Genomic DNA, 55521 nt, shown 5'->3' on the forward strand with positions numbered 1-55521 from the left:
ATGCAGACATTGATGCCGAACTCGGCAAAGCAGGCACCAGACACCAGCCCAACATAGCCAGCCCCGAGAACTGCAATCCTCATCGCGCATACTCCGTTCGAAAGGGGTGCCGTCTGTCGCGCTGCCTAGACTGCCGCCACCTATCCTACAAGGAAACGAGACGGAGAGCGGCCCGGAGGGGGGCCTTCGCTGCCGCCCGAACCGCGCTACAACCTATCCGAGACCGCGAGCAGGAGAGGCCGATGCGCGCCATTTTCGTACAGATCAAATGCGAGATGGGCCATGCTTATCGCGTTGCCCGGACCATGGCCGACACCATCCCCGAATTGTCGGAGATGCATTCGATCTCCGGGCAATATGACCTGATGGGGAAATTCTACCTGGAACCCGAGCAGGATATCGGCCTCTTCGTGGTCGAGACCTTGCAGACCGTCCCGGGGGTGAAGGACACCTACACCCTCCAGACCTTCAATGCCTTCTCGGCCACGCGGGCGTGAAACCTTGCCACGGAAGGGCCGCGCCCTTGCCGAAAGCTTGCCTTAACCCGGCACCAATATCCTGAGCCGGAGGAGAATACTCGCCATGCACCGCCTCGCTGCCGTCACCCTGCTGTCTGCCAGCCTGGCGCTGGCCGGGTGCCAAAATCCCGATGGTTCGACGAATTGGGGCAATACGGCGCTGGTCGGCGCCGGGGTCGGGGTCGCGGCCGCGCTGGTCGCCGGTGCAGCGACCGATAATCCGCGCCCCTATTACGGCAATCGTGGCTATCGGCCGTCGCCGCGCTATGGCTATGGCGGCGGCCATGGCTACGGGCGCCCCTATCGGGGTTGGTAAGCCTCAACCGAAGCTGCGGAATTCCGGCATCCCGCTGATCGGCGGGGCCTTCCGCAGCGCTGCCAGGTCGGGCAGCGGGCGGCCGAAGCTGGCGTCGCCCCGGAACGCCGCCTCGATCGCCGCGGCGACGCCGAGCACGAAGGCATCCCCGCCCCGCGGCCCGACGATCTGCAGCCCGAAGGGCATGCCCTTGGCGTCGGTGCCCATGGGCAGGCTGATCGCCGGGTGGCCCGTCAGCGTCACGTAATAGGCCATGGCCAGCCAGTGGAAATAGGTCCGGGTCGGCTGACCATCGATCTCCTTCGGGTAGAGCTCTCGCCAGTTGCGCGGGCTGATGGTGATCGCGGGCGTGATCAGCACGTCATGCTCGGCGAAGAAGCGCTGGAAATCGCGGTAGATGCGCGTCTGCAGCTCGGCGGCGCGGGCAGAGTCGGCGAGGCTGTAGCGCATCCCCTCCTCCACATTGGCGATCAGGTTCGGGCCGCAATCCTGCGGTCGGGTGCGGGCCTTCTCGGCATGGGCGGTCAGCACGCCCTGGGCGCGCAGCACCTCGAAGGCCTCGTCGCCACCGCGGCAATCGGGATGCGTGGCCTCGGCGCGAGAAAAGAACGGAGCGATGGCGGCAACCCGTGCCCGGAAGGCCTCGCGCACCACATGCTCGGTCGGCGCCTGGCCGAAATCCTCGGAGAAGGCGAGCTTCAGCGTCGAGAGGTCGAGGCTGCGCGGCGGGCTGAACAGGGCCGGCTCGCCCCGGACAGGGCGGGCGTGAAGCGTATAGGCCAGCGGGTCCCGCGCATCGTCGGAGGCCATGACCGACAGGAACAGGCAGGTATCGCCGACATCGCGCGCCATCGGCCCGAGCACCGGGAGCGGCGACCAGCCATGCGGGCGCCGCTCATTGGTGACGAGGCCGGGGCTCGGCCGGTAGCCGACGATGCCGTTGAAGGCGGCCGGGTTGCGCAGCGAGCCGCCGGTGTCCGACCCGGAACAGAGCGGCGCCATGCCGGTCGCCAGCGCCACCGCCGAGCCGCCGGAGGAGCCGGCCGCCGAGCGGGTATTGTCGAAGGCATTGCCCGTCGCGCCGCAGACCCGGTTGCGCGTATTGGCGCCGAGGCCGAATTCCGGTGTGTTGGTCTTGCCGATGATGACGCCGCCGGCGGCGCGGATGCGGGCAACCATGCCGCAATCCTCGGGCGCGACGTAGTCGGCGAAGATCGGGCTGCCATGCGTCGTCTTCAGGCCGCGGGCATCGTAGAGATCCTTGATGCCGACCGGCAGGCCGTGCAGCGCACCGAGCGCCTCGCCGCGCATCACCGCCGCCTCGGCCGCGCGGGCCGCGCTGCGGGCGGCCTCGTCATCCTGCGCGACCATCGCATTCACCGCCGGGTTCACCGCATCGATCCGCTGCAGGCAGCTCTCCAGCAACTCGACCGGGGACAGCGCCTTGCGGCCGATCAGCCGGCGTGCCTCGAGGGCGCTGAGGTCGCAGGGTTCGGTCATCCGGCGAGTTCCTTCTCGTAGAGGGCAAGGGTGTGACCGTCGAAGCAGGCGAAGACCACGTCGAGCGGTCCTTGGGCGATCAGGTTCTCCCGCACCGTGACGACGGCGATGCGGACGGCCTGCTGCGGCGGATAGCCGTAGATGCCCGTGGATATGGCGGGGAAGGCGATGGAGCGCCCGCCCGCTTCCCGTAACAGAACGAGGCTGGAGCGATAGGCGGAGGCGAGCAGCCCCGGCTCCCCCATCGTCCCGCCGCGCCAGACCGGCCCTACGGCATGGATCACATGTCGTGCCGGCAGGCGGAAACCGGGGGTGATCCGCGCCTCCCCGGTGGGGCAGCCGCCGATGCGGCGGCAGGCAGCCAGCAATTCCGGCCCGGCCGCCCGGTGGACGGCGCCATCGACGCCCCCTCCCCCGTGCAGCCCCTCATTCGCCGCCGTCACCACCGCATCGACGTCGAGGGTCGTGATATCGGCCTGCAGCGCCCGCATGGCGCTAGAAGCCCAGCGCGCAGCCATCCTTCCGCGGGTCGCTGCCACCGACCAGCAGCCCCGCCTTGCGGTCGATGAAGATCGCCTGCCCGCCGCCATGCGGCTTGTCGATCAGCGCCACCTCATGGCCGAGCCGGCTCAGCCGATCGAGCACGCTGGAGGGAATGGTCCGCTCCACCTCGACCACGCCCTTGGCCGGCGAGGGGAAGAGGCGCGGGCAATCGATCGCCTCCTGCACGTCGAGGCCGAATTCGAAATGGTTGGCCAGGAACAGCGTCTGGCCCATCGGCTGGAAATGCCCGCCCATCACGCCGTAGGGCATGATGGCCTCCCCATCCTTCATGACCATGCCGGGGATGATGGTGTGCATCGGCCGCTTGTCGGGGGCGATGCAATTCGGGTGGCCCTCCTGCAGGCGGAAGCCGTAGCCGCGATTATGCAGCATCACGCCCGAATTCTCGGCCAGGATGCCGCTGCCGAAGCTCTCGAAGAGGCTGTTGATGAAGGAGCAGGCATTGCCCTCCTCATCGACGACGCAGAGATAAACCGTGTCCTTATGCTTCGCGAGGTCGCTGGTGCCGGCGGGCGGCAGCATCCGCATCGCCTGCTCGTCGCTGATGAGGCCGCGGAGCCGCGCGAGATAGGCCGGGTTGGTCAGCGCCTCGACAGGTACATCCACCTGCGCCGGGTCGGCGAGGAAAGCATCGCGGTCACGATAGACCAGCCGCGCCGCCTCGATATGGCGATGGTAGCGCTCGGCGCTGATCGGTCCCGCCTCCGGCGTGTCGAACCCTTCCAGGATGCCGAGCATCTGGAGGACATGCAGGCCCGAGCCGTTGGGCGGGCATTGATAGACCTCCATCCCACGCCAGGCCGTCTTGATCGGCTCGACGAATTCGGCCCCGCGCAGGCTGCGGGCGAAATCCTCCTCGGTATGGAGGCCGCCGAGCGCGCGTAGCGTCGCCACCATATCGGCCGCGACCTCGCCTTCGTAGAAGCCGCGCGCACCCTTGGCGCCGATGGTCCGCAGCGTCCGGCCGAGCTCCGGCTGGACGAAGCGGTGGCCGATGCGCGGTGCCTCGCCATCGACCAGGAAGCGCCGCGCCGAGGCCGCGTTGCCCCGCAGCTTGCCGGCGGCGGTGGCCCAATCGGCGGCGACACGGGCATGGACCGGCCAGCCCTCCTCGGCGCAACGGATGGCCGGGCGCAGCAGCTCGTCCAGCTCCTTCCGGCCATAGGTCTTGTTCAGCAGCTCCCAGCCCGAGACGGCGGTCGGGATGGTGACGACATGCGGCGAGGTCGGCTCGAGCGCACTCACCTGGCGGGAGCGCAGAGCCTCCGGCGTCGAGGCCGCCGGCGCCCGGCCGGAGCCGTTCATGGCAACGACCTTGCCGGTGCCGGCCGGGGCGTAGAGGCAGAAGCAGTCGCCGCCGATGCCGGTGCTCTGCGGCTCCACCACGCCGAGCACGGCGACGGCGGCGATGGCCGCATCGAGCGCATTGCCGCCGCGCTGGAGCACTTCGAGGGCGGTGAGGGTGGCGATCGGCATGGAGGTCGCGGCCATGCCGCGGGTGCCATAGACGGCGCTGCGGCCGGGGGCGTGGAAATCGCGCTTCATGGGTCCTGTCCGTCCTCTGGCCCTGGGGTCATGCCCGGCTCTGGGCCGTTTCTGGATGCAGCCGCGGGTTTCGGCAAGTCGCCTTGCCCCGCCTCCGCTCGGCGGGCTATTCCAAACGCATGACGGACCCCATCAGCTATGCGGATTTCGAGAAGGTCGATATTCGCGTCGGCACCATCATCGATGCCCAGCCCTTCCCCGAGGCTCGCAAGCCGGCGATCAAGCTCTGGGTCGATTTCGGCGGCGCGATCGGGGTGAAGCGCTCCTCCGCGCAGCTCACCGTGCATTACACGCCGGACCGGCTGATCGGCCGGCAGGTGGTGGCGGTGGTGAACTTTCCACCCCGCCAGATCGGCCCCTTCATGAGCGAGGTGCTGGTGCTCGGCGTGCCGGACGAGAACGGCGCCGTCGTCCTGCTGAAGCCCGATCTCGCTGTCCCCAAGGGCGGGCGGATGTTCTGAGATGGCCGAGAAATACTACACCGTTGGCTGGGAGCAGCTGCACCGCGACAGCAAGGCACTGGCCTGGCGCCTGATGGAGCACGGACCTTTCAGGGGAGTCGTCGCCATCACCCGCGGCGGCATGATCCCCGCCGCCATCGTGGCGCGGGAGCTGGAATGCCGCCTGCTGGAGACAGTCTCCGTCGTCACCTATGACGAGGAGTCCATGGGCCAGCCCCAGGTGGTGAAGCCACCGCTCGCCGCCGGCGACGGCACGGGCTGGCTGGTGGTGGACGACCTCGTCGATACCGGCACCACCGCGAAGGTGGTTCGCGCCTTGCTGCCGCAGGCGCATCTCGCCACGGTCTATGCCAAGCCCGCCGGCAAGCCCCTGGTCGATACCTTCATCACCGAGGTCAGCCAGGATACCTGGATCCTCTTCCCCTGGGATACCGAGGCGCAATTCGTCGCCCCGATCGCCCGCAAGGCGGGGAAGTAGCCGCCGGCTTGCCCTAGTTGGCGGCGCCCGGCCCCTCGTCCCGGCTGGCCAGCACCTTGTCCACCCGGCGCCCATCCATGTCGACGATCTCGAAGCGCCAGCCGGCCCAGACGATGCGGTCGCCCTCGCGCGGCACGCGGCGCAGCAGGGCCAGCATCAGGCCGGCAACGGTGTGGTAGCTGCCCTGATAGGGCAGCGGCGGCAGGTCGAGCCGGGCACGCAGCTCGTCGCTCGGCATCATGCCCTCGAGCAGCAGGCTTCCATCGCTCCGGGTCACCAATTCGCCTGACTCCTGGGGTGTTTCGGCCGGGCCAAGCTCGCCGATGATCGCCTCCAGCAGATCGAAGGCGGTCACCACCCCCTCGAAGCTGCCATATTCATCGAGCACCACGGCGATGCCGATGGTGTCATGCCGCATGCGGTCGAGCGCATCGAGGGCGTTGAGGTTGTCCGGCAGCACCAGCGGCTGGCGCAGCACCTTGGCGAGCGAGAGCGGCGTTCCCTCCAGCGACTGGTCCAGCAGGTCCTTCGCCACCACCACGCCGACCACATTGTCGATCCGTCGGTCGGCCACGATGAAACGCGTCACATCCTGCGCCCTGAGGGCCGCCGCGATGTCCTGCGGCGCGGCGTTGCGGTCGATCCAGGCGACGTCGTTGCGGGGCGTCATCAGGGCGCGGACCGGCTTGTCGGCGAGGCGCAGCACCCGCTCGATCATGTGCCGCTCCTCATGCTCCAGCGCGCCCGCCTCCGCGCCCTCGGCGACCACTGCCTTCACCTCCTCCTCCGTGACCGCCTGCTCGACCGCCGGGGCCGGCCCGAAGAGCCGCAGGACCAGGCTGGAGGAGAGGCTCAGCACCCAGACGATGGGTCCGGTGACCCGGGCGAGGATCGTCATCGGCCGGGCGACGGCGACGGCGACCCGCTCCGGGTCCCGCAGGGCGAGTTGCTTCGGAACCAGCTCGCCGAGGATGAGGTTGGTATAGGCGATCAGCAGGACGACGAGGGCGAAGGCAGCCTCGGTGGCGAATGGCGCAAGCCCGGGAATGGCCGAGAGTGCCTCGCCGAGGGGACCTGCCAGCCGCGCGCCGCCGAAGACGCCGGCCAGGATGCCGACCAGGCTGATGCCGATCTGCACCGTGGGCAGGAAGCGCTGCGGGTCCTCCGCCAGGGCGAGCGCCGCCTCGGCGCCGATGCTGCCCCGGCGCTGCATGGCCATCAGGCGGCCGCGCCGCGCCGAGACGATGGCCAGCTCGCTCATCGCGAAGATACCGTTCAGCACCACCAGCAGCAGCAGGATCGCCAGCTCGATCAGGGTCGCCATGACTGTTCCTTCATACCGCCGCCCCTTCTAGGTCGGCACGACCGGTGACGGTAGGGCCAGGGGCAGGCGATCCGGCCTTGCCCTCCCGCCGGCGGTCCCGATCTGGGCAGGATGAATTCCATGCCTCCCTCCGCCCGATGGCTCGGCGCCGCCGGCCTGCTGCCCTTCATCGCCACCGCCCTGCTGTCCTGGATGCTCCCGCCGGAGTTGCGAGGCTTCGCCCTCTTCGCGCTCGCCGCCTACGGCATGGTGATCCTGAGCTTCCTCGGCGCGGTCCATTGGGGCCTGGCGCTGCGCGCGCCGCCGGAGGAAGCCCGCTATGCCGCGCCGAGGCTCGGCCTTGGGGTGGTGCCGGCGCTGGTCGCCTGGGCGGCGCTGCTGCTGCCACCGGTGCCGGGGCTTGCCCTGCTGGCCGGTGGGATCCTGGCCACGGCCTCCGTCGAAAGCCTCGCCGCGCGCCACGGCCTCGTGCCCACCGACTACATGCGGCTGCGTTGGGCGCTCAGCCTCGGCGCGGCGCTCTGCCTGCTGGCGGGCGCAGCGGCGGCACTGAACGGTTAATAAAGATGTTTACCTTTTCAATGAGACAATTTACATTTTATTAGACATTGCGAAGGCGCCTGCCATGACCCCGACTGCCGAGATCCTCCCCTTCCCCGAAAAGCCGGAGGACCGGCTGCGCCGGGCGCTGCGTGCGCTGGACGCAGCCCTCGCGGAGCAGGGCGTTGCGATGGCCGGGCTGCGGCGCGAGCTCGGCACCCTGTCAGGCGCGGTGCAGGGCCTCGACCGGTCGATGCAGGCCTACGCCCATACCCTCGCTGAAACACAGGAGGCAGCACTCTCCGCCCATGCCGAGGCGCGGCGCCTCGAAGCGACGGCGGATGCCATGCTGATCGTCGCCCGTGGCTGACCCCTTGCGGCAGGCGCCGAAACGCGCTCCCGATAGGCAGCGGCGCCGGGCCTCACCGCGTCGCGGGAGCGGAGCGCGATATCCATGAGCCATCCCCTGCTGCCGGTGCTGCGCCGGGCCCGCGTGGTGCCCGTGATCCGCACCTCGACCGCCGCGCATGCCATCACCGCCTGTGCCTGGCTCCGCGAGGCCGGGCTCTCGGTGCTGGAGATCACCCTCACCACGCCGGATGCGGTGCCGCTGATCAAGGAGCTGGCCGGCGAGCCCGGCCTGCTGGTCGGCGCCGGCACCGTGCCGGATGAGCGGGCGGCCGAGGCATGCCTCGCTGCCGGGGCAAAATTCCTGGTGACGCCTTGGGTCGACCCTGCGGTGATCGCCCTTGCCCGTGCCGCCGGTGCCGCCGCCCTGCCCGGCGCCATGACCCCGACCGAGATCCGCGCCGCGCTGGCCGCCGGCGCCGATGTGGTGAAGCTCTTCCCCGCAAGCTCCGCCGGCGGGCCGGCGCATCTCCGGGCCGTCCGCGCCGTCTTCCCTGATGTCGCCTTCTGCCCGACCGGCGGCGTCGATGCCTCCAACGCCCCGGCCTATCTGGCGGCCGGCGCCGCCTTTGTCGGCATCGGCGGCAAGCTGGTCGACGAGTCCCGCATCGCGGCCGGCGACAAATCCGCCATCCTTCGCGCCGCGCGTGAGGTCATGGGCATCGAGCAGGCCTGAGGGACAGACGTCATGCCCGACATCCTCTGCATGGGCGAGCCGATGCTGGAGCTGAACCAGCAGCCGCCGAGCGCCGATGGGCGCGTGCTCTATCTGGAAGGCCAGGGCGGCGACACCAGCAATGCCGCCATCGCCGCCGCCCGCAACGGTGCCAGCGTCGGCTACGTCACCGCCATCGGTGAGGACCGGCCGGGCGACGGCTTCATGGCCCTCTGGCAACGCGAAGGCGTCTCGACCGATACGGTACTCCGCCGGCCCGACGCGCCGACGGGGATGTACATCGTCACCCATGACGAGCGCGGCCATGATTTCACCTTCTACCGCACCGGAAGCGCCGCCAGCCGCTACCGGCCGGAGGATGTGCCGGAGGCGGCCATCCGCGCGGCGCGGCTGCTGCATGTCTCCGGCATTAGCCAGGCGATCTCGACCAGCGCCTGCGACGCGGTCTTCCACGCCATCGCCGTCGCCAGGGCGGCGGGGGTGCGGGTCTCCTACGACACCAACCTCCGGCTTCGCCTGTGGCCCGCGGCGCGGGCGGCAGCGGTGATCCATGCGGCCATCGCCCAGGCCGACATCGCCCTGCCCTCGCTTGAGGATGCCCGGGCGCTGACCGGGCTGGAGGCGCCGGATGCCATCGCCGATGCCTATCTCGGCATGGGCTGCCCCCTGGTGCTGCTGAAGCTGGGGGCCGAGGGCGTGCTCGTGGCCCGGCCGGAGGGCCGGGTGCTGGTCGGCGGCCGGAAGGTCGCCGCGGTGGACGCGACCGGCGCCGGGGATACCTTCGCCGGCGCCTTCCTCGCCCGCTTCGTCGAGGGAGCCGACCCGGTGGCCGCGGCGCGCTACGCCAATGCCGCGGCTGCCCTGTCGACCACTGGCTATGGCGCTGTGGCGCCGATCCCCCGCCGCGCCGCGGTGGAGGCCCTGCTGGCGGAACCCGGCTGACGCTGGCGATTGCCGCTTACCTACGCGCAACAACCGGGCTATCGCTGGCCATGCGCCGTGCCCTTCTTCCTCTCCTGCTGCTGCTCGGTTGCGCTCCGGAGCGGCAGGTGGCGCCAATCCCCTTCGATTCGCCGGCTGCGGAGGTCAGCGTTCCGGCCCTCGGCGGGCTGGTGCGGGCCGGTCAGGCCTGCGGTGTGCCGCTCTCCGCCACCACCCTCGACCGGGCGGCGCGGATCGAGACGGCGGCGATCGAACAGAAGGAACGCATCGGCGGCACCGCGGCGCGCGACGCCTTCCTCCACAGCATGGCGGCACCCGATTTCGGCCGCGGCGGCGAGGAGCGCGACCGCTGGTGCGCGGCACGGCGGCCCGAGGTCGAGCGGATGAATGCCATCCTCAGCGGCCCGGCCGGCGCCGCCATGCTGCAGCGGGCGGAGATCGCACGCGCCCTTCGCCGCTGAGGCCTCAGCGCCCCGACCATCCGAGTGCAGCGCCGCCGCTGATGGTCACCGGCCGGGCATCAGCGATTGGCGCCCGGCCTCAGCCGCAGGCTGGGGCGGAGATTGGTGAAGGGCAGCGTCGCCGGGTCAGCCACCACGGGGCCGGGGGCCGCGACCACCAGCACCTGCTCGGCGATCGGCTGGAAGTCGGCGCGGAAATGCACGCTCGACTTCAGCGCCAGGATCTTCTGCTCCCGTGGCTCGATGCCGATATGGGTGAACAGCGCCTGATCCAGCGCCTGCATCTTCCGGGTGACGACGATCACGCGGATGCCGGGTGCGACGCGGATCAGCGCGGTCGGCCCCAGATCGGCCGGGTTGCCGCGCCCCATGGGCCCCGTGCAGGTGAACCGCCCATCCGTCAGCGCCTCCACCGTCGCGGTGACGGCGAGCGGCGCCCCATCGCTCTTGCCGCCAAGCGAGAGCGCCAGGGTCGCCCCGACACCCGCCTCCTGGCAGGCGGCCGCGCTCTCCGCATCGTTGATGAGGCCGAGCACGGCACCCTGCGCATCCTGCCGGATGAGCTCGGCGAGCAGGCCGGTGGTGTCTCCATGGCCGCCGCCGCCGGGATTGTCCTGGGTATCGGCCATGACGACGGGCTTCGTGGCATCACGCGCGATGGCAATGGCCTGGGCGACACCCTCCGCCGCCGGGGCGACGCCGCCGGCGAAGTCCGGCTCATGCGCATCCATATAGGCCTTCAGCGCGGCGACGGCGGCATCGGCCTGGCCCTGCGTCTCGGCATAGGCCGCGATGGCGACGCCGCAGCCCGGGAAGTCCGCATAGGGAAAGCCGAAGCAGAAGGCGAGCTCCGCCGCGCCATGCTCGGCGGCCAGGCGCTCCCGCTCCTCCAGCACGCCGGACATGGGCGGCACCATGGTGCATTGCATGGTCAGCGGGATGAGGAAATCGACTTCGGCAAAGGCCTTCGCCCAGGGGCGGCCGCGGCGGATGCGCTCCAGCAGCAGCCGCATCGCCTGGGCACCGGCCGGCTTCATGTCCACATGCGGGTAGGTGCGATAGGGCACCAGCGCATCGGCGCAACCGGTCATCGCCCGCGTCATGTTGGCATGCGGGTCGAGGCTGACGGTGATCGGCAGCTCCGGGCCGACGACGGCGCGGATGCGCCGCAGCAGCTCACCCTCGGCATCGTCGAAGCCCGCCGCGACCATGGCACCGTGCAGCTCGAGATAGATGCCGTCGAGCGGGCCCTCCTCCAGCGCGTCCGACAGGGCGGCCACCATCAGCGCCGCGATGCGCTCGAATGCCTCGGCCGTCACCGGGCCGGCCGGATTGGCGAAGCACCAGGTGAGCGGCGCGAGCACGACACCCGCCGCCTCCGCCACCTCGATGGCGCCGGCGCAGGGTACGGAGGTCGGTCGCAACGTCTCGATCAGCGTCGCCGGGCGTTGCAGGCCGGGGAAGCCGCCCGGGCGGACGAATTCCTGCCAGCCGGTTGGCAGCGGGGCGAAGGAATGGCTCTCGTGCTGGAAGCCACCGATGGCGATGCGCATGCGTCTATCCTGGGGCGTTCGCGGTTTCGATCACGGCATCGGCCAGTACCCGCAGCCCGATCTCGGCCCATTCGCGGGAGATCGATTCCGTCGGGTGGTGGCTGATGCCGCCATGGCAGGGAATGAAGAGCATCACCGCCGGCATGCGGGATGCGGCATGATAGGCATCATGCCCGGCGCCGCTCAGCATGTCGCGGTGGCGCGCCCCGTGCCGCGCGGCGGCGGCGCGCAGCCGCCCGGCAAGGTCCGCATCGAATTCGACACGCGGGAAGGCCCAGTAGGTTTCGCGCGAGACCGCCACCTTGCGGCGGGCGGCGATGGCGCCGAAGGCGTCATCGGCCTCGGCCCAAAGCGCCTGCAGCGTCCCAGTCGAGGGGTGGCGGTAATCCATGGCGAAGCGAGCGCCGCCAGGCACCACGCCATCGGCCCCGGGCTCGACGATGACGCGGTTGACCGTGCATCGGCCCTCCGGTGCGCGGGAGAGCAGGATGCGCTCGGCCGCCCCCATCATCTCGGCCGCGGCGAGCAACGCATCCTGGCGCATCTCCATCGGCGTGGTACCGGCATGGCTGTCCTTGCCCAGCACGCGGACCATGGCGCGCTCGGTGGCGAAGCCGGCGGTGACGATGCCGAGGTCGTAACCCTCCGCCTCCAGCACCGGGCCCTGCTCGATATGCGCCTCGAAATAGGCGGCGGCATCCTGCAAGGCGGCCGGGTCGGCGGGGCCGCCCCAGCCGGTGCGCACCAGGGCATCGCCATAGCGCTCGCCATCATCGATGGCGCGGCGGTCGAGCACCTCCGCCTCGGGCAGCACGCCCATGGCACCGGCGGCGCCGATCATCGAGGGACTGAAGCGGCAGCCTTCCTCACTGGTCCAGTTCACCAGGATGATGGGCGCCTCGGTCTCGGCGCCGGAGTCCTGCAGGGCGCGCAGGATCTCGAGCCCGGCCAGCACGCCATAGGGCCCGTCGAATTTCCCGCCCGTTGGCTGGGTGTCGAGATGGCTGCCGACCAGCACCGGCCGCCGCGAGGGGTCCCGCCCCTCCCGCCGCAGCATCATGTTGCCGAGCCGGTCCACCGTGACGGCAAGGCTCGCCGCCCGGCCCCATTCGGCCAGCAGCGCCCGCGCCTCCCCATCGAGGGCGGACAGCGCCGGGCGGTTGCAGCCGCCCTCCGGCGTCGCGCCGATGGCCGCCATCGCCATCAGGCTGCTCCAGAGCCGGTCGGGCGACAGCGGCAGGTTCATGGCCGGACCAACCCTGCCGTCGCCAGCGCCGCATCGGCCAGCACCTGCATCCCGGCCGTCGCCCATTCGGGCGTGATGCTTTCCGCCTCGTTGTGCGAGAGGCCGCCATGGCAGGGGGTGAAGACCATCACCGTCGGCACCTTGCGCGCCATGTAGACGGCATCGTGGCCGATGGCGGTTGGCAATTCCCCGTAGCGAAGGCCTCGGGCCTGGGCGCCGTCGCGGGCGCGGCCCACCAGCGCGTCGTCGAAGGGCGTCAGCGGCGAGTGCCAGAAGGGCGCGACCGTCACGGTCACCTTGCGGGCGGCAGCAATCTCCGCCCCGCGCGCCGCCAGCGCCTCGCCCATGCGGCCGAGCGCATCCGGGTCGCTGTGGCGGAAATCGACGCTGAAGAAGACGCGGCTCGGCGCCACGTTGCGCGAGGCGGGATAGACCTCGACCACGCCGACCGTGCCGCGGCCGGGCTCGCCATTCGGGGCGAGCGTCCCGAGCGCAATCTCCTCGACGGCGGCGATGAGGGGCGCCGCAGCCATCATCGCGTCCCGCCGCCCGGCCATGGGCGAGCCGCCATGCGCGTCCTCGCCCTCGACCGTGACCTCGAACCAGCTCTGCGCCAGGGCATGGGTGACGATGCCGACATCGAGCCCGGCATCCTCCAGCAGCTTGCCCTGCTCGATATGCAGCTCGAGATAGGCGCCGACCTTCTGCAGCTCGGCCGGGTCCGCCTCGCCCTGCCAGCCGATGCGCCGCAGCTCCTCGCCGAAGACGGCGCCGTCGGCGGCGCGCTTGGCCAGGATCTCAGCCTCGGTGAAGAGGCCCATGGCCGCGCCGCTGCCCATCATGGGCGGGGAGAAGCGCGCGCCCTCCTCATTGGTCCAATTGATCAGCAGCAGCGGCGCCTCGGTCTCCGCCCCCGCCTCGTGCAGGGCGCGCATGATCTCGAGCCCCGCCAGCACGCCGAGCACGCCGTCGAATTTCCCGCCCGTCGGCTGGGTGTCGAGATGGCTGCCGATGGCGACGGGGGCACGGCTCGGGTCCCTGCCCTCGCGGCGGAAGACCATGTTGCCGAGGCGGTCGACGGTGAGGGTCAGCCCGCAGGCCTCGCCCCAGCGCTGGAACAGCGCGCGCCCTTCGGCATCGAGATCCGTCAGGGTCTGCCGGTTGCAGCCGCCCTTCGGCGTGCCGCCGATCTTCGCCATCTCCATCAGGCTCTCCCAGAGCCGCGTGCCGGAGAGCGGGAGGTTGGATGCGGACATGGGCTCAGGCCTTCTCAAGGCCGCACCACTCGGCCATGGCGAGGGCAATGGTGCGGGTGATGCCGTGCATGCTCTCGAGCCCGACATTCTCGTCGATGCCGTGGATATCCACCGCATCCGGGCCGAAACAGGCAACCGGCGTATCCTGGTACAGCGTGAAGAAGCGCCCATCCGTCAACCCCGTCGCCGGATAGTCCCGCAGGCTGCCGCCCGTGGCTTCGGCATAGGAGCGACGCGCGAGCTGGACGATGGCCGCATCGGTATCGAAAACACAGGGGTCGGCCATGAAGCCCTTGAATTCCAGGCGCACCTGCGCGCCGCGCAGCCGCTCATGCCCCCTCGCCTGCTCGACCAGCCGCTCGATATCCGCCCGCGTCTGCGCCGCCGTATAGCCCATCATCACCCCGACGCGCAGGCCGATGCGGCAGCGCGTGGCGACCGAGGAGTTCCACTCGCCGCCCTCAATGGTGCCGAGATTGACGTTGACCGGATGGTTCACGCCGCGGAAGGCGGGGTGGATGCGGGAGCCGTCATTCATCTCCCGCTCATAGTCCTTGAAGGCGCCGGCGATGATGGTCGCCGCCTCGATCGCATTCACCCCCGCCTGCATGTCCCGCACATGCGCGGGGCGGCCGGAGACCGTCACCCAGGCCCAGACCACGCCGACCTCGGCGGTGTAGAGCGCGTCGAGCCCCGGCCCCGGTTCGGGGATGATGACCGCATCGGTCTTCGGCATCGCCAGCATGGCGGCGAGCGCGCCGTTGCCGCTGCACTCCTCCTCGATCACCGACTGCATCTGCACCTCGGCGGCCGGCTGCAGCCCGGCCAGGCGCAGCGCCTTGAAGGCGGTGACGTAGCTGACGATGCCGGCCTTCATGTCGCCGGCGCCGCGGCCATACATGCGGCCGTCCCGGATATCCGGCTCATAGGGCGGGGTCGCCCACATATCCGCCGCCCCTTCGGGCACCACATCGACATGGCCCTGCAGGGTAAGGCTGCGGCCGCGCCTCTCCCTCGGCTGATGGAGGGCGACGACATTGTCGCGCCCCTCATAGGAGATCAGCGGCGGCGAGAAGCCGGGATGGCCGGCAAGCTCCGCCGGCACCGTCGGCACCCGGCGCGCGGCAAGGCCGAGCCCCTCATAGATCCGCGCCATCTCGTTCAGCGCCGATTGCTCGTTGCCGAGCGTCGAGGGGCAGCGGACCAGGCGCTTCAGCGTCTCGACGCTGTCCTCGCGCAGCGCATCCACGGCATCGAGGATGGCGCGGCGCGCGCCGGGATCGAGGCTCTGGCTCATGGCATTTCCCTACAAGGCCGGCGGAGTCCAGCCTCTTCCCGGGATGCTGTCCAGTAGCTGCCGCGTATAGGGGTGCTGCGGCGCGGCGAAGACCTCGGCCGTCCTGCCCTGCTCGACGATGGCGCCCCGCTGCATCACCGCCACCCGGTCGCAGATCTGCGCCGCCACCCGCAGGTCATGGGTGATGAAGAGCATGGTCAGCCCCAGCCGCGCCCGGATATCCGCCAGCAAGTCCAGCACCTGGGCCTGGACCGAGACATCGAGGGCCGAGACCGGCTCGTCGGCGATCAGCAGCTCCGGCTCCATCGCCAGGGCCCGGGCGATGCCGATGCGCTGGCGCTGGCCGCCGCTGAACTCATGCGGGTAGCGGTCCATCGCACCCGGGTCCAGCTGCACCAGGCGCAGCAGGTCCCTCGCCCGGTCCAGCGCCTTGGCCCGCGGCACGCCATGAGTGACCGGCCCCTCCGCGATGGTCTCGCCCACGGTTCGCCTCGGGTTGAGCGAGGCATAAGGGTCTTGGAACACCATCTGGATGCGCCGGCGATAGGGCTTCCACGCCGCGCGCGAGAGCGGCCGGAGGTCGGTGCCGTGATAGGCAATGGTGCCGCGCTCCGGCTCCACCAGCTTCACCACGCAGCGGGCGAGCGTCGACTTGCCGCTGCCGCTCTCGCCCACCAGGCCGAGCGTCTCGCCACGGCGGAGGCTGAAATCGGCATCGTGCACCGCCCGCACCACGGCGCGGGCGCCGAAGAGCCCACCGCGCCGATAGGTCTTCTCGACCTGCCTGAGCTCCAGCACCGGCGCGGCGGTGATGTCCGCCCGGTCCGGCGCGGCGCCATGCGGCACGGCAGCGATGAGCGCGCGGGTATAGGGGTGCTGCGGCCGGTTCAGCACCTCGGCCGCCAAGCCCTGCTCGACGATCCGGCCGTGCTGCATCACCGCGACGCGGTCGGCGATCTCCGCCACCACGCCGAAATCATGCGTGATGAACAGCACGCCCATGCCGCGGCGGGACTGGATCTCGCGGATCAGCCGCAGGATCTGCATCTGCGTCGTGACGTCGAGCGCCGTGGTCGGCTCGTCGGCGATCAGCAGCGCCGGCTCCAGCGCCAGCGCCATGGCGATCATTACCCGCTGCCGTTGCCCGCCCGAGAGGCGGAAAGGGTGGCTGCGGGCGATGGCGGCCGGGTCCGGCAGGTTGACGGCGGCCAGCAGCTCCGGCACCCGCCGCGCCGCATCGGCGCCGCTGCCATGCACGCGCAGCACCTCCGCGATCTGGTCGCCGACGCGCATCAAGGGGTTGAGCGCCGTCATCGGCTCCTGGAAGATCATCGCCATTCGCTGGCCGCGCAGCCGCCGCATCGCCTCCGGCGCCAGCGCCAGCAGGTCGGTACCCTCGAAGCTGATGGCGCCGGCGCGCACCGGCAGCCCCTTCGGCAACAGCCTCATCACCGCATTGGCGGTGATCGACTTGCCGGAGCCACTCTCGCCGACGACGCAGAGGATCTCCCCCGCCTCGACGCTGAAGGAGATATCCTCGACCGCATGCGGCCGGTCGCCGCCGGACGGCAGGGCGACGGTCAGCCCCTCGACGCGAAGCAGGCTCATGCGCCTGCCCCCCGCTGGCGGGCGAGCCGCGGATTCAAGGCATCCGACAGCCCCTCCCCCACCAGGTTCAGCGCCAGCACGGTGAGGAAGATGGCGACGCCCGGGAAGACGCTCATCCACCAGGCGAGGCGGATGACGCTGCGGCCGGAGCCGATGAGAAAGCCCCAGGTCATCAGGTTCGGGTCCCCGAGGCCAAGGAAGCTCAGCGCGCTTTCCAGCAGGATGGCCGATGCGACCATCAGCGAGGAGAGCACGACGATCGGCGAGAGCGCATTGGGCAGGATATCCGTCACCACGATCGCAAGCCGGGACTTGCCGAGCACCTCCGCCGCCTGCACGAACTCCCGCCCCCGCAGCGAGAGGAATTCCGCCCGCACCACCCGCGCCACCGGCGGCCAGGAGACGACGGCGATGGCGAAGACCACCGAGCCGATCGAGGGGGTGAAGATCGCCACCAGCAGGATGGCCAGGACGAAGCTCGGAATGGTCTGAAAGAATTCGGTGAAGCGCATCACCACATCATCGGCTATGCCGCCGAGATAGCCGGCAATGGCGCCCAGCGTGACGCCGACGAGCAGCGCCGCCAGGGTCGAGACCGCACCCACCAGTAGCGAGATGCGCGCCCCATGGGCGATGCCTGCCGCGACATCGCGCCCGAGGCTGTCGGTGCCGAGCAGCATCCCCATCTCGCCCGGCGGGGAGAAGGGTGCGCCCGCCATGTCCCAGGGGCTGCCGGGGAAGAGCAGCGGCGCCGTCGCCGCCATCAGCATCACGAGCAGCAGGATGACGAGGCCAAGGACCGCGCCCTTGTTGCGCCGGTAGCGGCGCCAGAAATCCTTCAACCCGCAACCTCCACACGAGGATCGATGATGGCGTAGAGCAGGTCGGTCAGCAGGTTGAACAGCACGACCATGACGCTGGTGCAGAAGAAGACGCCGAGCAGCACCGGGTAGTCCCGCGCCAGCAGCGCCTCGAAGGCCAGCCGCCCGATGCCCGGCCAGGCGAAGACCGTCTCCACCAGGATCGAGCCGCCAAGCAGCTGCCCCGCCTGGATGCCGGCGAAGGTGATGACCGGCAACAGCGCGTTGCGCAGCACATGCGCCCGCAGGATGCGCCCCTCCGGCACACCCTTGGCCCGGGCCGTCTTGACGAAATCCTGGTCGGCGACCTCCAGCATCGTCGCCCGCGTCAGCCGGGCATAGACGGCAAGGTAGAACAACCCCAGCGTCAGTGCCGGCAGCAGCAGATGCTGCGCCACATCCCAGACCACCTCCAGCCCATGCATCTCGACGCCGACGCTGCTCATGCCGAAGCTCGGCAGCCATTCCAGCCAGACCGAGAAGACCAGCACCAGCATCAACCCCACCCAGAACAGAGGCGTCGCATAGAAGGTGAGCGCGATGACGGTGATGACGCTGTCGGCCCAGCGCCCGACCCGCTGCGCCGCCAGCGCGCCCAGGGTGACGCCGGCCGCCAGGGCAAACGCAAAGGCGGCGCCCGTCAGCAGCAGCGTTGCCGGCAACCGCTCCAGCACCAGCGCCGCCACCGGCTGCTGCTGCCGGTGGGAAAAGCCGAGATCGAGCGAGAGCACGCTCTTCAGATAGATCCAGAGCTGCACATGGAGCGGCTGGTCCAGCCCGAACTGCCGCCGCAACTGCTCGAGGAAGACCGCATCCGCCGCGCCCGATTGCCCGGCGATGACGCTGGCCGGGTCGCCCGGCGCCGCATGCACCAGCAGGAAGTTGCAGACGACGATCGCCAGCACGACGATCGCCGCCTTCACCCCCCGCCGCAGCAGGAAGCCGGGCAGCTTCGAGGCTTCCATCAGGCGGTCAGGAAGACGTCGTCGAAGCTGGCATGCACGCCGAGGCCGTTGGTGATGGCGTTGCGCACCTTTTTGTCATGGATGGTCGGGAAGGCCATCTCCATCAGCCAGATCTGCGGCACCTCCTCGCAGAGGATCTTCTGCACCGCGCTGAACGCCGCCTGCCGGTCCTTTGGATCGGCCGAGTTCCGCGCCGTGGCGAAAAGCTCATCCACCTTCGGGTTCGCGTAGCCACCCGTATTGGTGAAGGTCACTTTCTGGATGTTGGTGGAAACATAGGTCCGCTCCACGCCAAGCGTCGGGTCGCCGAACTGGTAGACGAAGTTGATGGTCGTATCGTATTCCCAGGCGCCGACGCGCCGGGCCCAGCTGCCCGCATCGGTGCTCTCCAGCTCCACCGCAATGCCGACTTGGCGCAGTGACTGCCGCAGATACTCGGCGAGGCGCGTCCAGACCTCCCCGTAAGGCAGCGTCAGGTGCTTCAGGGTGAAGCGCACGCCCTGCGCATTGGGCTTGAGCCCGGCGGCATCCAGCAGCGCCGCCGCCGCCTTCACGTCATAGCCGGCGATCTTGGCGCTCGCATCATGGAACCGCGTGGTGGAGGCCACCGGGTTGGTGGCCGGCCTGCCGACACCGAACCACAGGCGCTGGGTGATGAAGTTCCGGTCGATCGCCATGCTGATCGCCTGCCGGACGCGCACATCGTCGAGCGGCTTCACCCGGTGGTTCAACTCGATCCAGGACAGCGGCGAGAAATACTCCCAGCCCTTGATCGAGACCTCGAGATTCGGTCGTGACCGCATGGCCGGCACGTCGAAGGGCTCGATGTCGCTCGCCTGGGTGAGTTGCACCTGCCCGGTCTCCAGCGCCAGGCGCCGGCTCTGGCTGTCGGGGACGATGCGGTAGATGATGGCGTCGAGATAGGGCTGGCCCGGCTTCCAGTAATCGGCAAAGCGCTCGAGGCGGATGAAATTGCCGCGCTGCCACTCGGCGAAGCGGAAGGGGCCGGTGCCGACGGGCCGCTGCACCGCGGGCGCCGTGCGGTAGTCCTGCCCGTCGAACAGGTGCTTCGGCACGATGGCGCAGGCGCTGGTGTCGAACATCAGCAGGAATGGCTGGAAGGGCTGCTTGAGGGTAAGCCGCACCGTCAGCGGATCCGGCGCCTCGGCCTTGTCGATCAGCGCGAAGATGGCCCGGGCACGCGGCGCCAGCTCGAAATGGAATTTCGTGATGGAGAAGATGACGTCATCCGCCGTCATCGGCGTGCCGTCGTGAAACTTCACCCCTTCCTGCAACCTGAAGACGTATTCGCGGCCGTCCGGGCTGATGGTCCAGCTCTTGGCGAGGACCGGGATGGGCTCCAGCGTCGGGCTGAAGGTCAGCAGGCCCTGGAAGATCTTGCCGGCGGCGACCAGGGTCGGCCCCTGGTTGTTCACGCCGATCTGCAGCACCGGCGGCTCCGGCGTCAGGATCGAGGTGAGCGTGCCACCGCGCCGCGGCGCGATGCCTTGGGCCAGAGCGTCCTGCACCCGCATGAGCACGGGCGCAGCGGCGGTCGCGGCCAGCAGGCCACGGCGCGATACGGTCATTATGATCCCCCAGGTGAATTGTGCACATGCTAACGGCCCGTTCGGCGCATGGACAAGGGCGCATCCGCTGCTAGCCTCCCCGGCATGCGCGCTTTTTCCCACCCCGACCAGATGCGGCACACGCCGCGCTTCTTCCTCCAGCGCGGCCAGCTACGGCCGAACTTTGAAATCCCGGCCCGGGCCGAGGCCCTGCTCGCGGGGCTCGCCCGCCTCGGCATCACGCCGGAGACGGCGGCCGCTCCGGACCGCGCGGCGATCGAGGCGGTGCATGCGCCGGACTATGTCAGCTTCCTCGAAACCGCCCATGCAACCTGGCAGACGCTGCCCAATCCGGGCGACGAGGTGGTCGGCAATACCCATGCGACGGGCGATGCGCTCGCCAATGGCGGCCGCCGGCCCACCGGCATCATCGGCCAGGCCGGGTGGTACACGGCCGACACCTCCTGCCCGATCGGCGCCGGCACCTGGGAGGCGAGCTTCGCCGCCGCCGGTGTCGCCCTCGCCGCCGCGGCGGAAGCGGCCTCCGGGCGCCAGGCCTATGGCCTCTGCCGTCCGCCGGGGCACCATGCCTACCGCGCCCGGGCCGGCGGCCACTGCTACTTCAACAACGCCGCCATCGCCGTCGCCGCCCTGCGCCGAGCCGGCGCGGCCCGGGTCGCCGTGCTCGACATCGACAGCCACCACGGCAACGGCACCCAGGGCCTCTTCTGGGAGGACGGTACGGTGCTGACCGTCTCCGTCCATGGCGACCCATCGAACTACTACCCCTTCTTCACCGGCTATGCGGAGGAGACGGGTGCCGGCGCGGGCGCCGGGGCCAACCGCAACCTGCCGATGCCGGCCGGCACCGGCGATGCCGACTGGCTCGGCGCCGTCGCCAACGGCATCGCCGCCGCGCGGGAATTCGGCGCCGAGGCGCTGGTCGTCTCCCTCGGCTTCGATGCCAGCGAGCACGAGCCGCTTGGCTTGCTCAAGGTCACGGCGGATGGCTTCGCCCGCGCCGGCGCCGACATCGCCGCCCTCCGCCTGCCGACCGCCATCATCCAGGAAGGCGGCTACAATGTGGAGGTCATGGGCAGCCTGCTGGAACGCTTCCTGACCGGCTGGGGCGAAGGCTGATGCTCACCCTCGACACCCATGTCGACATCCGCTGGCCCGACCCGCCGGACCCGCTGGCGGAAGGGCCGATGCGCGTCGACTTCCCGAAGATGCAGCGCGGCGGGCTGAACGCCGTGATCTTCATCGCCTATGTCGGCCAGGGGCGCCGCGATGCGGCGGGCCATGCCGCCGCCGCCGAGCGGGCCGAGGCCATGCTGCGCCACATCCGCGGCCGCGCCGATGGCGAGTCGCACCGCTTCTGCACCACGCCGGACGAGCTTGAGGCCTGCCATGCCGCCGGCGCGCTGGCCGTGCTCTCGGCGGTCGAGAATGGCTACGCCATGGGCCACGACCTCTCCGCCCCGGCACGGTGGCGGGCGCTCGGTGCCTGCTACCTCACCCTGACGCATGACGGGCATAACGACCTCTCCGACAGCGCCCGGCCCCAGGCCCGGCTCGGCGATCGGGCGGCAGAGCATGGCGGCCTCTCCCCGCTCGGGCGCCAGGCCATCGCCGCGCTGAACGCGGCCGGGATGCTGGTCGATGTCTCGCATGTGGCAAAGAGCGCGATGCTGCAGGCGGCCGAGCTCTCCCGCTCGCCGATCGTCGCCACGCACACCGCCTGCCGCGCGCTGCACGACCACCCGCGCGGCATCGATGACGAGCAGCTCGATGCGCTGAAGGCGGTCGGCGGCCTCACCCAGATCACCGCCGTGCCGGCCTTCCTGCGGCCGACGCCGGAGGGCCAGCGCAACCCGGCAAGCGTCGAGGACATGGCCGACCATGTGGACCATGCCGTGCGCCGCATCGGCGTCGAGCATGTCGGCGTCTCCTCCGATTTCGACGGCGGCGGCGCGGTGGAGGGCTGGCAGAACGCGGCCGAGACCCCGAACCTCACCGCGGCGCTGGCCCGGCGCGGCTACGGCCCGCGGGAGCTTGGCCTGCTCTGGTCAGGCAACTTCCTCCGTGTCTGGCGCCAGGCCCTCACCATCGATGGTTGATTTGTAACCGAAACAATATAGTGTCGCGGGCGCATGAACATCGCCCGCATCGCCACCTTCGCCTTCTCCGGCATCGAGGCCGTCCCGGTCGAGGTCGAGGTGCAGCTCGCCCCCGGCATTCCCGCCTTCCTCATCGTCGGCCTGCCGGACAAGGCGGTGGGCGAGAGCCGGGAGCGGGTGCGGGCGGCGCTGATCGGCCTCGGCCTTTCCCTGCCGCCCAAGCGGGTGCTGGTGAACCTGGCGCCGGCCGATATCGTCAAGGAAGGCTCGCATTTCGACCTGCCCATCGCGCTCGGCGTGCTGGCCGCGATGGGCGTGGTGCCGCGCGAGGTGGTGGCCGGCCATGCCGCGCTCGGCGAGTTGTCGCTCGATGGCGCCATCCGCCCCGTCGCCGGCGTGCTGCCGGCGGCGCTCGGCGCCTCGGCGCGGGACCTTGGCCTGATCTGCCCGGCCAGCCAGGGTGGCGAGGCGGCCTGGGCCGGCCGGATCGAGGTGCTGGCGGCGCCCGACCTGCTGGCGCTGATGAACCATTTCCGCGGGACCCAGCTGCTCACCCCGCCGCAGCCGCCCCCACTCGAGTCCATCCCGACGCGCGGCCCCTGCCTGTCCGAGGTGAAAGGCCAGGAGAGCGCCAAGCGGGCGCTCGAGATCGCGGCCGCCGGTGGCCACAACCTCTTGATGGTCGGCCCGCCCGGCGCCGGCAAGTCCATGCTGGCGGCCCGTCTGCCGGCGCTGCTGCCCGACCTCTCCCCGGCCGAAGCCCTCGAGGTCAGCCTGGTGCATTCCATCGCCGGGCTGCTGCGCGATGGCCGGCTGGTCGTCCGTCCGCCCTTCCGCGAGCCGCACCACTCGGCCAGCCCGGCCGCGCTGATCGGTGGTGGTGGCCGGGCGCGCCCGGGCGAGATCAGCCTCGCCCATCACGGCGTGCTCTTCCTCGACGAATGGCCCGAATTTCCCCGCGCCGCGCTGGAGGCGCTGCGCCAACCGATGGAGACGGGCCGGACCACCATCAGCCGGGCCAATGCGCATGTGACCTATCCGGCGCGCTTCCAGTGCATCGCCGCGATGAACCCGTGCCGCTGCGGCTATCTCGGCGATGCGCCCCGGGAGTGCGGACGGGCGCCGCGCTGCGGCGACGACTACCGGATGCGCCTCTCCGGCCCCCTGCTCGACCGGATGGACCTTGCCATCGAGGTCCTGCCGGTGCCGGCCAGCGAGCTGGCCCACGCCCCCTCCGGCGAGACCAGCGCCGCGGTCGCCGCCCGCATCGCCGCCGCCAGGGAGCGGCAGCGCGAGCGCTATGGGCCTGAGGGACCGCGCTGCAACGCCGTGGCCGAGGGCGCGGTGCTGGAACGCAGCCTCGGCGCGGACCAGCCGGCCCGGCAATTGGCGGAGCAGGCGGCCGACCGGCTTCGGCTTTCCGCCCGGGGCTATACCCGCATGCTGCGGGTGGCCCGCACCGTCGCCGATCTCGCGGGCAGCACCCCCGTGCAGCGCGGGCATGTCGCCGAGGCGCTGGCCTTCCGGCACCGCAGCACAGCCCCGGTGGCCAGCCCGGGGTGATTCCACGCCCGCGGGCTTTGCTCTAGAAAGCGGGGCCCACGCCCGCAGGAGCATCATGGCCCGCCTCATTCTCCTGCTGATTTGCCTTGCCCTCCCCGCCCATGCGCAGCGCCAGATGGTCGTCGCGGCCCATCCCATGGCGGCGGAGGCCGGCCTCGCCATGCTGCGGGCCGGCGGCACCGCCATCGACGCCGCCATCGCCGCCCAGGCCATGCTGGCCCTGGTGGAGCCTCACGCCTCCGGCCTCGGCGGCGGCGCGCTGATGCTGCATTGGGATGGGGCACGCCGGCGCCTCTCCGCCTGGGACGGGCGCGAGACGGCGCCAGCCGCCGCCCCGCCCACGCTGTTCCTTCGCGACGGCCAGCCCATGGGCTTCCATGAGGCGGCGGTCGGTGGCCGCGCCGTCGGCGTGCCGGGCGCCATGCGCATGCTGGAGGCGGCGCATCGGCGACAAGGCACGCTGCCCTGGCCGCAACTCTTCGCCCCCGCCATCGCCGCCGCCGAGGCGGGCTTCACCGTGACCGCCCGCCTCGCCGCCCAGGTGGCCGCGGATGCCGAGCGGCTGCGGCGGGACCCGCAGGCCCGCGCCTATTTCCTGCCCGAGGGCAAGCCTGCTGCCGAGGGCGCCCGGCTCCGCAACCCGGCCCTCGCCGCCACGCTGCGCGCCATTGCCGAGCAGGGCGCCGATGCCCTGCATCGCGGCCCGATCGCCGCCGAGATCGCCGGCGCGGTGCGCGGCCATGCCAATCCCGGCCTGCTCACCACGGATGACCTGGCCGGCTACGCTCCGACGGAGCGGGAGGCGGTCTGCGGCCCCTATCGCGGCTTCACCATCTGCTCCATGCCGCCGCCGAGTTCGGGCGGGGTCGCCGTGCTGCAGATCCTCGCCATCCTCGGTCATCAGGAGATGTCGGTCGATCCGCGCGGCATCGAGGCGGCGCATCTGCTCGGCGAGGCCGGCCGCATCGCCTTCGCCGACCGCAACCGCTACCTCGCCGATGCCGACCACGTGCCCGTGCCGGTACGCGGGCTGCTCGACCCGAACTACCTCCTGATCCGCGCCCAGCTCCTCGATCGGGACCGCGCGCTGGCGGCACTCCGCCCGGGTAACCCGCCCTGGCAGGGCGGAGCCCCGCTCGCCTCGCAGCCGCCGCAGCCGGAACATGGGACGAGCCATCTCTCGATCGTCGATGCGGCCGGCAACGCCGTCGCCCTGACCACCACCATCGAGGATGCCTTCGGCGCCCGGGTGATGGTGCGCGGCTTCCTGCTGAACAACGAGCTGACCGACTTCTCCTTCCTGCCCGAGATCGACGGCCGCCCGGTGGCGAACCGGGTCGGCCCGGCCAAGCGCCCCCGCTCCTCCATGTCGCCGACCATCGTCTTCGGGCCGGAGGGCCTGCCGGTGGCGGTTCTCGGCTCGGCCGGCGGCTCGCGCATCATCGGCCATGTGGCGCAGACGTTGGTGGCGATGCTGGATTGGGGGATGGAGCCGCAGGCCGCCGTCTCCCTCCCGCGGATCGGCGCGCTGAACACCACGCTGGAGCTCGAGGCCGGCACCAGCGCCGCCGCCCTGGCTCCGGCACTCGAGGCACGCGGTTTCCCGGTCGAGGTGCGGGTGATGAATTCCGGCCTCACCGCCATCCGCATCCTGCGCGAACCGGGTGGGGTGAGGCTGCTCGGCGGCGCCGACCCAAGGCGGGACGGCACCGCCATGAGCGACTGACTATTTCTGCCGCTCGATCCAGTCGTTCACATGCTTCAGCGACTGATTGATGACCTGATGCATGTCGAGATACTGGTAGGTTCCGCAGCGACCAATGAAGCCGCACTCATTGGTCTTCTCGGCCAGCGCCTTGTACTTTTCATAGACCGCCTGGTACCGACCGTCGCTGGTCTTCACCGGATAGTACCGCTCCATGTTGTTGTCGACATAGTCGCAGGGTTCCTCCTGCGTCAGCGTCTTGCGGCCGGTCCGGTGAACCAGGTGATCCGGGATGCGGGACCAGTCGGTCTCGCGCGTACGCGGCCCGGCATCGGTGAAATTGATCGTCGTCGCCGTGCCGGCACCCTCCTCCGCCGGCACGTCCCGGTGATGGAAGCGGATGGAGCGATAGGGCAAGGGGCCGAAGGTGAAGTCGAAATACTCGTCGATCGGCATGCTGTTGAAGCAGTAGTGGTAGTCCTTCAGCATGGACTTCGAGAATTCCCGCCCGATATCGACCGAGATCAGCGGATGGTCGAGGATGCGCTCGAAGGCGGCCGTGTAGCCGCCCTTGAACATGAATTGGTACTGATCATTCGGGAAATACCGGTCCTCGTCATCGAACCGGATCGGTATGCGCTTCACCACCGATGTATCCAGCTCCTCGAGGTCGAGCTCCCACATCTTCTTGGTGTAAGGCCGGAAAAAGAGATCCGTCAGGTCGGGCCCGATCTGCGACAGCAGGTACTCCGCCGCGTTGGACGGCGCCTCCATCGGCACGGCAAGGCTGTGCAGGAACTGCTCGGCCTCCGCCGCCGTCGGCAGGTCCACCTTGAACAGGCCCTCCAGCGTCCGCCGGTTGATCGGCATGGGCAGGGTGCGGCCATCGGCCAGCAACGCCTCCACCCGGTGCTCATAGGGCACGAATTCCGTGAAGCGCTGCAGCCAGTCCACCACCCCCTTGTTGTTGGTGTGGAACAGATGCGGCCCGTAGCGGTGAACGCGGATGCCGTTCGGCAGAACCTCATCGAAGGCATTGCCGGCAATATGCGACCGCCGGTCAATGACTTGGCAGCGATACCCGGCCTCGGCGAGCTGGCGTGCATGGACCGCGCCGGCAAATCCGGCGCCGACGATGAGGATGGATTGCAAAACTGGGCTCCTTCCGCAAGCTCCCGTCCCGGCCTCTCTGAACCAGGGCGACGCTGGCGGAAACAATCCGGGACCACGGATGTTGCAGGCGCTCACGGCACATTTGCTTGGCCTGCGAAGTCGGGGCCGGCGCGCAACCCTCCCGCACCGTTTTCGTTCACCGGCTGACATGAACCCCGAAAGGCCTCCGATGCGCGCCCCTGCCCTCCTCCTGGCCCTGCTCGCCGCCCCACTCGTCACCCCGGCTGCCCAGGCGCAGGAGACGAAGGAGATCGGCCATGTGAACACGGCCATCACCAATCTCGGCCTGACCCGCAGCCACCGCGTCGTGGTGGAACGCTTCGATGACCCGGAGGTCGCCGGCATCTCCTGCTACATCAGCCAGGCCCGCACCGGCGGCGTCTCCGGCATGGTGGGGCTGGCCGAGGATCCGGCGCGCTTCGCCCTGTCCTGCGTGACGACCGGGGCGGTGCGCGTCGCGGAGGGCGCCCGCCGCGGCGAGCGCGGCGAGAATGTCTACGAGAGCAACACCAGCCTCTTCTTCAAGGAGACGCGCGTCCACCGCTTCCTCGACGAGGAGCGCGGCGTCGTCGTCTACATGGCCTGGTCCACCAAGCTGGTGGACGGCTCGCCCTACAATGCCGTGGCGGTCGTGCCGATCCGCTGAGCCGCCGGGACGCCGCCATCCCGCCCCTCCTCCACCGCATGGCAGGCGGTGAGGCTCTGCTCCGTGCCGCGGGCCGGGATCAGCCCCGGCCGCTCCGCCTTGCAGCGGTCATTGGCGAGCGGGCAGCGCGGGTGGAAGGGGCAGCCCGAGGGCGGGCTGATCGGGCTCGGCACCTCGCCCCCGACCGGGATGCGCTGCCGGCCGGTCATCTCGAGGTCGGGGATCGCCTCCATCAGCGCCCGCGTATAGGGGTGGCGCGGCGCGGTGAAGAGCGTCTCCGCCGGCGCCAGCTCCACCAGCCGGCCGAGATACATCACCCCGATCCGGTCGCTCACCTGCCGCACGACAGCCAGGTTGTGGCTGATGAAGAGATAGGTGAGGCCAAGCCGCACCTGCAGATCCTTCATCAGGTTGAGTATCTGCGCCTGCACCGAGACGTCAAGCGCGCTGGTCGGCTCGTCGCAGACGAGGAAATCCGGGTTGGAGGAGAGAGCGCGGGCGATCGAGATGCGCTGGCGCTGGCCGCCCGAGAATTCATGCGGGAATTTCTCCCCGTCCAGCGGCGAGAGCCCGACCTGGGTGAGCAGCTGCGCCACCCGATCCTGCTGCTGGGCGCCCGTTGTCAGGCCGAAGGCGCGGATCGGCTCGGCGACGATGTCCTTCACCCGCCAACGAGGATTGAGCGAGGCGTAGGGGTCCTGGAAGATCATCTGCATGCGCCGCCGCTGCTCGGCGACGGCACGTGCCCGTTCCAACTCCACCCCCTCGAACATCACCCGGCCACGGGTCGGCCGGTAGAGGCCGACCACCAGCCGCGCCACCGTCGACTTGCCGCAACCGCTCTCGCCGACCAGGGAGAGGGTGGTGCCCTTCGGGATCGAGAAGGAGATGCCATCGACGGCCTTCAGCGTCCGCCGGCCCTCGCCGGCCAGCACGCGCTGCAGCCATGGCCGGGACACATCGAAGTACCGGACGAGGTCCTCGACCTCGAGAACAGGGGACTCAGCCATGGCGCATCGCCTCCGGCGCCCGCTTCTCGGACGCCTCGTCATAAAGCCAGCAGGCGGCCCGGGTCGCGCCGGTCTCCAGCAGCACCGGCCGCTCCACGAGGCAGCGGGCGAAAACCTCCGGGCAACGTGGGTTGAAGGCGCAGCCACGGGGGATGGCCGAGAGCCGCGGCATGGAGCCGTCGATCTGCGCCAGATGGTCCACCTTGCGGTCGAGCGGCGGGATGGAGGCCATCAGCCCGACCGAATAGGGATGCTTCGGGTGCTTCACCACCTCCCGCACCGGGCCGATCTCGGCGATGCGGCCGGCATACATCACCGCCACCCGGTCGGCCGTCTCGGCGATCACGCCCATGTCGTGGGTGACCAGCATCATCGAGGTGCCCTTGTCGCGCGCCAGCCCCTTCAGCAGGGCGATGACCTGGGCCTGGATCGAGACATCGAGGGCTGTCGTCGGCTCATCCGCAACGATGAGCTTCGGCTCGGCGCAGAGCGCGAGCGCGATCACCACGCGCTGGCGCATGCCGCCCGAGAATTCATGCGGGTAGCTGTCGACGCGCTGCGCCGCGGCCGGGATGCCGACCATCTCCAGCCAGCCGATCGCCCGCCGCCGTGCCTCCGCCCCATCGAGGCCGAGATGCGTCTGGATCGTCTCCATGAGCTGATGCCCGACGGTGTAGAGCGGGTTCAGCGTGGTCAGCGGGTCCTGGAAGATGGCGCCGATCTCACGGCCGCGGATGCGGCGCATCTGGTCGTAGCGCAGGTTGTCGATCCGCTTGCCGTTCAGCAGGATCTGCCCGCCCGCGATGCGCCCCGGCGGCTCCAGCAGGCCGATGATGGCCGCGCCGGTCATCGACTTGCCGGCGCCGGACTCGCCGACGACGCCCAGCACCTCGCCTGGCGCGATGCTGAAGGAGACGCCGTCGAGGGCGGTGAGGATGCCGCGGCGCGTCGGGAATTCGACGCGCAGGTCGCGGACTTCGAGCAGCGGTTCCATCAGCGGAGCCTCGGGTTCAGCGCATCGCGCAGCCAGTCGCCGAGCAGGTTGACCGAGAGGACCATGACGATCAGCGCGATGCCGGGAAAGATCGCGATCCACCATTCGCCGGAGAAGAGGAAGTCGTTGCCGATCCGGATAAGGGTGCCGAGCGAGGGCTGGGTCTGCGGCACGCCGACGCCGAGATAGGACAGCGTCGCCTCGGAGATGATGGCGTTGGACAGGCCGAGCGTCGCGATCACCAGCACCGGCCCGAGGACGTTCGGCAGCACATGGGTCAGCATGATGCGGAGCTGCGAGATGCCGATGACCCGCGCTGCCAGCACATACTCCTTGTTGCGCTCCACCAGGGTCGAGCCGCGCACGGTGCGGGCGAATTGCGGCCAGGCGCTGATGCCGATGGCGAAGATCACGACGAAGAGCGCGATCCGGTCATGCACGGCCGGCGGCAGCGCGGCGCGGGCCACGCCATCCACCAGCAGCGCGATCAGGATGCTGGGGAAGGTCAGCTGGATGTCGGCGATCCGCATCAGCAGGCCATCCACCGCACCGCCGGCATAGCCGGCCAGCAGCCCGACCGCGACGCCCACCACCAGCGAGAAGGCCACCGCGCAGACGCCGACCAGCAGCGAGACCCGCGCGCCATACATGATGGCCGAAAGCACGTCCCGCCCCTGGTCATCCGAGCCGAGCGGATAGGTGGCGTCGCCCTCCGCCGCCCAGGCCGGCGGCTTGAAGGCGTCGATCAGGTTCAGCGTCGCCACATCGAAAGGGTCATGCGGTGCCAGCAGCGGCGCCAGCACGGCACCCAGCACGCAGATCAGCGCGACCACAGCCGAGGCGACGGTGATCGGCGAGCGCTTGAAGGACCACCAGAGGTCGCTGTCGAGCATGCGGCCGAGGGCCGAGGAGGTCGCGGCCATGGCTCAGCCCCCCCGCGCGACGCTGCGCCCGGCCCGAAGCCTCGGATCCACGGCGTAATAGAGCAGGTCCACCACCAGGTTGATGGTGACGAAGACAAGGGCGATGAGCATCAGATAGGCCGCCATGACCGGGATATCCGCCGAGCTGACCGACTGGATGAACAGCAGGCCCATCCCCGGCCATTGGAATACCGTCTCGGTGACGATGGCGAATGCGATGATGCCGCCAAGCTGCAGGCCCGCCACCGTGATCACCGGCACCAGCGTGTTCTTCAGCGCATGACCGAAATTGATGGCCCGGTTCCGCAATCCACGGGCCCGGGCGAATTTGATGTAGTCGGTCCGCAGCACTTCCAGCATCTCCGCCCGCACCAGCCGCATGATGAGGGTCAGCTGGAACAGGCCGAGGGTGATGGAGGGCAGCACCAGCGCCTTCAGCCCGGAGGTGGTGAGCAGGCCGGTGCTCCACCAGCCGATCTGCACCGTGTCGCCACGGCCGAAGCTGGGCAGCCAGCCGAGCCAGACCGAAAAGACGAGGATCAGCAGGATGCCGATCAGGAAGGTCGGCAGCGAGACGCCGATCAGGCTGAAGGTCAGCAGGAAGCGGCTGAGCCAGGAATTGCGGTAGAGCCCGGTATAGACCCCCATCGGCACGCCGATGCAGAGGGCGACCAGCGCCGCGCAGAAGGCCAATTCCAGCGTTGCCGGCGCCCGCTCAGCGATCAGCTCGGCCACCGGGCGGGACAGGCGGTAGGAGAGGCCGAACTCGCCTTGCAGGGCATTCCCGAGAAATCTGGCGAATTGCACGAAGAAGGGCTGGTCGAGCCCGAGGCTCGCGACCAGCGCCTGGCGCTGCGCCTCGGTGAAGTCCTGGCCGAGCATGATCGAGATCGGGTCGCCGACATAGGCGAACATGGCGAAGCTGATCAGCGCCACGACCGCCATGACCGGCAAGGCCTGCAGAATTCGGGATATGACAAAGGCGAGCATGGGGGGACCGTCTCTTGGCGGATGGCGCCCCTATAGGCGTCGCCCCGGCATGACGGAAGAGTGTCAGCCGGATGTTCCGGCTGTTTCAGGCCCCTCGGTCGCCCAGTCCCTCAGCAGGGTGAACCCCACGGCGAGCAGGACCGGCCCGAGGAACAAGCCAAGGAAGCCGAAGGCGAAGACCCCCCCGAGCGCGCCCAGCAGCGTCAGCAGCAGCGGCAGGTCGGCGCCGCGGGAAATCAGCCAGGGGCGGATCACGTTATCCGCGCTGCTGATGCCGAAGGCGCCGTAGAGGCCGAGGAAGATCGCCCAGCCGGTCGCCCCCTGGCTGAACAGCCAGAGCGTCGCCGGGATCCAGACGACCGGTGCCCCGACCGGCAGGATGGAGATGCATCCGGCCACGACGCCGAGCAGCACCGGGCGAGGCACCCCGGCGATCCAGAGGCCGAAGGCCGTCATCAGCCCCTGCACCAGGGCCGTGCCGAGCAGCCCGTAGACCACGCCACGGGTCACGTCCCCGGTCAGCGCCACCAGGTGCCGCGTCCGGTCCCCGGCCAGCCGCTCCAGCGCCGCCTCGCTGCGCCGGGCGATCGCCGGTCCGTCGCGGTACAGGAAGAAGGCGAGGAAGATCGCCACCAGCACCTCCGCCAGTCCCGAGAGAACGGCCAGCAGCACCGCCAACGCATTCTGCGCCAGCGTCCCGGCATAGGGGGCCACCAGCTCGGCGAGGCCGGAAAAGCCGAAATCCACCCCTTCCAGATAGTCGGCGAGGAAGCCGCCGATCAGCGGCAGGCTGCCGAGCCAGGTCCCGAGTCCGGGCATGCCCTGGGTGAGGAGGGTCTCGAAGGCGTTGCGCAGCCCCTCCACATCCTCCCGCTTGGTCGGCGTGGCGAAGACGAGGGGCAGGCCGATCAGCAGGAACTCCGCCAGGACCATCGCCCCGGCGGCCCATCCCGGCGACAGGCCGGTGCGCTCCCGCAGGAAGCGATAGGCCGGCCAGGTGGAATAGACGAGGATCGCCGCCCAGAGCAGGGCGGAGAGGAAGGGCCGCAGCACCAGCAGGCACCCCACGGCCAGCGCCAGCGCCGCCAGCAGCCCGAGCAGGGCCACCGGGGTGAAGCCCTCGGTCTGGATTCGTCGCTCCGTCATCCCTGCTCCGTATCATCCCGGCCCATGGCGCGCACCCCATTCGGTGGCTGTAGCCAGCGCCGCCGCCCCTGGGTAGCGTGCGGCGCCACTGCTATAGCAGTCCGCCACGCGCCGCCGACCGGTGGCGCGGGACCGCGAATGGCTTGAAAGGGGAGGACCATGCCGCGCTTCGCCGCCAACCTGTCGATGATGTTCAACGAGGTGCCCTTCCTCGACCGCTTCGCCCGCGCCCGGGCAGCCGGCTTCGAAGCGGTGGAATTCCTCTTCCCCTATGAGTTCCCGGCCACCGAGATCGCCACGCGGCTGAAGGATAACGGCCTCACCCAGCAGCTGTTCAACGCCCCGCCCGGCGATTGGGCGCGGGGCGAGCGTGGCCAGGCCGCCCTCCCCGGCCGCGAGGCGGAATTCCGGGACGGGGTGAAGCGCGCCCTCGACTATGCAGCGGCCCTCGCCTGCCCACGGCTGCACCTGATGGCCGGCCTCGCCCCGGCCGGCGTCGCGCGGGACACGCTGGTCTCGGTCTATGCCGCCAACCTCGCCTGGGCCGCCGAGGAATGCGGCAAGGCGGGCGTCAAGCCGGTGATCGAGCCGATCAACCACCGCGACATCCCCGGCTTCTTCCTCAACACGACGGATGAGGCCGCTGCCATCATCCAGGCCGTGGGGCCGGAGCGGCTCGGCCTGCAATTCGACCTCTACCACTGCCAGATCACCGAGGGTGACCTGGTGAAGACCGCCGAGCGGCACCTGCCGCTGATCGCCCATATGCAGGTGGCCGACAATCCGGGCCGCAACGAGCCCGGCACCGGCGAGGTGAACTGGCCGTTCGTCTTCCAGGCGATCGACGCCATGGGCTTCCGCGGCTGGATCGGCTGCGAGTACCGCCCGGCGGCCGAGACCGAGGCCGGCCTCAGCTGGTTCGCCCCCTACAAGTCCTGAACAACGACAGAAGGATTCAGCCGCCAATGAAGATCGGCTTCATCGGCCTCGGCATCATGGGCAAGCCCATGGCCGGGCATCTCAAGACCGCCGGCCATGAGATCATCGTCCCCGAGCGGAAAAGCCTCGATGCCGAGTCGCGCGCGGCCTTCACCGTCGCCGCCGACGCCACCGCGGTCGCCAAGGCGGCCGAGGTCATCATCCTGATCGTGCCCGACACCCCGGATGTGGAGGCCGCGCTGTTCGGCCAGGGCGGCGTCGCCGCCGGACTCTCGGCCGGCAAGCTGGTGATCGACATGTCCTCGATCAGCCCGACCGCCACCAAGACCTTCGCCGAGCGGGTGAACGCCCTCGGCTGCGACTATCTCGACGCGCCCGTCTCGGGCGGCGAGGTCGGCGCCAAGCAGGCGAGCCTCACCATCATGGTCGGCGGCGAGGAGGCGGCCTTCGCCCGCGCCAAGCCGCTCTTCGAGGCGATGGGCAAGAACATCACTCTGGTCGGGCCCAACGGCGCCGGGCAGACGACCAAGGTCGCCAACCAGATCATCGTCGCGCTGACCATCGAGGCGGTGGGCGAGGCGCTGGTCTTCGCCAGCAAGGCCGGCGCGGACCCGGCCAAGGTGCGCCAGGCGCTGATGGGCGGCCTCGCCACCTCCCGCATCCTCGAGCTGCATGGCGAGCGGATGATCAAGCGGACCTTCAACCCCGGCTTCCGCATCGTGCTGCACCAGAAGGACCTCAACCTGGCGCTGACCTCGGCAAAGGAGCTCGGCGTGGCGCTGCCGAACACCGCCTCCACCCAGCAGCTCTTCTCCGCCTGCATCGCCAGCGGCGGCGGCCAGCTCGATCATTCCGGGCTGGTCAAGGCGCTGGAGCTGATGGCCGCCCATCCGGTGGCACCCGAAGCCGGCTGAGCCCTACCCCGGCCGCACCCGCCCTGCGTGTGCGGCCGGTCCGGGCCACAGCCCTGGCGCTTGGCCCCTGTACGAAGATGTCGCAATAGTCCCAGCGTCTTGATTTCGACCAGGGAGCGAGGCAAGGTTTTTGGCGCCTCGTGCGAGGCACGAGATATCTTCTCAAAAATCTAACCATTTTGCTGTCCAGTGCGGCAGCCAGGATGGCGGGCGACGAGAAGGCGCGGAGGCCAGGATGCGGTTTGCGGATATCGGGCAGCAGTTGCGGGCGTATCGCCTGGAATCGGGCCTCAGGGCCGAGGAGATCGCCGCCCGGCTCGGCGTCTCCCGCGCCGCGCTCTACCGCTACGAGAAGGGCGAGGTCATCAAGCTGGACACGATCCGGCGCCTTGCCGAGCTGCTGAAGATCTCGCCGCTCTCCCTGCTCGGGATCGGCGTCGAGTATTTCTCCCGCCCCGTCGCTTTCCAGGAAAGGCTGCGCCAGGTCGAGGAGCAGGCCGACCAGATCCTCCTGGTGGGCGGCGCGCTCTGCTACCAGGTCTCGACCGATGCCTTCGAGGGCGCGCTGGCCGAGGCCTGGACCGAGGCCGCCGAGGCTTCAGCCGAGCGGGCCCCGGCCCGCGCCATGGCGGATCAGGCGCTCGGCCTTCTCACGGCCCGCAAGAAGGTCCACCAGCAGCGCCGGCCGAACATCATCGGCATCCTCTCCGAAGCCTCGCTGCGCCGTTTCCTGCAGGAGGGCGTGGCCGCCGGCATCGCCGTGCCGGAACGGACGCGCGCCCGCTGCCGCGCCGCGGCGGTGACCGAGGCCGAGAGCATCGCCGCGATGATGGAAAGCGTGCCGATCGGCCTGCAGCTTGGCCTCAGCACCGGGCCCGACCCTTCGGGCGCCTTCATCGTGCTGCGCGGCCGGGACCGTGCCCATGTCGTCGGCAGCCCCTTCCCGCCCGACGCCCCGCCGACCTCGGGCCTCGGGGTCGCCATGATCACCGCAGCCGATGAGGCGATCTCGGTCCATCAACGGGTGGCCGAGGCAGCCTGGCGGGATGCGCTGAAGGGTGCCGCCGCCGCGGCCCGCATCCGCGAACTGGTCGCCGCGGCCCGGCCCGCCTGATCACAGGGCCAGCCGCGCCTCCATCACCTCCTCCTCCTCGGCCGAACGCCGCAGGCTGAAGCCGAGGCTGCGGACAAAGCCCAGCATCGGTTGGTTCTCGGCCAGGACCTGACCGGCTACCTCCATCACGCCCATGGCGCGGCCCCATTCGAAGAGCCGCTCCATCAGGTGGCGGCCCACGCCCTGGTGCTTCATCGCCTGCTCCACCGTCACGGCGAATTCGGCGCTTGGCCCCACCGGGTCGCGGATCAGCCGTGCCACGCCGCGGATCGCCCCCGTCGCGTCGCAGGCCACGAAGGCCATCTCCCGGTCGTAGTCGATCTGGGTCAGGCGCGCGGTCAGGGCCGGCGACAATTCGCGCAGGGGCGAGAAGAAGCGGCGGCGGATATCCTCGGGATCGAGGCGATGGAACATCTCGCCCAGCGCCGCGGCATCCTCCGGGCGAATCGGGCGGATGGCCAGCGGCCCCGCCGAACGGGTCTGGAAGGGCCGTTCCAGCTCGGCCGGATAGGGCGGGATCGCCAGCACCGAGGCCTCGCCAGCCAGCCGCAGCTGGAGCGCCGCATCCACCGCCAGCACGCCCTGCGCATCGGCGAAAAGCGGGTTGATGGTGAGGCCCGCCACCTCCGGGAAATCCACCGCGACCTGCGAGAGGCGCACCAGCGCCTCCGCCACCGCTCCGCGATGGGCGGGCACATGGTCGCGGAAGCCGGCGAGCAGCCGGGCCGTGCGCGACCGGCCGATCAACTGGTCCGCCAGCGCCAGGTTGAGCGGCGGCAGGTCATGCGCCTCATCCGCCGCGAGATCAGCCGCGGTGCCGCCCTGGCCGAAGCCGATCCAGGGACCGAACATCGAATCCTCGCCGAGGCGGAGCCGCAGCTCGAGCGCCCGCGCCGCCTGGCGCTGCACCAGCAGCCCGTCGATCCGCGCCTCGGGCCGGCTCGTGCGAATGCGCAGGAGCATCGCCTCCGCCGCCTCCCGCACCGCCGCGGCACTGGCGAGGTTGGCCACGACGCCGCCGATATCGCTCTTGTGCAGCACGTCGGGGCTGAGGATCTTCAGCACGACGGGGAAGCCCAGCATGGTGGCGGCATCGGCCGCCTCGGCAGGTCCCTCGGCATGGCGGCCCGGCACGGTCGGGATGCCGTAGGCAGCCAGCACGCCGAGCGCCTCCTCCGCCGTCAGCGCCAGCCGCCCCGCCGCCCGGGCACTGGCGAGGATGCGCCGGACAGCGGTCCGGTCCGGTGCCAGGTCCAGCACCTCCCGTGAGGGCAATTCAGCCGCCGCAGCGCGGTTGCGGCGGTCGGCTGCCAGATGCAGCGCGCCACGCGCCGCGGCCTCGGGGGTGGCGAAGACCGCCAGCCCAGCCTCCGCCATGTGGCGGCGCTGCCGCCCGGCGGTGGCCTGCCCGATCCAGGCGACAAGGATGGGCGCGGCGCGGCCAGGGCCCGTCCGGGCCGCCGCGATCATCGCCTCGGCCGCGGCCTCGGCCGCATCGGGTGGCACCTCGCCCGGGGCCGGGGCGTGCAAGGCGAGCACCGCATCCACCTCGGGCAACCCGGCCAGCATGGCGGCCGCCTCGGCCAGCTTCGGCCCGGCCGCCGGCCCGAGCGAGAGCGGGTTCCCAGGCACCCAGCCGGAGGGCAGCAGCATGTGAAAGGCCGCCATCGATTCCGGCCGCAACTCCGCCAGGCAGCCGCCACCCGCCACCACCGCATCGGCGGCCAGATGGCCGAGACCGATACCGTTGGTGACGATGCCGATGCGAGTCGCCGGCAGCGTCCCGCCCCGGCCCGGGGCCGCCGGCCGCAGCCGCACCCGGGCCAGCGTCTCCGCCGCCGAGAGCAGGTCCTCGAGGCCGGAGACGCGGAGGACGCCGGCGCGCCGCAGCGCCGCCTCCATCACCGCATCGGCCAGGCCCGAGGCATCGCCGCTGCGCCCTCCGGCGCGGATCGCCATCACCGGCCGGGTCCGCGCCGTGGCGCGGGCGGCCGAGACGAAGGCCCGCCGGTTGCGCACCCGCCGCAGGTCGAGCAGCACGGCGCCCGTGCCCGGGTCCCGCGCCAGCCAGTCGAGCGAGGCGGCGAAGCCGATCGTGGCATTGCCGCCGATGCCGATCACATGGCTGAAGCCAAGCTGTTCCGACGCCGCCCAGTCCAGCACCGCCCGCGCCAGGGCGGCGGATTGGGTGACCAGCGCCAGCCGCCCCCGTGCCGGCGGGATGTGGGTGAGCGAGGCATTCAGGCCGATCTCCGGGATGCAGAGGCCGAAGCTCCCCTGCCCCAGCGCCCCCACCCCGGTCCGCGCGGCGATGCCGGCGAGGTCGGGTGCCGGGCCGGGCACGATGGCGGCGAAGCAGCCGCGCCGCGCCAGGGCTTCCATGGCGGGCTCCAGCGCCGCCGGCGGGAGGCAAAGCACGGCGAGGTCCGGCGCCTCCGGCAATGCCTCAACCGATTCGGCCGGCGTGAGGCCAGGCACCGCCATCCCGATAACGAAGGCGCTGCCCTTGAAGCCGCCGCTGGCGATATTCGCGGCCAGCACCGGCGCCTCCGGCTGGGCAGGATCGGCCAGCAGGACGAGGCTGCGCGGCCGGAACAAGGCGCGCGGCTGGTAGCCGGGAGCGACGCTGCGCGGGATGATCATCGGCATGGTGCGGCGCAACATGGACCGCCGCGCCGGGAGCGGCAACCATGCATCCCGGCAGCAGGAGCTTGACGATGGACGCGCGGCTGGATCCCGAGATGCAGGCTTTCAACGCGATGATGGAGGGGCGCGCGGCCCTTCTGCCGCCGATCCGCCTCGAACTGCCCTTCGACCGTCCCCGCGCCCTGACCGAGGCGTTGAATGCGCCCCTCTCCGCCGGCGGCCCGGTGCTGGCGGTGAGCGAGGACCGCTGGCTGCCGGTGCGCGGCCGGCGCATCCAGTGCCGCGTCCACCTGCCGGCGGGGCCGGGGCCGCATCCGGTGCTGCTCTACCTGCATGGCGGCGGCTGGGTCTGGAACAGCATCGACACGCATGACCGGCTGATGCGCGAATACGCCGCGGCCGCGGGCTGCGCCGTCATCGGCCCCGACTACGCGCTGAGCCCGGAGGCGGTCTTCCCCCAGGCGCTCGAGGAGTGCGAGGGCGTACTGCGCTGGATCGCCGCCGAGGGCGCCGCCTGGGGGCTCGACCCGTCCCGGATCGTGGCCGGCGGCGATTCGGCCGGCGCCAACCTCGCGGCTGGCCTCGCCTTGTCGCTGCGCGACGGCGGCGCCCCGGTCCCGCTCCGCGGCCTCCTGCTGAATTACGGTGTCTTCGACAGCCGGCTCGACCGGCCGAGCTACCGCGAATTCGCCACTGGCTACGGGCTGACGGAGGAACGGATGCGCTTCTACTGGGGCGCCTATGCCCCGCGCCCCGCCGACCGCCTCAACCCGCTCGCCGCGCCGCTGCGGGCCGACCTCGCCGGGCTGCCGCCCTGCCTGCTGCATATCGCCGAACTCGACGTGCTGGCGGATGAGAACCGCGCGATGGAGGCCGCCCTGCGCGCCGCCGGAGTGGCCGTCGAATCGCAGCTCTTCCCCGGCACGGTGCATGGATTTCTCCGCGCCCTCGGCCATGTCGGCGCGGCGGACCGATCGGTGGCGGCGGCCGCGGCCTGGCTCAGGGCGCGGCTTGCCGCTGCATGAAGCGCGCGCCCTCGCCGTAGCTCGCCAGCGCCACGGCATCGGCGCAGGGCGCATCGCGGAAGCCCTGCGCCTGCCAATAGGCGCCGGTGCCGGGGATGGCGACGAGCGTCGCCTCCGGCCAGCGGGCGAGCAGGCGCGCCGCATGGCCGGCGCCCCGCGCCGCCGGCAGCAGGGCGATGTCGTGCAGGTGCCAGGGCCCCGGCCGCAGCCTGCCGAGCAGGCTGTCGAGCGGCGGCGGCGCCAGCCCGTCCCAGGGATGCGCCACGGCATAGCCCTCCCCCTCGCCCAGCATCCAGCACCCGCCCGACGCCAGCGCGAGCCGTTCGGCAAAGACCGCCGGCGCTTCCGGGTGGTGCGGGTGCAGCCGGTCCGCCAGGGCGAGGACGCCAGGCAGGTCCGCCGCGGTCATCGGGCGCCAGTCCATGGCCCCGGATAGCGCGAAGCCGGCCGCCATGCGAGGCTTCGCCGCATGATCACGCCGGGCCCGCGCAACCTTATCACCGATGTCGAAGGCATCCTCGTCGGCAATGCCGAGGACCCGCGGATCCGAACCGGCACGACGGTGATCTATCCCGAGACGCGCTGCGCCGCCGCCGCCGATATCCGCGGCGGCGCGCCGGGCACGCTCAACATCCAGGCGCTGGACCCGACCAGCATCGGCAATACCGTCGATGCCATCGTGCTGTCCGGCGGCTCCATGTACGGGCTGGATGCGGCGGGGGCCGTGGTCGCGGCGCTCGGTGCGCGTGGCCGGGGCGTGGCCTTCGGCGGGGCGACGGTGCCGGTGGTGCCGGGCGCCATCCTCTTCGACCTGATGAATGGCGGCGACAAATCCTGGGGCGAGACGCCGCCCTATGCCGCGCTCGGCCGGGCGGCGCTGGCCGCGGTGGGGCTGGATTTCGCGCTCGGCAATGTGGGGACCGGGCTTGGCGCGCGGGCCGGGCGGGTGAAGGGCGGCCTCGGCAGCGCGAGTTGCGTCACACCCGACGGGGTCCAGGTTGGCGCGCTGGTCGCGGTCAACAGCTTCGGCAGCACGGTGATGCCGGGCAGCCGGCATTTCTGGGCCTGGCCCCATGAGCTGGCGGGGGAGTTCGGCGGCCTCGGCCCGCCCCCGCGCGACTGGCGGCCGGAGCCCGAGATGCCCCTGCCGCTCGGCTCGGCGCTCAACCCCATGGCCAATACGACCATCGCCGTGGTGGCGGTGAATGCGGCGCTCGACAAGGGCGACCTGCAACGCCTGGCGATCATGGCCCAGGACGGGCTGGCACGATCGATCCGGCCGATCCACACGCCCTTCGACGGCGACAGCGTCTTCGCCATGGCGACCGGCAGGCTGCCTCTGACGGGGCCGGGGATGCTGGCGCGGCTCGGCCATCTGGCGGCGGAGACGCTGGCACGGGCAGTGGCGCGCGGCGTCTACCACGCTATTCGCCTCGGCGACCGGCCGGGCTGGCGGGACCTCGATGAGCACGGCGAGGCGTCGCCTCAGTAAACGAGGTGGCTCAGGGCAATCTCGACCGCGATGACGAAGCCGGTGAAACAGGCGGCAGCGGCCGTGTAGGCCGCGGTCCCGCTCCACTGGTCGGTGGCGGCATGGGCGATGGCACGCATGGAAAGGATCTCCTGGCTTGGCGGCCGGCCTACTGGACAGGCCACCCTTGACCAGGAGGATCGGCGTCCGCCGGGCAAAAGGCGAAGCGAAAGCCCGGATGGCCTCCATCCATGCAGCGGATGGTCAGCCGCCGGCGAGCGCCCGCTTCGCCACCTCGGCCAGGAAGCCGCTCGCCACCGGCAGGATGGCATCGTTGAAGTCGTAGCGCGGGTTATGCAGCTCGCAGCCGCCCTCGCCCGGGCCGTTGCCGATCCAGACAAAGGCGCCCGGCACCTCCTTGAGGAAGAAGGAGAAATCCTCGCCGGTCATCGCCGCCTGCAGGTCCCGCCGCACCGTCGTCACCGCGCCGGCGGCACCCGCGGCCAGGTCCCGCTCGGCCGGGTGGTTCACCGTGGGCTCGACGCCGACCTTGAACAGCACCTCGGCCTCCAGGTCGAAGGTCGCGGCGATGCCGGCGGCGATGCGGCGCATGCCCGCCTCGATCGCCGCGCCCGTCTCCGGCACCAGCCAGCGGGCGGTGCCCTTCAGCACCGCGCGGTCGGCCACCTGGTTCTGTGCCTCCCCGGCCTCCGCCACGGTGACGCTGACCACGGCGGCGTGCATCGGGTCGATGTTGCGGGCGACGATGGATTGCAGGGCGATGATGGCATGGCCGGCGCCGATCATCGGGTCCCGCGTGAGATGCGGCAGGGCGGCGTGGCCGGCATGGCCGGTGAAGGCGATCTCGAACCGGGCGCCGGCGGCCATCACCGGCCCCTCATGCACGGCGACCGTCCCCGCCTCCAGCCCCGGCCAGTTATGCCAGCCGAAGATCCGTTCCATCGGGAAGCGCTGGAACAACCCATCGGCGATCATCGACCGTGCGCCGCCCCCGCCCTCCTCGGCCGGCTGGAAGACGAGCTGGATGGTGCCCGTCCATCCCGGATCCTGGGTCAGCAGCGCGGCCGCGCCGAGCAGGGCGGTGGTGTGCCCGTCATGGCCGCAGGCATGCATGACGCCGGGCACGGTCGAGCGGTAGGGCAGCGATTCATTCTGTTCCTGGATCGGCAGCGCGTCCATGTCGCCGCGCAGTCCGACCGAGCGGTTGGACCCGCCGCCGCCCCGCCGCAGCGTGCCGACCACGCCATGCCCGCCGACGCCCTCCGTGACCTCGGCCCCCATCTCCCGTAGCCGCGCGGCGACGAAGGCGGCGGTCTCCGCCTCATGCAATGTCAGGCCCGGATGGGCATGGAGGTGGCGCCGCCACCCGGTGAGCGTTTCAGCAAGGGCTTGATCCATGCAAGAAGCCTAATCCTCCCCACCTGGGTAGGGAACCCTGACGCAGGAGGATGCTTTCGCCCCAGTGTTATCGTTGTTGCGCCGCATCCCCATCATTCTGGTTCTGCTTGCCGCCCCGATTGCCAGGGCGCAGGAACCCGACCCGGCGGCCCTGCCCTACAAGGTAGAGATCGCGCCAAGCGGCGATTCACGCCTGGATGCCGCGCTCTCCGCGGTGTCGCAGCTCGTTGCGCTGCATGAGCAGGCGCCGACCACCGCGGGCGGCGTCATCGGACGGGCCCAGGGCGACCGGGAGCGGCTGCAGCAGGCGCTGCAGTCGGAAGGCTATTGGGGTGGCGTTGCGCGTATCACACTGGGCGGCCTGCCCATCACCGACCCGGACCTGTTCGCCCGCCTGGAGGCCACGACCGAGAAGCCCCTCCCGATCCGCATCACGGTCGAGAAGGGTGAGCCCTATCGCATCGCCAGCATCGCCATCCGTGCCACGCGGCCGGAGGAGCAGCCCACGGTCGATGCCGCGGCGGACCGGCCCTTTGGCATCGCGCGGGGCGATGTGGCGCGGGCCGAGCCGGTGCTGGCCGCCGAGCGCACCCTGCTGGACCGCCTGCTCGAATCCGGGCACCCGCTGGCCAGCCAGGCAGGGCGGGAGACGGTGGTGGATCATGGCGCGAAGACCATGGAGATCAGCTGGCGCCTCGCCCCCGGCCCGCTGGCCCGCTTCGCCCCGCCCCAGGTGGAAGGGGCTGTCCGGGTCGATGCCGATTTCCTCCGCCGCCAGGCTGGCCGCATCACCGGCGAGACCTACAGCCCCGCCCGGTTGGAGCAGGCCCGGCGGGAGCTGATGGCCCTCGGCCCCTTCGGCTCGGTCCGGGCACGGGCCGCGGAGCGGCTCGACAGCGAAGGCCGCCTCCCGACCACCTTCACCGTCGCCGAACGGGCCCGCCATGCGGTCGGCGTCACCGCAGCCTATGAGACGAATTACGGCCCCACCATCCGGGTCTATTGGGAGCATCGCAACCTCTTCGGCGGCGCCGAGAGGCTGCGGCTGGAGGGGGAGATCGCGCGCATCGGCACGGGCGGCGCCCTCGATCAGATGACCTACCGGACAGGGGCCACCTATCGCAGCCCCGGCGTCTTCGGGCGCGACCTGACCCTGATCGCCAGCATCGGCGCCCTGCGCGAGCGGCTGGACGCCTATGACCGGGATGCCATCACCGCCTCGCTGCTGTTCGAGCGCCGCATCTCCGACCGTCTCTCGCTGCGTGCCGGGCCGGTGGCCGATTTCGGCTCGATCGGCCCGCCGGACGGCCAGTTGAGCCCCTACCAGATCGTCGGCGTGCTCTTCGGCGGCCGCTTCGACGGCACCGACAGCCTGCTCGATCCGGCCCGGGGCTACCGCCTCGAGGGCACCGTCACTCCCTCCTACAGCATCCGCGACAGCGAGCCCTTCGTGCCGCTGCGGGTGACCGGCAGCACCTATTGGGATGTGCTGGGCGACCGGCGCAGCATCCTCGCCGTGCGCGGCACCGTCGGCTCGCTGCTGGGGGCCGGGCGTGGCAGCGTGCCGCGGCACATGCGCTTCTATGCCGGCGGCGGCGGCTCCGTGCGCGGCTTCGACTACCAGTCGATCGGGCCGCGCGACGAGCGCAACAAGCCCTCCGGTGGGGCCAGCCTGCTGGAGACCAGCCTGGAATGGCGACAGAAGGTCTATGGCGACTTCGGCGCCGTTGCCTTCGTTGATGCCGGCGCGGTCGGCACCGGTTCGCTGCCCGATACCTCCAACCTGCGCGTCGGCGCCGGCCTCGGCCTGCGCTACTACACCGCGATCGGGCCGATCCGCGCCGACGTGGCTGTGCCGGTGGTGCGGGAGCCGAACTCCTCCGGCTACGGCCTGTATGTCGGCATCGGCCAGGCGTTCTGAACCATGCGCTGGCTCAAATGGCTCCTGGGCGCCCTGGCGCTGCTCATCCTGCTGCCGGTCATCGCTGTCATCGGCGCCCTGGCCTGGGTGAACACCGAAAGCGGCGGCGACTTCCTCGCCCGCCAAGCCGCAAGCTTCGTCCCCGGCCTCCGGATCGAGGGGCTGCGCGGCCCGCTGCCCGGCCATCTCGCCTTCGCCCGGCTCGGCTATGCTGACGACCAGGGCGAATGGGTCTCGCTCGAGGATGGGCGGATCGACCTCGACCTGATGGCGCTGTTCTCCGGCACCTTGCGGATCGAGCGGATCGAGGCGGCGAAACTCGCCCTGGCCCGCCTGCCCGCCGGCGGCGAGGCAAGTCCGGCCGAGCCGCAGCCGCCCGCCGACACCGTCCTGCCGCATCTCCCGCAGCTTCCCGTGGCGGTGGTGCTGGACCGGCTGGCCATCGGCCGGATCGATCTGGCGCCCCCGGTGCTCGGCCAGGCCGCGGTCCTTGGGCTCGAGGGCCAGGCAAGGCTCGGATCCGCCGGACTCGAGGCCTCGCTCGACCTGCGCCGCCTGGATGCGGCGATGCAGGCCGCCCTCAACCTCGCCCTGACCCCGGCCGCCGACCGGCTCTCCGCCAGGCTGACGCTGGATGAGGCGCCCGGCGGGCTGATCGCGGGCTTCATCCCGCCGCCCGAGGGCGGCTGGGGCGACGCCCCGCTGAACCTGTCCCTCACCCTCGATGGCCCGGCCTCGGGTGCCGCGCTCGACCTCCGGGCGAGCCTCGGGCCGGAGGTCGCGCTGACCGGCGCCGGCACCGTGCGGGCGACGCCCGAGGGCCGCTACGGCGCCACGCTCCAGGGCGAGGCACGCGCCGGCCCGCTCCTCCCGCCCGATCTCCGGCCGCTCGCAGTCCCGCTCGGCTTCGCGCTGGAGGCCGAGCTGCCGCCCGACCAGCGCCTCTCCCTCCGCCAGCTGGACCTCACCCTGCCCGCCGGCCGGCTCGGCGCCAGCGGCACCGCCGATCTCGCCAGCGAGGCGCTGGACCTGCGCCTCGACCTCGCCTTGGCCGAGTCCAGCCGCTTCGGCGCCCTGCTGCCGGCCGGCCTCGCCTGGCAGGGGCTGCGGGCCGAGGCGCATGTCACCGGCACCATGGCGAAGCCCGCCATCGCCCTGACCGCGACGCCCGATGCCCTGGCAACCGGCGTGGCCCAGGCCGATGCCGTACTCGGCCCGGCCCCTCGTCTCGTCCTGCAAGGGGCCCTGCCCGGCCCCGCCTTCGATGCAACGCTGGATGGCGCCAATGGCCGCCTCGCCGCCAAGGGCACCCTCGCCGAGCCGATCGCCCTCGATGCCAGCCTCTCCCTCCCCCGGCTGGAGGTGCTTGGTGCCGGCTCCGAAGGCGCGCTGGAGGCCACCGTCCATGCCACGGGGAAGCTGGCCGACCCGGATCTGACGCTTGCCGCACGCTCCGGCCGCATCGCCGCCGCCGGCCGGGTGCTGGAAGGCCTTGCCCTCGATGCCCGGATAGCGACGCCGGCCTCCGCCCCGCGCGGCACCGCCCAGCTCCGTGCGACACTGGACGGCCTGCCCGTCGCCCTCGACTTCCGTGGCCGGCCGGATGGGCAGGCGGTGGAGATCGAGGCCGCCGAGGCGCGGCTCGGCCCCGCCCAGCTCACCGCCAATGGCCGGCTCGACCCGGCCGCCCAGATTTTTACCGGCACGGCGCGGCTGGAGGCGGCTGAATTGGCGCCACTCGGCCGCCTGGCCGGCCTCGCGGGCCTCGCCGGGCGGCTGACGTTGGATGCGAAGCTGGAGCCGCGCGATGGGATCCAGGGCTTCGACCTCCGCCTCGACGCACCCCGCCTCGCCTATGCCGGGCAGGACGGCAGTCTCGCCGCCACCGTCAACGGCACGCCCGCCGCGCTCGACTGGACCCTGCGGGGCAAGGCGACGGAGGGCGAGGTCTCCGGCCGCGGCCGTCTCGCCGCCGCCGAGGGCAGCTACCGGCTCGACCTCGCCGCGCTGCAGGCCCAGGCCATGGGTGAGACCCTTCGCCTCGCCAACCCGGCCCGCATCACTTACGGCGCCGATGGCGGCATCGAGGTGGCGGGGCTGGCCCTCGCCATCGGCCAGGGTGGCCGGGTGCAGGCCGCCGGTCGCTGGGGGCCGGAGCGCGCCGATCTCGGCATCACCATCGCCGCCCTGCCGCTGACCCTGGCCGAACGCTTCGCCCCCGACCTCAAGCCCCAGGGCCTGCTGACCGGCGAGGTCCGCGCCACCGGCGCCGTCGCCCAGCCGGAGATCCGCGCGCGGCTGAACGGCACCGGGATCGGCCTCGGCGCCGACTGGGCGCGCGGCCTGCCAGCCCTGACCCTGCGCGCCGAGGCCAGCATGGCCGGCAACGCCGCCGAGGCGCGGGCCGAGATCGCGGCCGGACCGGCGGGCACCGTCACCGCCACGGCCCGGCTGCCCCGCGGCTTCGGCGGCGAGGCGCCACTCGCAGCCTCCCTCGACGGCGCCCTGAACCTGGCGCCGCTCGCCAGCCCCTTCCTCGCCGCCGGCGCGGACCGGGTCGCCGGCCGGCTCGCCCTCGCCTTACGGGCCGAAGGCAGCATCGCGGCACCCCGCCTCGGCGGCCGCGCCACGCTCAGCGGCGGCAGCTACCGCAACCCGAGCACGGGCATCCGCCTCTCCGACATCGCCGGGACGATCATCGGCGAGGGCACGCGGCTGGTGATCGAGCGGCTGGAGGGCAAGACCACGGGCGGCGGCATCATCGGCATCCGCGGCAGCGTCGATGCCGGCGCCGAGGGCTTCCCGGCCGACCTCGTGATCACCGCCCGCAACGCACGGCCCTATGCCTCCGACCTCGGCACCGCGACCATCGGCGCCGACCTGACCGTGAAGGGGCCGGTGATGGGCGGCGGCGCCATCGCCGGCGAGGTACGGATCGACCAGGCCGATCTCCGTGTCCCCGAGAAGCTGCCCGCCAGCGTGCCGACGCTGACCAATGTGCGCCAGCGCGGCCGCGCACCGGCCGGCGTGGTGCAGACCGCGCCGCCGCCCGCCAAGGCCGGCCCGCCAGCCCCGGCGGCGCCGCCGCTCTCGCTCGCGGTGAAGGTGACGGCACGCCGCGTCTTCATCCGCGGACGCGGCATCGACGTGGAGATGGGCGGCGCGCTCGACATCGGCGGCACGGTGGCCGCACCGGTGCCCTCGGGCGCGCTGCAGCTGCGGCGCGGCACCCTCAACATCCTGACGCGGACGCTGACCTTCCAGCGCGGCAATATCGGCTTCGCCTCGGGCACTTTCGTCCCGCAGCTCGACATGGCCGCGCAGGCCACGACGGGCGGCAGCACCACCATCACCGTCACGGTCACCGGGCCGGCGAACGCCCCCCAGATCGCCTTCACCTCGACGCCCGAATTGCCGCAGGACGAGGTGCTGGCCAGGCTGCTCTTCGACCGCGCGACGAGCAACCTCTCGCCCTTCGAGATCGCCCAGATCGCCGCGGCCGCCGCGCAGCTCAGCGGCATCGGCGGCGCGGGCGGCGGGCCGCTGGACCGGGTGCGGAACGCGCTCGGCCTCGACCGGCTGGGGGTGAGCGGCGCCGCCCAGGGCAGCACGGGCGCGACCGTCGAGGCGGGGCGCTACGTGGCGCCGGGTGTCTTCCTCGGTGTCCGGCAGGGCACCAATGGCGGCCAGACCGGCGTCGGCGTGCAAGTGGAGATCACGCCCAACATCAAGCTCGAGGGTCAGACCGCGACCGGCCCGGCCGGGGACCGCATCGGCCTGTCCTACGAATTCGAGTACTGAGCCGCCCGCCACCGCGCGCGGGGACGTGATGGCGGATGCTGATGCAGCTATTAATAACGCTGCTTATGTTCCCCCGCGTGACGATCCCTCCTCATGACGACCTCCTTCTGCTGCTGACCGATGTGGCGCGGCTGATCCGCACCATGGCGGACCGGGTGGCCCGCGCGCATGGCATGACCCGGGCGCAATGGACGATCCTGGCGCGCCTCCGCCGCCATGACGGCCTCACCCAGCGCGAGCTGGCCGAGCTGCTGGAGGTCGAGCCGATCACCGTTGGCCGCCTGGTGGACCGGCTGGCCGCCCGCAACCTGATCGAGCGCCGTGCCGACCCCACCGACCGGCGCTGCTGGCGGCTGCACCTCCGGCCGGAGGCGGCACCGGTGCTGGCGGAGATCGACGAGGCCAAGGCCGCCTTCGATGCGGCCGCCACCCGCAACCTGCCCGAGGCCCAGCGGGCCGCGCTCAAGGCTGCCCTGCTGCACATGAAATCCAACCTCCTGGCCGGCGACGACGAGGCCGGCTTCGCTGCCTGAGAGAGTCCCCATGCCCGAAGGTCCGATCCGCGTCGCGCAGCCCGAGGCCGAAACCGCGCCGAAGCGTCGCCGCTGGCTGCGCCCGGTACTGATGGCCGGCGGCGTGCTGGCCGTCATCGCCGGCTCCGGCCTGTTCTGGCTGCATGGCGGCCGCTATTCCGGCACAGACGATGCCTATGTGCAGGCCGACCGGCTGCTGCTGGCGACCGACGTCTCCGGCATCGTGCAGCGCATCGCCGTGCATGAGGGCGATGCCGTGACCTCCGGCCAGGTGCTGGTGCAGCTCGACTCCGCGCCCTTCCGGCATGCTCTCGACCAGGCGCAGGCGCAGCTCCAGCAGACGGCGCTGAACCTCACGGCCATGGAGGCCGACTACGGGCGCCTGCTGCGCGACGCGGCGGCGCAGGAGGCAGCGGTGCAGCTTGCCCAGGCGACCTATGACCGCGCGGCGCAGATCGTGAACAGCGGCGCCGTCACCCGCTCGGCCTATGACCAGGCGCGCTACGGCCTGCAGCAGGCGCAGCAGCAGCTCGAATCCCTGCGCGCCCAGGCGAAGGTCCAGCTCGCCAGGCTCGGCGGCAAGCCCGACATGCCGGTCGAGCAGCACCCCGATTACCTGGAGGCCGCGGCGAAGCTCGCCGAGGCGCAGCGCCAGCTCGACCACACCACGCTGCGCGCCCCCTTCGACGGCGTGGTGACCCAGGTTTCGAGCCTGCAGCCGGGGCAGTATCTCGGCGCCTCCTCGCCCGCCTTCGCCCTCGTCTCCTCCGACCGTGTCTGGATCGATGCGCTGCCGAAGGAGACCGACCTGACCTATGTGAAGCCGGGCAACGCCGCGACCGTCACCATCGACACCTATCCTGGCGTCACCTGGAAGGCCGTGGTCGAGAGCATCAGCCCCGCCTCGGGCTCCACCTTCAGCGTGCTGCCGGCGCAGAACGCCTCGGGCAATTGGGTGAAGGTGGTGCAGCGCATCCCGGTGCGGATTCGCGTCGAGCCGCAGGAGGGCGCGCCGCCGCTGCGCTCGGGGATGAGCGCCGTCGTCTCCATCGACACCGGCCATGAGCGGCATCTCTCGGACATCTTCTAACTCCCCACGACACCGCTGCGCGGCGCCGCGGGGGCCCCGGATTTTCCCTTACGCCTGATGCTTCGGCACCGCCTTCCGCGGCAAGGCCGCGGAAGGACACCGGCCAGGGCAGGAACAGACAATGAGCGAGCAAACGGTGCCGCATCGCGGCATCATCACCGTCTGCGCCATGGTGGCGACGCTGATGCAGGCGCTCGACGGCACCATCGCCAATGTCGCACTGCCCTACATGCAGGGCGGCCTGGCCGCGACCTCCGACCAGATCACCTGGGTGCTGACCAGCTACATCACCGCGGCAGCCATCCTGACCGCGCCCGTCGGCTTCCTCGTCACGCGCTTCGGGCGGCGCGCGGTCTTCCTCGCCTCGGTCGGTGGCTTCACCCTGGCCTCCGTCGCCTGCGGCGCGGCGCAGTCGCTCGAGCAGATGGTGCTCTTCCGCCTGCTGCAGGGTGCCTTCGGCGCGGCGCTGGTGCCGCTCAGCCAGTCCACCATGCTCGACATCTATCCGCCGGAGCAGCGCGGCTCCGCCATGGCGATCTGGGGCATGGGCGTGATGGTGGGGCCGATCCTGGGCCCGACCCTCGGCGGCTACCTCACCGAGAACCTCAACTGGCGCTGGGTCTTCTACGTCAACCTGCCCTTCGGCCTGCTGGCGCTGCTCGGCCTGCTCTTCTTCCTGCCGAAGGGTGAGCAGCAATCGGGCCGGCGCTTCGACTGGCTCGGCTTCGGCGTGCTGGCGCTTGGCGTCGGCGCCCTGCAGATCATGCTCGACCGGGGCGAGCTGCTGAACTGGTTCGGCTCGACCGAGATCATCGTCGAGGCCGTGCTGGCCGGGCTCGGCCTCTATCTCTTCCTGGTCCATATGGCGACGGCGGAACGCCCCTTCATTCCGCCGCGCATCTTCCGCAACCGGAATTTCGCCGCGGGCCTCGGCATCATGTTCGCCGTTGGCGTCATCCTCTTCGCCACCTCGGCGCTGCTGGCACCCTACCTGCAGACGCTCGGCAACTACCCGGTCTTCACCGCCGGCCTCGCCATGGCGCCACGGGGCCTCGGCACCATGGCGGCGATGTTCATCGCCGGGCGGCTGGCGAGCCGGGTCGACCCGCGCAAGGTGATGGCCTTCGGCGTGCTGGTGCTGGCCTGGACGCTCTGGGACATGACCGGCTGGACACCGGACGTCTCCATGACGACGCTGGTGACGACGACCATCCTGCAAGGCGTGGGCCTCGGCTTCGTCTTCATCCCGCTGAACCTCGTCGCCTTCGCCACGCTCGATCCGGCGCTGCGGACGGACGGCGCCTCGCTCATCAGCCTGCTCCGCAACCTCGGCAGCGCCATCGGCATCTCGGCCATGGCGGCGATGCTGACGCGCAACACCCAGATCGCGCATGCGGACATGGCGATGCACATCTCGCCGCTGAACCGGGTCTTCGACTACCCGGCGATCCACCACTGGTGGAATCCGGCGACCATACCCGGCGCCTCGCTGCTGAATCAGGAGGTGACGCGGCAGGCCAGCATCATCGCCTACATGAACGACTTCTGGCTGCTGATGGTGCTGGCGCTCGGCATGCTGGCGCTGCTGCCGTTGATGAAACGCCCGCCCAAGGCCGCCGCGCCCGACCCGGCGCATGCGGCGATGGACTGACCTCCGGGCGGTGGCCTACTCGGCCGCCGTTTCCAGCACGGCCTCCCAGGCCGGGTTGACCATCGGGCAGCCGGCGCCGAGCCGGGCCCGCGCCGCATGGTATTCCCGCCGCCAGCGCGCCACCACCTCGCCCGCTGGCTGAACCTCCTTCACCGCGCCGATCCCCTGCCCGGCGCCCCAGATATCCTTCCAGCGCTTCTTGCGGTCGGAGCTGAAATCCATCTTGCTCGGGTCGCTCCCCGGCAGGTTCTCCGGGTCGAGCCCGGCGCGCACCAGGCTCGGCTTCATGTAGTTGCCGTGCACGCCGGTGATGAGGTTGGTGTAGATGATGTCCTCGGCACCGCATTCCAGCATCATCTGCTGCTGCTCGGGCTGCGCGCGCGCTTCCTGCGTGGCGATGAAGGCGCTGCCGGCATAGGCGAAGTCGGCGCCCAGCGCCTCGGCCGCCAGCACGCTCCGCCCATTGGCGATGGCGCCCGACAGCGCGATCGGCCCGCTGAACCAGGCCCGCGTCTCCTGCATGAAGCCGAAGGGCGAGAGCGCGCCCGCATGCCCGCCCGCCCCGGCGCAGACCAGCACCAGCCCGTCGGCCCCCTTGTCGATGGCGCTATGGGCGAAGCGCTGGTTGATCACGTCATGCAGCACATGGCCGCCATAGGAATGCACCGCCTGGTTCACCTCCGGCCGCGCGCCGAGCGAGGTGATGATGAGCGGCACCCGGTGCTTCACGCAGATGGCGAGGTCGTGCTCCAGCCGGTCATTCGACTTGTGGACGATGAGGTTGATGGCGAAGGGTGCCGCCGGGCGCTCCGGATGCCGCGCATCATGCGCCGCCAGCCGCTCCTTGATCTCGATCACCCATTCCTCGAACTGCTCCGCGGGCCGGGCATTGAGCGAGGGCATGGCACCGATGATCCCCGCCTTGCACTGCGCGACGACGAGGTCCGGCACCGAGATGATGAAGAGCGGCGAGCCGATGAGCGGCAGCGACAGCCGGCCCTTCAGGGATTCGATGAGCGACATGGGGCCTCTCCTCTAGCGCTTCGGCTTCAGCACATTGGCCATGATGGCCTGGGTTTCGGCGGTCTGGAGCTGGGCGCCCAGGATGGTCCTCTCCTCCTCCATGCGCGCGAGCAGGATGTCGTGGTGCTGGCGCAGCAGGCGCCGCGTCAGCCGCATCGCCTCCACCGGCTTCCGCGCCAGCACGGCGGCGGTCGCCCGGGCATTCGGCAGCAGCTCGGCACGGTCCATGATGCGATTGACGAAGCCCATCTCCTTCGCCGCCGCCGCGTCGAAGAACTCGCCGAGCAGCATCAGCTCCGCCGCCTTCTGCCGTCCCACCATCCAGGGCACGATCATGGAGGAGCCAAGCTCCGGCACCAGGCCGAGATCGACGAAGGGCATGCGGAAGCGCGCCTCGGGCGTGGCATAGACGATGTCGCAATGCATCAGCATGGTGCAGCCGATGCCGATGGCAAGGCCGGGCACGGCGGCGACGATCGGCTTGTCGTAATTCGCCAGGCCGTAATAGAAGCGCTTGCTGGGCGGTGGCGCATCCGGGTTCTCCGGCGCGCGGTTCTGGAACTCGCCGATATCGTTGCCGGCGCAGAAGACCTCGCCCTCGCCGGTCAGCAGCAGGCAGCGCACGGCGGGGTCTGCCGCGCTGCTCTCGATCGCCCCGGCCAGGCCGGCATACATGCTGCGGGTGAGCGAATTCTTCTTGTCGGGCCGCGCGATCACCACGGTGCAGACACCGTCCGCGACCGAGACCTTGATGTTCTCGGACATGCTCGTTCTCCTCCCGCGCATAGCAGGGGGCTTGCCGCCCGTCGTCAAGCACCACCCTCCCCGGCCTCTGGAAGGCATGCAAAGCTGGCCGAAACGGATCGGGAGGAAAAAATGCAAAATCATGGCTTCGGGCGCCGGCCCCTGCTCGGCCTCAGCCTGGCCGCGGGCCTCGCCGTGCCGGCCCTGGCCCAGCCGCGGCCGGTGACGCTGGTCGTCCCCTTCCCGCCCGGCGGCTCGACGGATGTGATGGGCCGGTTGCTGGCCGAGCGCATGGCGCCGCTGCTCGGCCAGCCCGTCCTGGTCGAGAACCGGCCCGGCGCGGCGACGGTGGTCGGCGCCGAATACGTCGCCCGCGCGGCCCCGGACGGGGCGACGCTGCTGGTCAATTCCGGCACCACGCTGACGCTGAACCCGCTGCTGATGCGCAACCTCTCCTACAAGCCGGAGGATTTCGCCGCCGTCTCGCTGCTCAGCATCCTGCCCTTCGCCTTCGTCCTGCAGAACCGCCTGCCACCGAACATCGCGGACTTCGTCGCCCTGGCGAAGGCGCAGCCGGGCCGGCTGAACTACGGCACCAACGGCCCCTCCTCCTTCAACAACATCGCCGCCGTGCTGGTCGCCGAGAAGCTTGGCATCCGCATGCAGGACGTCACCTACCGGGGCGACGCGCAGCAGCTGAACGACTTCCTCGCCGGCACGCTCGACGTGCTGGTGGTCGGCGGCGCCTCCGCCATCGGCACCCACCGCAACGGCCAGGGCCGCATCATCGGCTGGACGGGCGACCGGCGCATGCCCGGCTTCCCCGACATCCCGACCTTCGCCGAGACTCATCCCGAGGCCGTGGCGCAGACCTATTTCGGCCTGGTCGCCCCCGCCCGTACCCCGCCCGCCGCCATCGCCCGCCTCGCCGCGGCGGCAGGTGAGGCGCTGAAGGAGCCGAGCCTCCGCGACCGGCTGCTCGCCGAGGGCCAGTTCGCCATCGGCAGCGGACCGGAGGAGTGCGCTGCCTTCATGCGGCAGGAGGCGGCGCGCTGGGCCCCGGTGCTCCGGCGGATGAACCTGCAGATCGACTGAGGCGGGGCCGGCAGGTCCGGCTCAGGCCGGGCTCGCCCGCCGTTGCAGGGCCAGGCGCCGCGGCGGGTTGCCCGTGCAGGCCGCGGCGAAGCGCTCCAGCACCGATGGCGGCCAGAGGCCGACGCGCCGCACAGCAAGGTCCATGCAGAGATAGAGGACCTCGTTCTCCGCCGCCAGCCAGCCCTCGGTCGCATGGTGCATCCGGTGCAGGGCGATCAGCCGCTTGCCGTCATAGGCCAGCACCTCGTTCGTGCAGGAGAGCGGCATGCCCTCGCGCACCTCCCGCACATAGTTCACCCAGGTCTCGGCCGCGAAGGTCCCGAAGCCCTGGGCATGCAAGGCTGGCCCGAGGCCGAGGCTCGGCCAGAGCTGGTCCGTCGCCATGTCGAACACGGCCAGGTAGAAGGCCATGTTCATATGGCCGTAATGATCGACCCATTCGGGCCGCACCACCGCCAGCACCTGCCCCGCTGCCTCCCCCATGCCGTCCCCCTTGCTGCGCCGCCATTCCGGCCGAGCCACCGGCACTTGTCCATCCCCCGTTATCTGAGGAAGCATACGTCTTATGGTTGTGATATGAAGGAGCACATCAACCTAACATCGGAAACCCTGCCATGCCCGCCGCCCCGCTGCCCGAGGACGAAGCCGGCCGACTGGCCGCGCTACGCTCCTACGCCGTGCTCGACACGGCCTGCGAGACGGCCTTCGACGAGATCGCCCAGCTCGCCGCCCGGCTGACGCGGCGCCCGATCGCCCTGGTCTCGCTGGTGGATGCCGACCGGCTCTGGGCCAAGGCCCGCCACGGCGTCGAGCTGACCGAGGCGCCGCGCGACCTCGCCTTCTGCGCCCATGCCATCCTGGAGCCGGGCCGCCCCCTCGTCATCCCCGACACCCGGGCCGATCCGCGCTTCGCCGACAACCCGCTCGTGACCGATGACCCCGGCCTCCGCTCCTATACCGGCGTGCCGCTGGTGAATGCCGAGGGCTATGCGCTCGGCACGCTCTGCGTGCTCGACCATGCCCCAAGGGTGACCAGCGAGGAGGAACTCGACATCCTCGCCAGCCTCGCCCGCTCCGTCTCCACCGCGCTGGAGCTGCGCCGCGCGATGCGGCGGATGCATGCCCTGGCGGTGACCGATGGGCTGACAGGCCTGCCGAACCGCTCCGCCATGATGACCGCGCTCGACGCCACCCTGACGGAACGCCGCCCCTTCAGCCTGATCTTCATCGACCTCGACGGCTTCAAGCGGGTGAACGACACGCTCGGCCATGCCGCGGGGGATGCGGTGCTGCGAGCGGTGGCCGAGGTGCTGCAGGCCGCGACCCGGCCCGGGGACAGCCCGGCGCGGCTCGGCGGCGACGAATTCTGCGTGCTGCTCGGCGAGACGAGCGGCGCCGAACGCCTCGCCGAACAGATTCGCGGCGCGCTCGCCGCACGGATGCAGGCCACGGGCTGGGCGGTCACCGCCTCGATCGGCGCGGTCGGCTTCGACATCATGCCGGACTCGGCCGAGGCGGCGCTCGGCGTCGCCGATGCGATGATGTATGCCGCGAAGACCGGCGGGAAGGACCAGGTGCGCAGCATGCGCTACGAGGTGCCCGGCCCGCTTCAGCAGGCGGGATAGGCCAGCCAGCCGAGGACGGTGCCGTCCGGCGCGGCGAGGCGCCGGGCATCGACGCAGCGCCGCTCGAGGAAATAGGCCGTGGCGGCGGGCTCGGGCGGCGGCGCATCCGGCAGCTTCAGCCGCATGGCGACCTGGCCGGAAGCACTGACGAGGC

At 71.0% G+C, this 55521-nt stretch carries 53 protein-coding genes (1 of these 53 only partly in view); 26 read left to right on the plus strand and 27 right to left on the minus strand.

What is annotated here, in order from left to right; all coding sequences use genetic code 11:
* On the minus strand, nucleotides 1-83 hold an 83-nt coding region (locus tag BLR02_RS17225; protein ID WP_143018185.1), incomplete at its 3' end, for a hypothetical protein.
* Between the two features lie 159 nt (nucleotides 84-242).
* Here BLR02_RS17225 and BLR02_RS17230 point away from each other — a divergent pair.
* Nucleotides 243-497, plus strand: coding sequence for an Lrp/AsnC family transcriptional regulator (locus tag BLR02_RS17230; protein ID WP_090565397.1), 255 nt, complete (start codon nucleotides 243-245; stop codon nucleotides 495-497).
* An 85-nt stretch (nucleotides 498-582) separates the two neighbouring features.
* Nucleotides 583-834, plus strand: coding sequence for a hypothetical protein (locus BLR02_RS17235; RefSeq protein WP_090565395.1), 252 nt, complete (start codon nucleotides 583-585; stop codon nucleotides 832-834).
* A 3-nt stretch (nucleotides 835-837) separates the two neighbouring features.
* Here BLR02_RS17235 and BLR02_RS17240 read toward each other — a convergent pair whose 3' ends face one another.
* From BLR02_RS17240 to ggt (BLR02_RS17250), 3 genes are read right to left on the minus strand one after another with little or no spacing between them, the layout of a single operon-like run.
* Complete coding sequence (locus tag BLR02_RS17240; protein WP_090664068.1) at nucleotides 838-2334, minus strand: amidase; 1497 nt, start codon at nucleotides 2332-2334, stop codon at nucleotides 838-840.
* Nucleotides 2331-2825: an O-acetyl-ADP-ribose deacetylase gene (locus BLR02_RS17245; protein ID WP_090664069.1), complete on the minus strand. Its 495-nt coding sequence runs from the start codon at nucleotides 2823-2825 to the stop codon at nucleotides 2331-2333. Before BLR02_RS17245 ends, BLR02_RS17240 begins: the two co-directional genes overlap by 4 nt.
* A gap of 4 nt (nucleotides 2826-2829) precedes the next feature.
* Nucleotides 2830-4443, minus strand: a complete 1614-nt coding sequence (gene ggt / locus BLR02_RS17250) for a gamma-glutamyltransferase (protein ID WP_218127455.1) — start codon at nucleotides 4441-4443, stop codon at nucleotides 2830-2832.
* Between the two features lie 119 nt (nucleotides 4444-4562).
* Here ggt (BLR02_RS17250) and BLR02_RS17255 point away from each other — a divergent pair, with 119 nt between their 5' ends.
* Nucleotides 4563-4904, plus strand: a complete 342-nt coding sequence (locus BLR02_RS17255) for a tRNA-binding protein (RefSeq protein ID WP_090664155.1) — start codon at nucleotides 4563-4565, stop codon at nucleotides 4902-4904.
* A gap of 1 nt (nucleotide 4905) precedes the next feature.
* The gene (gene gpt, locus BLR02_RS17260) at nucleotides 4906-5382 is read left to right on the plus strand and encodes a xanthine phosphoribosyltransferase (protein WP_090664070.1); all 477 of its coding nucleotides are present in this window, start codon (nucleotides 4906-4908) and stop codon (nucleotides 5380-5382) included.
* Nucleotides 5383-5395: 13 nt separating this feature from the next.
* Here the strand turns inward: gpt and BLR02_RS17265 are convergent, their stop codons facing one another.
* Nucleotides 5396-6706: a hemolysin family protein gene (locus BLR02_RS17265; RefSeq protein ID WP_090565387.1), complete on the minus strand. Its 1311-nt coding sequence runs from the start codon at nucleotides 6704-6706 to the stop codon at nucleotides 5396-5398.
* Between the two features lie 120 nt (nucleotides 6707-6826).
* Here BLR02_RS17265 and BLR02_RS17270 point away from each other — a divergent pair, with 120 nt between their 5' ends.
* The 5 genes from BLR02_RS17270 (at nucleotide 6827) to BLR02_RS17290 (ending at nucleotide 9733) form a co-directional block, all read left to right on the plus strand.
* The gene (locus BLR02_RS17270) at nucleotides 6827-7267 is read left to right on the plus strand and encodes a DUF3429 domain-containing protein (protein WP_176849640.1); all 441 of its coding nucleotides are present in this window, start codon (nucleotides 6827-6829) and stop codon (nucleotides 7265-7267) included.
* Nucleotides 7268-7331: 64 nt separating this feature from the next.
* Nucleotides 7332-7616, plus strand: coding sequence for a hypothetical protein (locus tag BLR02_RS17275; RefSeq protein WP_090565383.1), 285 nt, complete (start codon nucleotides 7332-7334; stop codon nucleotides 7614-7616).
* Nucleotides 7617-7700: 84 nt separating this feature from the next.
* On the plus strand, nucleotides 7701-8330 hold the full coding sequence (locus tag BLR02_RS17280; protein ID WP_090565381.1) for a bifunctional 4-hydroxy-2-oxoglutarate aldolase/2-dehydro-3-deoxy-phosphogluconate aldolase: 630 nt from the start codon (nucleotides 7701-7703) through the stop codon (nucleotides 8328-8330).
* Nucleotides 8331-8342: 12 nt separating this feature from the next.
* Nucleotides 8343-9272: a sugar kinase gene (locus tag BLR02_RS17285; RefSeq protein ID WP_090664072.1), complete on the plus strand. Its 930-nt coding sequence runs from the start codon at nucleotides 8343-8345 to the stop codon at nucleotides 9270-9272.
* Between the two features lie 50 nt (nucleotides 9273-9322).
* Complete coding sequence (locus BLR02_RS17290; RefSeq protein WP_090664073.1) at nucleotides 9323-9733, plus strand: hypothetical protein; 411 nt, start codon at nucleotides 9323-9325, stop codon at nucleotides 9731-9733.
* A gap of 59 nt (nucleotides 9734-9792) precedes the next feature.
* Here the strand turns inward: BLR02_RS17290 and BLR02_RS17295 are convergent, their stop codons facing one another.
* The 8 genes from BLR02_RS17295 to BLR02_RS17330 are packed head-to-tail and all read right to left on the minus strand — an operon-like array spanning nucleotide 9793 to nucleotide 20107.
* Entirely contained in the window at nucleotides 9793-11286 is a 1494-nt protein-coding gene (locus tag BLR02_RS17295; protein WP_090565376.1) for a M81 family metallopeptidase, read from the minus strand.
* Nucleotides 11287-11290: 4 nt separating this feature from the next.
* Nucleotides 11291-12532 carry a M20 family metallo-hydrolase gene (locus BLR02_RS17300; protein ID WP_090664074.1) on the minus strand — a complete coding sequence of 414 codons (1242 nt, stop codon included), beginning with the start codon at nucleotides 12530-12532 and terminating at the stop codon, nucleotides 11291-11293.
* The gene (locus BLR02_RS17305) at nucleotides 12529-13788 is read right to left on the minus strand and encodes a Zn-dependent hydrolase (RefSeq protein ID WP_090565374.1); all 1260 of its coding nucleotides are present in this window, start codon (nucleotides 13786-13788) and stop codon (nucleotides 12529-12531) included. The genes BLR02_RS17300 and BLR02_RS17305 overlap by 4 nt, the downstream gene beginning before the upstream one ends.
* Before the next feature lie 4 nt (nucleotides 13789-13792).
* Entirely contained in the window at nucleotides 13793-15085 is a 1293-nt protein-coding gene (locus tag BLR02_RS17310; protein ID WP_090565371.1) for an ArgE/DapE family deacylase, read from the minus strand.
* A 9-nt stretch (nucleotides 15086-15094) separates the two neighbouring features.
* Nucleotides 15095-16693 carry an ABC transporter ATP-binding protein gene (locus tag BLR02_RS17315; protein ID WP_090664075.1) on the minus strand — a complete coding sequence of 533 codons (1599 nt, stop codon included), beginning with the start codon at nucleotides 16691-16693 and terminating at the stop codon, nucleotides 15095-15097.
* On the minus strand, nucleotides 16690-17535 hold the full coding sequence (locus BLR02_RS17320) for an ABC transporter permease (RefSeq protein ID WP_090565367.1): 846 nt from the start codon (nucleotides 17533-17535) through the stop codon (nucleotides 16690-16692). The genes BLR02_RS17315 and BLR02_RS17320 overlap by 4 nt, the downstream gene beginning before the upstream one ends.
* Complete coding sequence (locus BLR02_RS17325) at nucleotides 17532-18518, minus strand: ABC transporter permease (protein ID WP_090565365.1); 987 nt, start codon at nucleotides 18516-18518, stop codon at nucleotides 17532-17534. The genes BLR02_RS17320 and BLR02_RS17325 overlap by 4 nt, the downstream gene beginning before the upstream one ends.
* Nucleotides 18518-20107, minus strand: a complete 1590-nt coding sequence (locus BLR02_RS17330) for an ABC transporter substrate-binding protein (RefSeq protein WP_245704832.1) — start codon at nucleotides 20105-20107, stop codon at nucleotides 18518-18520. Before BLR02_RS17330 ends, BLR02_RS17325 begins: the two co-directional genes overlap by 1 nt.
* Before the next feature lie 84 nt (nucleotides 20108-20191).
* On the opposite strand from BLR02_RS17330, the gene BLR02_RS17335 reads away from it, so the two are divergent.
* The 4 genes from BLR02_RS17335 to ggt (BLR02_RS17350) are packed head-to-tail and all read left to right on the plus strand — an operon-like array spanning nucleotide 20192 to nucleotide 25495.
* Nucleotides 20192-21226 (plus strand): histone deacetylase family protein, encoded by a 1035-nt coding sequence (locus BLR02_RS17335; protein WP_090664076.1) that lies wholly within the window; start codon nucleotides 20192-20194, stop codon nucleotides 21224-21226.
* A complete protein-coding gene (locus tag BLR02_RS17340; protein WP_090664077.1) occupies nucleotides 21226-22206 on the plus strand; it encodes a dipeptidase in 981 nt (326 codons plus the stop codon). The genes BLR02_RS17335 and BLR02_RS17340 overlap by 1 nt, the downstream gene beginning before the upstream one ends.
* A 33-nt stretch (nucleotides 22207-22239) precedes the next feature.
* Nucleotides 22240-23769 carry a YifB family Mg chelatase-like AAA ATPase gene (locus tag BLR02_RS17345; protein WP_090664078.1) on the plus strand — a complete coding sequence of 510 codons (1530 nt, stop codon included), beginning with the start codon at nucleotides 22240-22242 and terminating at the stop codon, nucleotides 23767-23769.
* 55 nt (nucleotides 23770-23824) lie between these two features.
* On the plus strand, nucleotides 23825-25495 hold the full coding sequence (gene ggt, locus BLR02_RS17350; protein WP_090664079.1) for a gamma-glutamyltransferase: 1671 nt from the start codon (nucleotides 23825-23827) through the stop codon (nucleotides 25493-25495).
* Here ggt (BLR02_RS17350) and BLR02_RS17355 read toward each other — a convergent pair whose 3' ends face one another.
* Nucleotides 25496-26626 carry a UDP-galactopyranose mutase gene (locus tag BLR02_RS17355; protein WP_218127983.1) on the minus strand — a complete coding sequence of 377 codons (1131 nt, stop codon included), beginning with the start codon at nucleotides 26624-26626 and terminating at the stop codon, nucleotides 25496-25498.
* Nucleotides 26627-26816: 190 nt separating this feature from the next.
* Between BLR02_RS17355 and BLR02_RS17360 the strand changes: the two genes are divergently transcribed.
* Nucleotides 26817-27293: a CreA family protein gene (locus BLR02_RS17360; protein ID WP_090664081.1), complete on the plus strand. Its 477-nt coding sequence runs from the start codon at nucleotides 26817-26819 to the stop codon at nucleotides 27291-27293.
* On the opposite strand, the gene BLR02_RS17365 is transcribed toward BLR02_RS17360, so the two are convergent.
* From BLR02_RS17365 to BLR02_RS17385, 5 genes are all read right to left on the minus strand, one after another.
* Nucleotides 27260-28303: an ABC transporter ATP-binding protein gene (locus tag BLR02_RS17365; RefSeq protein ID WP_090664082.1), complete on the minus strand. Its 1044-nt coding sequence runs from the start codon at nucleotides 28301-28303 to the stop codon at nucleotides 27260-27262. The two genes, BLR02_RS17360 and BLR02_RS17365, sit on opposite strands and share 34 nt — an antisense overlap.
* A complete protein-coding gene (locus tag BLR02_RS17370; protein ID WP_090664083.1) occupies nucleotides 28296-29297 on the minus strand; it encodes an ABC transporter ATP-binding protein in 1002 nt (333 codons plus the stop codon). The genes BLR02_RS17365 and BLR02_RS17370 overlap by 8 nt, the downstream gene beginning before the upstream one ends.
* Nucleotides 29297-30220 (minus strand): ABC transporter permease, encoded by a 924-nt coding sequence (locus BLR02_RS17375; protein ID WP_090664084.1) that lies wholly within the window; start codon nucleotides 30218-30220, stop codon nucleotides 29297-29299. The genes BLR02_RS17370 and BLR02_RS17375 overlap by 1 nt, the downstream gene beginning before the upstream one ends.
* A gap of 3 nt (nucleotides 30221-30223) precedes the next feature.
* Nucleotides 30224-31210 carry an ABC transporter permease gene (locus BLR02_RS17380; protein ID WP_090565345.1) on the minus strand — a complete coding sequence of 329 codons (987 nt, stop codon included), beginning with the start codon at nucleotides 31208-31210 and terminating at the stop codon, nucleotides 30224-30226.
* A gap of 63 nt (nucleotides 31211-31273) precedes the next feature.
* Nucleotides 31274-32356, minus strand: coding sequence for an AI-2E family transporter (locus tag BLR02_RS17385; protein WP_090664085.1), 1083 nt, complete (start codon nucleotides 32354-32356; stop codon nucleotides 31274-31276).
* A 159-nt stretch (nucleotides 32357-32515) separates the two neighbouring features.
* Between BLR02_RS17385 and otnI the strand changes: the two genes are divergently transcribed.
* From otnI to BLR02_RS17400, 3 genes are all read left to right on the plus strand, one after another.
* Nucleotides 32516-33295, plus strand: coding sequence for a 2-oxo-tetronate isomerase (otnI, locus tag BLR02_RS17390; protein WP_090664086.1), 780 nt, complete (start codon nucleotides 32516-32518; stop codon nucleotides 33293-33295).
* Between the two features lie 26 nt (nucleotides 33296-33321).
* Entirely contained in the window at nucleotides 33322-34209 is an 888-nt protein-coding gene (locus BLR02_RS17395; RefSeq protein ID WP_090664087.1) for a 2-hydroxy-3-oxopropionate reductase, read from the plus strand.
* Between the two features lie 235 nt (nucleotides 34210-34444).
* Nucleotides 34445-35323 carry a helix-turn-helix domain-containing protein gene (locus BLR02_RS17400; RefSeq protein WP_090565337.1) on the plus strand — a complete coding sequence of 293 codons (879 nt, stop codon included), beginning with the start codon at nucleotides 34445-34447 and terminating at the stop codon, nucleotides 35321-35323.
* On the opposite strand, the gene BLR02_RS17405 is transcribed toward BLR02_RS17400, so the two are convergent.
* On the minus strand, nucleotides 35324-37972 hold the full coding sequence (locus tag BLR02_RS17405) for a bifunctional acetate--CoA ligase family protein/GNAT family N-acetyltransferase (protein WP_245704833.1): 2649 nt from the start codon (nucleotides 37970-37972) through the stop codon (nucleotides 35324-35326).
* Nucleotides 37973-38040: 68 nt separating this feature from the next.
* On the opposite strand from BLR02_RS17405, the gene BLR02_RS17410 reads away from it, so the two are divergent.
* Nucleotides 38041-38994 (plus strand): alpha/beta hydrolase, encoded by a 954-nt coding sequence (locus tag BLR02_RS17410; RefSeq protein WP_090664089.1) that lies wholly within the window; start codon nucleotides 38041-38043, stop codon nucleotides 38992-38994.
* Here BLR02_RS17410 and BLR02_RS17415 read toward each other — a convergent pair.
* Nucleotides 38969-39448, minus strand: coding sequence for a GNAT family N-acetyltransferase (locus BLR02_RS17415; RefSeq protein ID WP_245704834.1), 480 nt, complete (start codon nucleotides 39446-39448; stop codon nucleotides 38969-38971). The two genes, BLR02_RS17410 and BLR02_RS17415, sit on opposite strands and share 26 nt — an antisense overlap.
* A gap of 15 nt (nucleotides 39449-39463) precedes the next feature.
* Between BLR02_RS17415 and BLR02_RS17420 the strand changes: the two genes are divergently transcribed.
* Nucleotides 39464-40486 carry a P1 family peptidase gene (locus BLR02_RS17420; protein WP_090664090.1) on the plus strand — a complete coding sequence of 341 codons (1023 nt, stop codon included), beginning with the start codon at nucleotides 39464-39466 and terminating at the stop codon, nucleotides 40484-40486.
* On the opposite strand, the gene BLR02_RS30890 is transcribed toward BLR02_RS17420, so the two are convergent.
* Nucleotides 40480-40605 (minus strand): hypothetical protein, encoded by a 126-nt coding sequence (locus tag BLR02_RS30890; RefSeq protein ID WP_281201087.1) that lies wholly within the window; start codon nucleotides 40603-40605, stop codon nucleotides 40480-40482. The two genes, BLR02_RS17420 and BLR02_RS30890, sit on opposite strands and share 7 nt — an antisense overlap.
* A gap of 124 nt (nucleotides 40606-40729) precedes the next feature.
* Nucleotides 40730-41884, minus strand: a complete 1155-nt coding sequence (locus BLR02_RS17425; RefSeq protein WP_090664091.1) for an amidohydrolase — start codon at nucleotides 41882-41884, stop codon at nucleotides 40730-40732.
* 76 nt (nucleotides 41885-41960) lie between these two features.
* Here BLR02_RS17425 and BLR02_RS17430 point away from each other — a divergent pair, with 76 nt between their 5' ends.
* The 5 genes from BLR02_RS17430 (at nucleotide 41961) to BLR02_RS17450 (ending at nucleotide 50880) form a co-directional block, all read left to right on the plus strand.
* Nucleotides 41961-43805, plus strand: a complete 1845-nt coding sequence (locus BLR02_RS17430) for an autotransporter assembly complex protein TamA (protein WP_090664092.1) — start codon at nucleotides 41961-41963, stop codon at nucleotides 43803-43805.
* Between the two features lie 3 nt (nucleotides 43806-43808).
* Entirely contained in the window at nucleotides 43809-47606 is a 3798-nt protein-coding gene (locus tag BLR02_RS17435; RefSeq protein ID WP_090664093.1) for a translocation/assembly module TamB domain-containing protein, read from the plus strand.
* A 77-nt stretch (nucleotides 47607-47683) separates the two neighbouring features.
* On the plus strand, nucleotides 47684-48139 hold the full coding sequence (locus BLR02_RS17440) for a MarR family winged helix-turn-helix transcriptional regulator (RefSeq protein WP_245704835.1): 456 nt from the start codon (nucleotides 47684-47686) through the stop codon (nucleotides 48137-48139).
* Nucleotides 48140-48149: 10 nt separating this feature from the next.
* Entirely contained in the window at nucleotides 48150-49229 is a 1080-nt protein-coding gene (locus BLR02_RS17445) for an HlyD family secretion protein (RefSeq protein WP_090565319.1), read from the plus strand.
* Nucleotides 49230-49350: 121 nt separating this feature from the next.
* Nucleotides 49351-50880 carry a DHA2 family efflux MFS transporter permease subunit gene (locus BLR02_RS17450; RefSeq protein WP_090664095.1) on the plus strand — a complete coding sequence of 510 codons (1530 nt, stop codon included), beginning with the start codon at nucleotides 49351-49353 and terminating at the stop codon, nucleotides 50878-50880.
* 15 nt (nucleotides 50881-50895) lie between these two features.
* Here BLR02_RS17450 and BLR02_RS17455 read toward each other — a convergent pair whose 3' ends face one another.
* The gene (locus tag BLR02_RS17455; protein ID WP_090664096.1) at nucleotides 50896-51903 is read right to left on the minus strand and encodes an NAD(P)H-dependent flavin oxidoreductase; all 1008 of its coding nucleotides are present in this window, start codon (nucleotides 51901-51903) and stop codon (nucleotides 50896-50898) included.
* 12 nt (nucleotides 51904-51915) lie between these two features.
* Entirely contained in the window at nucleotides 51916-52668 is a 753-nt protein-coding gene (locus BLR02_RS17460) for an enoyl-CoA hydratase (protein WP_176849641.1), read from the minus strand.
* A 111-nt stretch (nucleotides 52669-52779) separates the two neighbouring features.
* On the opposite strand from BLR02_RS17460, the gene BLR02_RS17465 reads away from it, so the two are divergent.
* Nucleotides 52780-53742, plus strand: coding sequence for a Bug family tripartite tricarboxylate transporter substrate binding protein (locus tag BLR02_RS17465; RefSeq protein ID WP_090565311.1), 963 nt, complete (start codon nucleotides 52780-52782; stop codon nucleotides 53740-53742).
* A 21-nt stretch (nucleotides 53743-53763) separates the two neighbouring features.
* Here the strand turns inward: BLR02_RS17465 and BLR02_RS17470 are convergent, their stop codons facing one another.
* The gene (locus tag BLR02_RS17470) at nucleotides 53764-54270 is read right to left on the minus strand and encodes an acyl-CoA thioesterase (protein WP_176849642.1); all 507 of its coding nucleotides are present in this window, start codon (nucleotides 54268-54270) and stop codon (nucleotides 53764-53766) included.
* An 86-nt stretch (nucleotides 54271-54356) separates the two neighbouring features.
* Here BLR02_RS17470 and BLR02_RS17475 point away from each other — a divergent pair, with 86 nt between their 5' ends.
* Nucleotides 54357-55367 (plus strand): GGDEF domain-containing protein, encoded by a 1011-nt coding sequence (locus BLR02_RS17475; RefSeq protein WP_090664097.1) that lies wholly within the window; start codon nucleotides 54357-54359, stop codon nucleotides 55365-55367.
* Here the strand turns inward: BLR02_RS17475 and BLR02_RS17480 are convergent.
* Nucleotides 55352-55521, minus strand: the 3' portion of a protein-coding gene (locus BLR02_RS17480) for a hypothetical protein (RefSeq protein ID WP_090664098.1). 160 nt of this gene lie beyond the right edge of the window; 170 of the gene's 330 nt are visible here — the last part of the coding sequence; its start codon lies off the right edge, out of view; the stop codon is at nucleotides 55352-55354. The genes BLR02_RS17475 and BLR02_RS17480 overlap by 16 nt on opposite strands.

Source organism: Belnapia rosea (assembly GCF_900101615.1).
In the GTDB taxonomy this organism is placed as follows: Bacteria; Pseudomonadota; Alphaproteobacteria; order Acetobacterales; family Acetobacteraceae; genus Belnapia; species Belnapia rosea.

Bases quoted from the DNA above. Each gene is read 5' to 3' on its own strand.
- BLR02_RS17445 (WP_090565319.1), top strand. From the start codon at position 48,150: ATGCCCGAAGGTCCGATCCGCGTCGCGCAGCCCGAGGCCGAAACCGCG.
- BLR02_RS17405 (WP_245704833.1), bottom strand. From the start codon at position 37,972: ATGCCGATGATCATCCCGCGCAGCGTCGCTCCCGGCTACCAGCCGCGC.
- BLR02_RS17285 (WP_090664072.1), top strand. From the start codon at position 8,343: ATGCCCGACATCCTCTGCATGGGCGAGCCGATGCTGGAGCTGAACCAG.
- BLR02_RS17300 (WP_090664074.1), bottom strand. From the start codon at position 12,532: ATGAACCTGCCGCTGTCGCCCGACCGGCTCTGGAGCAGCCTGATGGCG.
- BLR02_RS17465 (WP_090565311.1), top strand. From the start codon at position 52,780: ATGCAAAATCATGGCTTCGGGCGCCGGCCCCTGCTCGGCCTCAGCCTG.
- BLR02_RS17230 (WP_090565397.1), top strand. From the start codon at position 243: ATGCGCGCCATTTTCGTACAGATCAAATGCGAGATGGGCCATGCTTAT.
- BLR02_RS17310 (WP_090565371.1), bottom strand. From the start codon at position 15,085: ATGAGCCAGAGCCTCGATCCCGGCGCGCGCCGCGCCATCCTCGATGCC.
- ggt (WP_090664079.1), top strand. From the start codon at position 23,825: ATGGCCCGCCTCATTCTCCTGCTGATTTGCCTTGCCCTCCCCGCCCAT.
- BLR02_RS17375 (WP_090664084.1), bottom strand. From the start codon at position 30,220: ATGGCCGCGACCTCCTCGGCCCTCGGCCGCATGCTCGACAGCGACCTC.
- BLR02_RS17315 (WP_090664075.1), bottom strand. From the start codon at position 16,693: ATGAGCCTGCTTCGCGTCGAGGGGCTGACCGTCGCCCTGCCGTCCGGC.
- BLR02_RS17325 (WP_090565365.1), bottom strand. From the start codon at position 18,518: ATGGAAGCCTCGAAGCTGCCCGGCTTCCTGCTGCGGCGGGGGGTGAAG.
- BLR02_RS17370 (WP_090664083.1), bottom strand. From the start codon at position 29,297: ATGGAACCGCTGCTCGAAGTCCGCGACCTGCGCGTCGAATTCCCGACG.
- BLR02_RS17415 (WP_245704834.1), bottom strand. From the start codon at position 39,448: ATGGCGGCCGGCTTCGCGCTATCCGGGGCCATGGACTGGCGCCCGATG.
- BLR02_RS17455 (WP_090664096.1), bottom strand. From the start codon at position 51,903: ATGTCGCTCATCGAATCCCTGAAGGGCCGGCTGTCGCTGCCGCTCATC.
- BLR02_RS17235 (WP_090565395.1), top strand. From the start codon at position 583: ATGCACCGCCTCGCTGCCGTCACCCTGCTGTCTGCCAGCCTGGCGCTG.
- BLR02_RS17255 (WP_090664155.1), top strand. From the start codon at position 4,563: ATGACGGACCCCATCAGCTATGCGGATTTCGAGAAGGTCGATATTCGC.
- BLR02_RS17435 (WP_090664093.1), top strand. From the start codon at position 43,809: ATGCGCTGGCTCAAATGGCTCCTGGGCGCCCTGGCGCTGCTCATCCTG.
- BLR02_RS17240 (WP_090664068.1), bottom strand. From the start codon at position 2,334: ATGACCGAACCCTGCGACCTCAGCGCCCTCGAGGCACGCCGGCTGATC.
- BLR02_RS17275 (WP_090565383.1), top strand. From the start codon at position 7,332: ATGACCCCGACTGCCGAGATCCTCCCCTTCCCCGAAAAGCCGGAGGAC.
- ggt (WP_218127455.1), bottom strand. From the start codon at position 4,443: ATGAAGCGCGATTTCCACGCCCCCGGCCGCAGCGCCGTCTATGGCACC.
- otnI (WP_090664086.1), top strand. From the start codon at position 32,516: ATGCCGCGCTTCGCCGCCAACCTGTCGATGATGTTCAACGAGGTGCCC.
- BLR02_RS17410 (WP_090664089.1), top strand. From the start codon at position 38,041: ATGGACGCGCGGCTGGATCCCGAGATGCAGGCTTTCAACGCGATGATG.
- BLR02_RS17295 (WP_090565376.1), bottom strand. From the start codon at position 11,286: ATGCGCATCGCCATCGGTGGCTTCCAGCACGAGAGCCATTCCTTCGCC.
- BLR02_RS17345 (WP_090664078.1), top strand. From the start codon at position 22,240: ATGAACATCGCCCGCATCGCCACCTTCGCCTTCTCCGGCATCGAGGCC.
- BLR02_RS17380 (WP_090565345.1), bottom strand. From the start codon at position 31,210: ATGCTCGCCTTTGTCATATCCCGAATTCTGCAGGCCTTGCCGGTCATG.
- BLR02_RS17385 (WP_090664085.1), bottom strand. From the start codon at position 32,356: ATGACGGAGCGACGAATCCAGACCGAGGGCTTCACCCCGGTGGCCCTG.
- BLR02_RS17290 (WP_090664073.1), top strand. From the start codon at position 9,323: ATGCGCCGTGCCCTTCTTCCTCTCCTGCTGCTGCTCGGTTGCGCTCCG.
- BLR02_RS17280 (WP_090565381.1), top strand. From the start codon at position 7,701: ATGAGCCATCCCCTGCTGCCGGTGCTGCGCCGGGCCCGCGTGGTGCCC.
- BLR02_RS17305 (WP_090565374.1), bottom strand. From the start codon at position 13,788: ATGTCCGCATCCAACCTCCCGCTCTCCGGCACGCGGCTCTGGGAGAGC.
- BLR02_RS17330 (WP_245704832.1), bottom strand. From the start codon at position 20,107: ATGACCGTATCGCGCCGTGGCCTGCTGGCCGCGACCGCCGCTGCGCCC.
- BLR02_RS17425 (WP_090664091.1), bottom strand. From the start codon at position 41,884: ATGGATCAAGCCCTTGCTGAAACGCTCACCGGGTGGCGGCGCCACCTC.
- BLR02_RS30890 (WP_281201087.1), bottom strand. From the start codon at position 40,605: ATGCGTGCCATCGCCCATGCCGCCACCGACCAGTGGAGCGGGACCGCG.
- BLR02_RS17265 (WP_090565387.1), bottom strand. From the start codon at position 6,706: ATGGCGACCCTGATCGAGCTGGCGATCCTGCTGCTGCTGGTGGTGCTG.
- BLR02_RS17335 (WP_090664076.1), top strand. From the start codon at position 20,192: ATGCGCGCTTTTTCCCACCCCGACCAGATGCGGCACACGCCGCGCTTC.
- BLR02_RS17245 (WP_090664069.1), bottom strand. From the start codon at position 2,825: ATGCGGGCGCTGCAGGCCGATATCACGACCCTCGACGTCGATGCGGTG.
- BLR02_RS17400 (WP_090565337.1), top strand. From the start codon at position 34,445: ATGCGGTTTGCGGATATCGGGCAGCAGTTGCGGGCGTATCGCCTGGAA.
- BLR02_RS17420 (WP_090664090.1), top strand. From the start codon at position 39,464: ATGATCACGCCGGGCCCGCGCAACCTTATCACCGATGTCGAAGGCATC.
- BLR02_RS17360 (WP_090664081.1), top strand. From the start codon at position 26,817: ATGCGCGCCCCTGCCCTCCTCCTGGCCCTGCTCGCCGCCCCACTCGTC.
- BLR02_RS17460 (WP_176849641.1), bottom strand. From the start codon at position 52,668: ATGTCCGAGAACATCAAGGTCTCGGTCGCGGACGGTGTCTGCACCGTG.
- BLR02_RS17365 (WP_090664082.1), bottom strand. From the start codon at position 28,303: ATGGCTGAGTCCCCTGTTCTCGAGGTCGAGGACCTCGTCCGGTACTTC.
- BLR02_RS17450 (WP_090664095.1), top strand. From the start codon at position 49,351: ATGAGCGAGCAAACGGTGCCGCATCGCGGCATCATCACCGTCTGCGCC.
- gpt (WP_090664070.1), top strand. From the start codon at position 4,906: ATGGCCGAGAAATACTACACCGTTGGCTGGGAGCAGCTGCACCGCGAC.
- BLR02_RS17395 (WP_090664087.1), top strand. From the start codon at position 33,322: ATGAAGATCGGCTTCATCGGCCTCGGCATCATGGGCAAGCCCATGGCC.
- BLR02_RS17270 (WP_176849640.1), top strand. From the start codon at position 6,827: ATGCCTCCCTCCGCCCGATGGCTCGGCGCCGCCGGCCTGCTGCCCTTC.
- BLR02_RS17340 (WP_090664077.1), top strand. From the start codon at position 21,226: ATGCTCACCCTCGACACCCATGTCGACATCCGCTGGCCCGACCCGCCG.
- BLR02_RS17475 (WP_090664097.1), top strand. From the start codon at position 54,357: ATGCCCGCCGCCCCGCTGCCCGAGGACGAAGCCGGCCGACTGGCCGCG.